The organism is Burkholderia sp. SRS-25 (assembly GCF_004343765.1).
Taxonomy (GTDB): domain Bacteria; phylum Pseudomonadota; class Gammaproteobacteria; order Burkholderiales; family Burkholderiaceae; genus Burkholderia; species Burkholderia contaminans.
Window position 1 is genome coordinate 282,510 of record NZ_PTXM01000005.1, and the last position, 54,737, is coordinate 337,246.

Consider the following 54,737-nt stretch of genomic DNA (forward strand, 5'->3'; position numbering starts at 1 on the left):
TCGACAGCGAGGGCTTCTGCGGCCGCTTGTAGCGGTCGACGCCGTAGTTCATCAGCGCATGGCACGAATCGAGCAGTTCCTCGACGCGATCGAGGCCGTAGCGTTCCTCGCATTCCGCGACGTAGTTCTTCGCGTACACGAGATAGTCGATGATCGCGTGTGCGTCGGTCCACAGCCGGAACAGGTAGTTGCCCTTGAAGAACGAGTTGTGCCCGTACGCCGCGTGCGCGATGACGAGCGCCTGCATCGTCATCGTGTTCTCTTCCATCAGGTACGCGATGCACGGGTTCGAGTTGATGACGATTTCGTACGCGAGCCCCATCTGGCCGCGACGGTAGCTCTTCTCGGTCGACAGGAAATGCTTGCCGAACGACCAGTGACGGTAGTTGACGGGCATCCCGACCGACGCGTACGCGTCCATCATCTGCTCGGCGCTGATCAGTTCGAGCTGGATCGGGTAGATGTCGAGTTCGTATTGTTCGGCGACCTGCGAGATGTGCGTGTCGTATTCCTCGAGCAGTTCGAACGTCCAGTCGGACGGGCACGGCAGCGGCTTGCGTTCGGCAACGTTCATACGCGCTTCCTTTTGCCCGGAGCCGGGCAAGTCGGCGGCCGGCGGCGGTGGTTCGGCCTGCCCGCTTTGCTGCGATGCGGCAGGGCCGGCCGTGTCGTCGCCGGAAGGGCGCGGCGCATAGCCGCGCGACTCGTTGTGCAGATGGCGGGTCGTCATGACATTTCCACCTGCTTTTCGAACAATTCGCGAAACACCGGGTAGATGTCCGCAGCCGATTCCACTTTTTTCATCGCGAGATGCGGCTGCGACAAGGCCAGTTGCGCGTATTCCAGCCACAGGTTCTGCTCTTCCGGCGCGACCTGGATATACGCGAAGTAACGCGTCTTCGTGAGGATATCCTCTTCCAGGATTTTGCGACACTTGGGCGAATCGTCGGTCCAGTTGTCGCCGTCGGACGCCTGCGCGCCGTAGATGTTCCACTCGGTCGGCGAGTAGCGCTCGTTCATCACCTTGCGCATCAGCTCGAGCGCGCTCGACACCACCGTGCCGCCGCTCTCGGTCGAATGGAAGAAGGTATCTTCGTCGACTTCCTCGGCGCGCGTGTGGTGACGGATGAACACGACCTCGATGCGCTCGTAGTTCCGCTTGAGGAACAGGTAAAGCAGGATGAAGAAGCGCTTCGACAGATCCTTGCGCTGCTCGTCCATCGAGCCCGACACGTCCATCAGGCAGAACATCACGGCCTGGCTCGACGGTTGCGGCTGCTTCACGCGGTTGATGTAGCGCAGGTCGAACGGGTCGATGAACGGAATCCGCCAGATGCGCCCCTTCAGGTGATGGATCTCGGCCTCGAGCACCGCGATCTCCGCGCGCCGGTCTTCCGGATCGATCTTCATCGCCTCGAGCTGCGCCTCGAGTTCGCGCAGCTCGTTGACGAGCGGCGAGCCGAGCGCGATGCGACGCCCGAGCGCGCTGCGCAGCGAACGCACGACGTCGATGTTGTTCGGCGTGCCTTCCGCCGACCAGCCCGCGCGCACGTTCTTCCAGCTCGGCACCGTCAGCAGGTGCGTCTTCACGAGGCGCGGGAGTTCTAGATCGTCGAAGAAGTACTGCATGAACTCGTCACGCGACAACTCGAACACGAAGTCGTCCTGCCCTTCGCCCTCGTTGCTCGCCTGACTGCCCCCGCCGCCCGAGCCGCCCTGCGGGCGCGGGATCTTGTCGCCGCGCACGTAGTCCTCGTTGCCGGGGTGCACGTATTCACGACGTCCGCCAGGGGCGTGCCGAAAATTCGGCTCCGCGATGTCCTTGCGCGGAATCGTGATGCTTTGCGTGCTCTGGATATCCTTGATGCTACGGTCGCGCACCGCATCGGACACGGCACGACGAATGTAGTTCTTGACGCGACGCAGAAAGCGTTCGCGGTTGGCGATACTCTTGTTCTTGCCGGCCAGCCTGCGGTCGATGATTTGATGAAGCACTCCCGGTCTCCCGCTCGAAAATCGATATGCCGGGACGCTCGCCGCACATGCCGTCTCCCGTCATGCGGGCGGCGTCTCTGAAAACACCCGTACGGCGACGCCGTACGGGCGCGGTACCGCGCGCGTCATGACGACTTGCGCACGCGCAGGTACCAGTCGCAAAGCAGCCTCACCTGCTTCGGCGTATAGCCCTTCGCGACCATCCGGTTCACAAAGTCTTCATGCTTGCGCTGCTCCTCCGCCGAACCCTTGGCGTTGAACGAAATCACCGGCAACAGTTCCTCGGTGTTCGAGAACATCTTCTTCTCGATCACGACGCGCAACTTCTCGTAGCTCGTCCACACGGGGTTCTTGCCTGCATTCGCCGCCCGTGCACGCAACACGAAGTTCACGATCTCGTTGCGGTAATCCTTCGGATTACTGATGCCGGCCGGCTTCTCGATCTTCTCCAGCTCCGCGTTCAGCGCGGCGCGGTCGAAGCTCTCGCCCGTGTCGTGATCGCGGAATTCCTGGTCCTGGATCCAGAAGTCCGCATACGTGACGTAGCGGTCGAAGATGTTCTGGCCGTACTCCGAATACGACTCGAGGTAGGCCGTCTGGATCTCCTTGCCGATGAATTCCGCGTAGCGCGACGCGAGCACGTCCTTCACGAAGGACAGGTACTTCTGCTCGGTTTCCGGCGGGAACTGCTCGCGTTCGATCTGCTGTTCGAGCACGTACATCAGGTGCACGGGGTTGGCCGCGACCTCGCTCGAATCGAAGTTGAACACGCGCGACAGGATCTTGAACGCGAAGCGTGTCGACACGCCCGTCATCCCTTCGTCCACGCCCGCGTAGTCGCGGTATTCCTGGTACGACTTCGCCTTCGGATCGGTGTCCTTGAGGTTCTCGCCGTCGTACACCTGCATCTTCGAGAACAGGCTCGAATTCTCCGGTTCGTGCAGGCGCGACAGCACCGAGAACTGCGACATCATCTTGAGCGTGCCCGGCGCGCAGACGGCCTCGGCCAGCGACGAGTTGCGGATCAGCTTCTCGTAGATCTTGGTCTCTTCCGATACGCGCAGGCAGTACGGCACCTTCACGACGAAGATCCGGTCGAGCAGTGCCTCGTTGTTGCGGTTGTTGCGGAACGCCTTCCACTCCGACTCGTTCGAGTGCGCGAGGATGATCCCGTCGAACGGAATCGCGCCGAAGCCCTCGGTGCCCTTGAAGTTGCCTTCCTGCGTGGCGGTGAGCAGCGGGTGCAACACCTTGATCGGCGCCTTGAACATTTCGACGAACTCGAGCAGCCCCTGGTTCGCCAGGCACAGGCCGCCCGAGTAGCTGTACGCATCGGCGTCGTCCTGCGCGTACTGTTCGAGCTTGCGGATGTCGACCTTGCCGACCAGCGACGAGATGTCCTGGTTGTTCTCGTCACCCGGCTCTGTCTTCGCGATGCCGACCTGCCGCAGGATCGACGGATAGCGGCGCACCACGCGGAACTGGCGGATGTCGCCGTTGTATTCGTGCAGCCGCTTGACGGCCCACGGACTCAGGATGTTCTTCAGGTAGCGGCGCGGAATGCCGTACTGTTCCTCGAGGATCGGACCGTCTTCGTCGTAGTCGAACAGCCCGAGCGGCGATTCGTTGACGGGCGAACCCTTCAGCGAATAGAACGGCACGCGCTCCATCAGTTGTTTCAGACGCTCGGCGATCGACGACTTGCCGCCGCCCACCGGGCCAAGCAGATAGAGGATCTGCTTCTTCTCTTCGAGCCCTTGCGCAGCGTGGCGGAAGTAGGCGACCACCTGCTCGATCACCTCCTCCATTCCGTAGAACTCACGGAATGCGGGATAGACCTTGATGACCTTGTTCGCAAAGATCCGCGACAGGCGCGGGTCGTTGCGGGTATCGATGTGTTCAGGTTCCCCGATTGCTTCCAGCATGCGTTCACCAGCCGTCGCGTACGCGGATGGATCGTTCTTGCAGAGCGCGAGATACTCCTCCAGCGAGAGCTCTTCCTCTCGCGTTTTTTCGAAGCGGTTCGCGAAGCTGCTGTAAATATCCATGCTACCTCCCTCGCCTGAGTCTGAAGACGTGCCTGCCTTCGTACGACTGCGCAGAAGCAAGCGCGTTCGAATTCATCCTAAACCCTTTCTTATTTTTTTTCACGAACTCTTCGTACGAAGTTCGTCATTCTCGACAACACCGCTTGGACAACACATTTCGTCGTTTTACAATCGACCTCCCGAGCCGCAGAAACTGCATCCGTCGCGTCTCGTCGAACAACGGAACGTCTTGTGTGTTGGACACATCCGACGTCGTCACTTCCCCCCTTCATCCCTATACGTTCGAGCGGTCGTTTTCGACGACACGTTGTGCGCGCCGTTACAAATTTTTTTCGCAGCGCCCTTACGGAAATACCCGTACGACGGATGCGGGAACTTCACCTGCCCCTGTGCACGCATCGGTCGATGCTGGTCACGCGATGCACGCGACGCTGCGCGATCGTCATTCACGCACGTCGCCTGTCGCAATGTTCGAAGGCAGAAACGACAACGCCCGCATGTCGCGGGCGTCGTATGTCACCAAATGGGGATAGATGCGCGGCGCGCGAATCAGAAGGTTTCCCAATCGTCAGCGGTAGCGGCCGTTTGCGCGGGCGCCGGAGAAGCAGCGACGGGCTTGCGTGCCGGCGCCGCTGCGGCTACGCGTTTCGGCGGTGCGTCGCGATCATCGCGCGCAGCAGCCTGGACGGGCACCGCAACCGTCGCGGCGGCCGCACGCGGCGCGTGACGCACGGCAACCGGAGCCGCGACGCCCGTGCGTGCCGTGTCTTCATTGAGCTGGAACACCGCTGCCGTTTCACGCAGGCGCCCGGCCTGTTCGTCGAGCGATTGCGCGGCAGCCGCGGCTTCCTCGACGAGTGCCGCATTCTGCTGCGTGACCTCGTCCATCTGCGCGACCGCGCGCGCCACCTGGTCGATTCCGCCGCTCTGTTCCTCGGACGCCGCCGCGATTTCACCCATGATGTCGGTCACGCGCTGCACCGCGCCGATCACGTCGCTCATCGTGCGCCCTGCTTCGTCGACCAGCGACGAGCCCGACCGGATCCGCTCCACCGATGCGTCGATCAGCACCTTGATCTCCTTGGCCGCGGTCGACGAACGCTGGGCCAGGCTGCGCACTTCGCCCGCGACGACCGCGAAACCGCGGCCTTCCTCGCCCGCCCGCGCGGCTTCGACTGCGGCATTCAGCGCGAGAATGTTGGTCTGGAACGCGATTCCTTCGATGATCGCAATGATGTCCGCGATCTTGGCCGAGCTGTCGTTGATCTCGCCCATCGTGCCGACCACCTGGCCGACCACCATATTGCCCTTGTTTGCAATCTCCGACGCGTTCGCGGCCAGCGAGCTCGCCTGGCGTGCATTGTCCGCGTTCTGTTTCACGGTGCCGGTCAGCTGCTCCATGCTCGACGCGGTTTCCTGCAGCGCCGCGGCCTGTTCCTCGGTGCGCGACGACAGGTCGATGTTGCCGGCCGCAATCTGGCGCGCCGCGGTCGCAATCGACTCGCTGCCGCCGCGCACGGTGCGCACCGTATCGACGAGCCCGCGCTGCATCCTGCCGAGGCCCTCGAGAAGCTGGCCCATTTCGTCACGGCGATCCACGACGATCGGCCGGCGCAGGTCGCCGGCGGCGATGGCGTCGAAATGCGCGAGCGCGTCGGCGATCGGGCGGCCGATCGCGCGGCTCAGCGTCAACCACGACACGACCGCGGCCGCAAGGCCGGCCAGCAGCGCGGCGATCGCCAGCACGCGCAGCGTGTCGTACGTCGATTCCGCGTGGTCGAAGCTGGTTTGCCCGTCAGTGAACTGGAAGTTGCGCAGCGCCTCGCTCGCGGTCGCGAGGTCGTTGTAGCGCACCTGAAGCTGCTTCGCGCCGTCGCCGAGCCGGTCGGTCTGATTCGCCCCGATCACGCTCGCGAACGCGTCGCACTCACGCTGTAACGCCTGCCGCTTCGCGGCGACGTCCTGGGCGAGCCGGTCTTCCTCCGGGCCGCGCGGCAACGCAAGGTACTTCTGCCACCATGCGTCGGACTGCGCGCGCATCGCACGGCTTCGCTCGACTGCGGCCGCCGCGTCGGGCGTGCTGGCCAGAAGCGCCGCACGGTCGAGCGCCAGGCGTTCGCGCGCGGCGTAGATTTCGGCAACCGAGACGTCTACCGCGCTCGGCATCAGGTTCGTGAACATATCCCGCGTCGTCTCGTTCGCGCGCGTCATGCCGTACACGCCGAGCCCGCCGATCACACCCAGGAGCACCGCCAGAAACGCCATCGTGAGACCGATGCGCGCACGAATCGTCAGGTTCTTGAACACCATCATCCTTCCTGTGTTGCGTCGTGATGGACGGGACAGGCCCGTCGCTTCGAAGCATTGCTTCAATTGGTACATTTACGACCATGCACCGCACAACTTGATGATGTTTGCGTTATTTTTTCGAATTATTCGTCTATTCATTACAAATTGCTGAACGAATAATGTGCCTTTCAGCGTGTGCTGGAAGCCAGGCGACGGGAGGCTCTCCGCTGCCGGCGAGCGTCGTGGAGACGTGGCCGGCCGTCGTCGGCGACGGGCCGGCCGCGATGACTGATCAGGCCCTGTCAGGCCAGTTCGGCCAGCGTGGGAATCGAAGGCTGCGCGCCCGCTCGCGTGACCGACAGTGCCGCTGCGCGTTGCGCGAAGCGGATGGCCGTATCGACGTCCGCGCCGGCCGCGAGCCGTGCGGAAAAGCCGCCGATGAAGGTATCGCCGGCCGCCGTCGTGTCGACGGCCTGCACGGCCGGCGCCGGATAATGCCGCGCCGCGCCATCGGCCGTCAGCGCCAGCACGCCGCGCGCGCCCAGCGTAACCAGCACGTTGCGCGCGCCGCCTGCCTGCAGCACCCGCGCGGCGGCTTCCGCGTCCGCCGGATCGCGCACCGGTAGGCCGGTCAGCGCGGCCGCCTCGACCTCGTTCGGAATCAGGTAATCGACGAGCGGCAGCCAGCCGTCCGGCAGCGGTGCGACGGCCGGGGCCGGATTGAGCACCACGGTGCGGCCGAGCCGACGCCCGGCCGACAGCGCCGCGAACACCGTGTCCGGCGGCGTCTCGAGCTGGCAGATCAGCACGTCGGCCGACGCCAGTGCGGCCTCGTGCCGGGCGACCGTCTCGGTCGTGACCTCGCCGTTGCCGCCCGCGACGATCACGATCGCGTTCTGGCTCGCGTCGTCGACGACGATCAGCGCGACGCCGGTCGACGCCGACGCGCTCGTCGCGAGCCCCGCACAGTCGATCCCCTCGGCTTCGAGCCCCGCGCGCAGGGCCGCGCCGTGCGCATCCGCGCCGACGCAGCCGATCATCGCGACCTGCGCACCGAGCCGTGCGGCCGCGACAGCCTGGTTGCCGCCCTTGCCGCCCGCCGCCTGCGCGAACGCGTGACCGGCGAGCGTTTCGCCCGGCAGCGGCAGACGCGGCGCGCGCACGACGAGATCCATGTTGAGGCTGCCGACCACCGTCACGCGGCCGGTGCCTGCCGCCGGCGCCGTCATGCGCGACCGCCGGAAGCCGGTGGCTCGCGGTAAACCGCAGTCGATTCGCGCAGCACGAGGCGCGGTGACACGACGCGGCGGCGGCTCGGCACGGTGGTCGAGCCGCCGCCGATCCGCTCGATCAGCGTCTGCGCGGCCATTTCGCCGAGCGCGCGCACCGACTGGCCGACCGTCGACAGAGCCGGATACGTGTACCGGGAGAATTCGATGTCGTCGAACCCGATGATCGAACAGTCGTCGGGCACGCGCATGCCGCGCTCGGCCGCCGCGCGCAGCGCGCCGACGCCCATCAGGTCGTTGCCCGCGAAGATCGCGCTCGGCCGCACCGATTCGAACAGCCGCGATGCCGCGTGATAGCCGCCGAGGCACGAGAAGTCGCTTTCCGCGATCGCGCCCGGCACGATGTCGACCCCGCGCTCGGCCATCGCGCGGATGAAGCCGTGCACGCGCATTGCGCTGACCGCCGTGTCGGTCGGCCCCGTGATGCAGCCGATCTTCGCGTGCCCGAGTTCGAGCAGGTGACGCGTCGCCAGGTACGCTCCGCGCTCGTGGTCGATCTGCACGAGGTCGGCCGCGAGCCCTTCGATGTTGCGGTCGACGACGACGAGCGGCGCGTGGATATCCGCGAGCGTCTGCGCGAGCACCGCATCCTCGCCCGCCGATGCGACGATCAGCCCGTCGATGCGCTTTTCCTGCAGCACGCGCAGGTAGTTGCGCTGCTTGACGGGATCGTCGTCCGAGTTGCAGAAGAACACGCAATAGCCGTTGGCCGCGCACTGATCCTCGATCCCGCGCGCAAGCTCCGCGAAGTACGGATTCGTGCTGTTCGGCACGACGAGGCCGATGGTCGCCGTCGCACGCGCCTTCAGCGAGCGTGCCACGGCCGACGGCACGTAATTCAGCTCGCGGATTGCGCCCTCGACCTTTGCACGCACGTCCGCGGACACCGGCCGCGAATTGTTCACCACGTGCGAGACGGTCGTAAACGACACGCCCGCCATGGCCGCCACATCCTTGATCGTCGCCATTTCCCGTTTCTCTCTGGTCTGTTCTGTCTGTCTTTCTACCGCACGCGGGTGCGACGGCTGCGATACGTATCGAGCACGACCGCCACCACGATCACCGCGCCGGTGATGATCCGTTTCGTCGGCTCGTTCGCACCGATCTGCGCCAGCCCCGCGGCCAGCACGGAGATGATCAACACGCCGAAGAACGTGCTGATCACCGAACCGCGCCCGCCCATCAGGCTCGTGCCGCCGATCACGACGGCGGCGATCACCTGCAGTTCGAGACCGACGCCCGCATTCGGGTCGGCCGCCTCGAGCCGCGAGATCTGGAACAGCGACGCCAGCCCTGCGAGGGCGCCCATCAATGCGAATACGAGAATTTTATACGGCCTCGGGTTAACCCCTGCAAGTCGGACCGCTTCTTCGTTCGTGCCGATCCCGACGAGATAGCGCCCGAACACGGTGCGCGTCAGCACGAACTGCGCCGCGATCATCACCGCGACCGCGATCAGGAACGCCGGCGAGATGCCGAGCGCGATCGGGTTCGACAGGAAATCGAACGCGTCGCCGATGTAGGCCGTGCGCGAATTCGTCAGCTGGTACGCGAGGCCGCGCGCGGCCTCCAGCACGCCGAGCGACACGATGAACGACGGAATCCGCCAGCCGACCGTGACCGCGCCCGTCAGCGCGCCCGTGACGGTCGCGACCGCGATGCCGATCAGTGCGGCCGGCAACGGACCCCACTGCCATTTCAGCGCGGCGACGCTGACCATCGACGCGGCGAGCGCGAGCACCGAGCCGACCGACAGGTCGATCCCGGCGATGATCAGCACGAAGGTCATCCCGACCGACATCACGACGAGATCGGGAATCTGGTTCGCGATCGTGCTGAACGTATCGTAGGTCAGGAAATGCGAGCTCAGCACCGAAAACAGCGCGATCATCGCGGCGAGCGCACCGGCGAGCCCGAGGTAGTTCGACAGGCCGAGACGCGTGCCGGACAGCGTGCGTGCACGGCGCCCCGTCACGTCCTGCTGCGCGCCTGCGTCGGTCGGGGTTACGGGAGGCTGGGTCATTGCTGTCGTCCTGTATTCGAAGTACCGGGAGCGGCGCCCGGCGCCTGCCCCGCGTCCGGATGCTGCGCGCCGCCCGGCGGCGTCTCGCGGCCGAAGCCGGCGAACGCCGCGGCCAGCAGCGCATCCTGGGTCCAGTTGCCGCGCTCGAACACGGCGGTCATGCGCCCGGCCGACATCACGCCGATCCGGTCGCAGATCAGCATCAGCTCGCGCAGGTCGCTCGACACGACGACGAGCGCGCGGCCTTCGCGCGCGAGCGCGCCCATCAAAGTGTAGATCTCGAACTTCGCGCCGACGTCGATCCCCCGCGTCGGCTCGTCGAACAGCAGCACGCCCATGTCGCGTGCGAGCCAGCGGCCGATCACGACCTTCTGCTGGTTGCCGCCCGACAGCTCGCCGACCGCCTGCGTCGCGCCGTGCGAGCGGATCCGCAGCGCGTCGATCTGCTGCTCGGCGAGCGCCGTTTCGCGCGCGCCGTCGACGATCCCGCCGCGCGCGAGCCGGTCGAGCTGGCCGAGCGACACGTTCGCGGTGATCGACTGCGTCAGCAGCAGCCCTTCGCCCTTGCGATCCTCGGTGATCAGCGCGATGCCTTGCTTCACCGCCTCGACCGGCGAACCGATCCGCACCGGCTTCGGCGGTTGGCCGATCGCGATCGTTCCCGCGTCGAGCGCATCCGCGCCGTAGATCAGCCGCAGCAGCTCGGTGCGTCCCGCGCCGATCAACCCCGAGATGCCGAAGATCTCGCCCGCGCGCACCTCGAGCGACACGTCGCGCACCGCCGTCCCGCGGCTGAGGCCCGACACGACGAGCCGCGGCGCGCCGATATGACGCTCGCCGAGATCGATGTGCTCGCCGATCTCGCGCCCGACCATCAGCGTGACGAGCCCGTCGGACGTCGTCGCCGCCATGTCGCCCGCGTGGACGAGCCGGCCGTCGCGCAGCACCGCGACGCGCTCGGCGACCCGCGCGAGCTCCTCGAGCCGGTGCGAGATGTAGACGATCGCGACGCCGCGCGCCTTCAGCCGGTCGATCTGCTCGAACAGCAGCTCGACTTCACGCGCGGTCAGCATCGCGGTCGGTTCGTCGAGAATCAGCACGCGACAGTCGCCGATCAGATTGCGCGCGATCTCGACCATCTGCTGGTGGCCGATGCCGAGCGCGCCGACCGGCGTATCGGGATCGACCGTATCGAGCCCGACCTGCGCCATCGCGGCCCGCGCGTCGTCGCGCAGCCGCGCGCGATCGATGATCCCGAAGCGCCGCGGCAGGCGGTTCAGGAACAGGTTTTCGGCAACCGTCAGTGTCGGCAGCAGGTTCAGCTCCTGCATCACCATGCGCACGCCGAGCGCCTCGGCCTGCGTGCGGCTCGCCGGCGCATACGGCTGGCCGCCGAGCTGCATCGTGCCGGCGGTCGGCTCGACGAGCCCGCCGATGATCTTCGACAGCGTGCTCTTGCCTGCGCCGTTCTCGCCCGTCAACGCAAGCGCGTGACCCGCCTCGAGCGTCAGCGTGACGTCGGCGAGCACGGGTTCGGCATAGGTCTTGCCGATGCCGGAGACGGACAGCACGGGAGCGGCTGCGCGGGAGGGTTGGGAAGTCGGGTCCATCGCGATCCTGGTTGCGGCCGCGCGCACGCGGCGCGCGGGTGTGACGCTCACAAGTGCATGTGCATGCAGTGGCCGTGATCGCGCTCACCCCGGATAACGGCCGCCGCGCCCGATTCTTGAGGGCGGCGGCCGCATCGGGGCCGCGTCACTTCGTCACGAGATCCACCGGCGTCTCGACCACGCCCGACATGTCGGCCTGCTTGCGATGCTCGGCAATCGCCTTGAGCGCCGTGTCGATACCGAACACGGCCTGCTTCGCCGCATACTGATCTGCGGTCGCGAGCACGCGGCCGTCCTTCAGCATCGGCTTGATCGCGTTGATGTTGTCGTAGCCGACCACGAGCACCTTGCCCTGCTTGCCGGCCGCGCGCACGGCCGACACGGCGCCGATCGCCATGTTGTCGTTGCCGCACAACAGCGCCTTCAGGTTCGGGTATTCGTTGAGCATCGCGGCGGCGACCGCATTGCCCTTGTCGATTTCCCATTCGCCGGACTGCACCGACACGACCTTCATCCCGCCCGCCTTCATCGCGTCCTGGAAGCCGGCCGTGCGCTGCTGCGCGTTCGTCGTCGTCGACACGCCTTCGACGATGCCGACCTGGTCGCCCGCCTTCAGCCGCTTCGCGAGGTAATCACCGATCTTGCGCGCGCCCTTGCGGTTGTCCGGGCCGACGAACGGCACGTTCAGGTTCTTCGACTTCAGCACGTCGGGATCGAGCCGGTTGTCGATGTTCACGACGATGACGCCCGCGTCGACCGCCTTCTTCACGACCGGCACGAGCGCCTTCGAATCGGCCGGCGCGAGCACGATCGCGTCGACCTTCGACACGATCATCTGCTCGACGATGCGGATCTGGTTCGCGGTGTCGGTCTCGTCCTTGATGCCGTTGGTGATCAGGTCGAACTGGCCTGCGTTGTGTTTCTGGTATTCCTTCGCGCCCGTTTCCATCGTCAGGAAGAACTCGTTGGCGAGCGACTTCATCACGAGCGCGACCTTCGGCTTGGCTGCAGATTGCGCGTGGACGGCCGGTGCGGCGGCAACCGCGACGGCGGCGAGCGCGGCGGTCAGGAAGCGACGGCGAAAGAGGACATTCATACTCATCTCCTGGCGACTGGCCCAAAGGGCCGACTTTTATTTGACTGTTGTTTTAATGTGAGCAAACGTTTGCGCCACACTACCCGGGCAATGGCCATCGATGCTGCTGTCGGTACCACGGAATGGAAGCGAGGCAGACGGCCGACTGCCTGGCGCGCTGTCGTTTACGCGCCGCCGCCGGCGGGACGCCGGCGGAGTGAAGGCTATGCTGTACCGATTCGCGTCGGTGCGCAACCTGTCTGATCAATATTTAAGGGTTTATTCGGAGCGCGTGTCACGCCGGGTCCCGCGGCGCCGGTTCGTCTTCATCGGCCGACGGCGGCTCGCCAAAGCGGTTCACATGCGGCGTGCCGGCGATGAAGCCGTTCATCACGAACAACGCGAGCGCGCCGACGATCGGCACGAACAGCAACAGCATCCACCATCCCGACTTGTCGATGTCGTGCAGCCGCTTCACCCCGACCGCAATCGACGACCACACGGCGACGACCGCGATGACGACGAGCGCCAGCATCGCCAGAAGCGGCAGATCGTCTTCCGGCGCGCCGCGGGAACCCGCATCGAAAATCGCGCTGAGCACGGTGGAAACCAGCGCGTAGATCCACCACGGCAGGCGCCCGATCCGGCCTTCGAAGGAAAAGAGAAGCCATTTCAGATTCATCGTTTACCTCGTCGTCACGCGTGTTGCGTGCTGCGCGATATGTCTCCGAGTGTGTCGGGACCGGCAATCCGCATTGAATCACATTTGCCGGCCAATGGATCGCTCGATATGGCAGACGGCCTGAACCAAAACAAGGCTTATACGTGCCCGCTCTTGTTCATGTCGTTGTGCTGGCAAGCGAATACGGGTCGTTCGCCACGTGCGGCGAAGAATGGGACGGGGAAACCGCGATGGCGGTCGATGATTCGGAGAGTCGAACCACCCAGGCAGCGGCAGGTCGCCTGCCGCTGCCAATACATGACAATCCGCGCCGGTAGGTCGCGCCATCCGCCGCGATGGCGCGGATGGCGCACGACGCGCCGTCGTCAAACGGCTTCGCGCAACAGCCCCGCGATTTCCGCTTCGTTCAGGTGCGGCGCGAACATCTCGATCAGCCGGTACGCATAAGCGCGCAGGAACGCACCCTTGCGCAGCCCGACCCGCGTCGTGCTCGCCTCGAACAGGTGCTGCGTATCGAGCGCGACGAGCCCCGTGTCGCGCTGCGGATCGTAGGCCATCGCCGCGACGACGCCGATCCCCATCCCGAGTTCGACATACGTCTTGATCACGTCCGCGTCGATCGCGGTCAGCACGACGTCGGGCACGGCACCCGCCTGCGTGAACGCCTGGTCGATGTGCGAGCGGCCGGTGAAATCCTGGTCGTACGTGATGATCGGGTACTCGGCGATTTCCTCGAGCGTCAGGTTCTCGCGGCCGACGAGCGGATGGCCCTGCGGCACGACGACCGTGTGGTGCCACGAATAGCACGGGAACGTGACGATGTCCGGATAGCGGTCGAGCGCCTCGGTCGAGATGCCGAGATCGGCCTCGCCGTTCAGGATCATCTGCGCGATCTGCTGCGGGCTGCCCTGGCGCAGCGCGAGATGCACCTTCGGGAACACGTCGGTGAACTGGCGGATCACCTTCGGCAGCGCGTAGCGCGCCTGCGTGTGCGTCGTCGCGACGACGAGGTGGCCGCTGTCCTGGTCGGCGAACTGGCGCGCGACGCGGCGCAGGTTCTCGGCGTCGAGCAGCATCCGCTCGATCAGCTGGTGCACGGCCTTGCCGGGCTCCGTGAGCCCCGTCAGCCGCTTGCCGCGCCGGATGAAGATGTCGACGCCCAATTCATCCTCGAGATCCTTGATCTGCTTCGACACGCCCGACTGCGACGTGTACAGCACGTTCGCGACTTCCGTCAGGTTCATGTTCTGGCGCACCGCTTCGCGCACGAACCGCAATTGCTGAAAATTCATGGGTATGCCTCTTAGGCTGTCGTTGTTTGATCATCGAATCGGAGCAATTTCCGCCCCCTGCCCTGCATTCTGGCGTCAACGCGCGGGAAACACCCGCACGGCGCGCGGCACGGCGGTCGCACCATCGCCGACCTGCAGCGACAGTGCACGCCACGCATCGCGATCGAGTTCCGCCTCGAGCGCGCCGCCTGCACGCGCCTCGAGCTCCACGCGCACCGAGCCACCGAGCGGAATCACGCGGCGCACGTCCACCGCGATGCCGTCGCGGTGCCCTTCTTCGCCGACCGGCCACAGCTGCAGGTCGTGCGGCCGCACATAGGCGTTCGCAGGGCCTGCGAAATCGGCGTCGACCTCGATCGGCGCGGCCGCCCCCTCGGCGACGAAGCCGCGCCCGGCGACCGTGCCCGGCAGCCGGTTGGCCGCGCCGAGGAACTCGTAGACGAACGCGCTCTGCGGATGATCGTAGACGTCCTGCGGGCTGCCGACCTGCTCGACGTGGCCGCGGTTCAGCACGACGATGCGATCGGCCACTTCGAGCGCCTCCTCCTGGTCGTGCGTGACGAAGATCGTCGAGATGTGCAGGTCGTCGTGCAGACGACGCAGCCAGCCGCGCAGCTCCTTGCGGACCTTCGCGTCGAGCGCGCCGAACGGCTCGTCAAGCAGCAGCACCTTCGGCTCGACCGCGAGCGCGCGGGCGAGCGCGATGCGCTGGCGCTGGCCACCCGACAGCTCGGACGGATAGCGCTGCGCGAGCCAGTCGAGCTGCACGAGCTTCAGCAATTCGTGCACCTTCTCGCGGATCGCGGCTTCCGACGGCCGCTCGCGGCGCGGCTTCACGCGCAGCCCGAACGCGACGTTCTCGAACACCGTCATGTGGCGGAACAGCGCGTAGTGCTGGAACACGAAGCCGACCTGGCGGTCGCGTGCGCCGACCGATGCCACGTCGAGCCCTTGCAGCACGACCTGGCCGGCGTCCGCGTGCTCGAGGCCCGCGATCACGCGCAGCAGCGTGGTCTTGCCGCAGCCGGACGGCCCGAGCAGCGCGACCAGTTCGCCGGGCGGGAAGTCGAGCGATACGTTGTCGAGCGCCGTGAAATCGCCGAAGCGCTTCTGAAGGTTACGGACGGTGATACCCATTCTGGTTGCCTCTTTACGATTTCGACGAAACGGCGCCAGCGGGGCCGGCATGTGCGGGAACGGCGTCGTGCGCGTCGGCCAGTTCGGCCGCAAGATGACGCTCGGCGATCAGCTTCAGCGCGAGCGTGACGAGCGCGAGCAGCGCCAGCACCGACGCCACCGCGAACGCCGCCGCGAAGTTGTATTCGTTGTACAGGATCTCCACGTGCAGCGGCATCGTGTCGGTCACGCCGCGGATGTGGCCGGATACGACCGACACCGCGCCGAACTCGCCCATCGCGCGCGCATTGCACAGGATCACGCCGTACAGCAGGCCCCACCTCACGTTCGGCAGCGTCACGCGGCGGAAGATCTGCCAGCCCGACGCGCCGAGCACGCGCGCGGCTTCTTCCTCGTCGGTGCCTTGCGCCTGCATCAGCGGAATCAGCTCGCGCGCGACGAACGGGAACGTGACGAAGATCGTCGCGAGCACGATGCCCGGCACCGCGAAGATGATCTGCACGTCGTGATCCTGCAGCCACGGCCCGAACCAGCCCTGCGCGCCGAACAGCAGCACGTACACGAGGCCCGAGATCACCGGCGACACCGAGAACGGCAGGTCGATCAGCGTCGTCAGCAGCGCCTTGCCGCGGAATTCGAACTTCGCGATCGCCCACGATGCACACACGCCGAACACGAGGTTCAGCGGCACCGCGATCACGGCGACGGTCAGTGTCAGCTTGATCGCCGACCACGCATCGGGATCGGCCAGCGATTCGAAATAGAAGCCGACGCCCTTGCGCAGCGCCTCGACGAACACCGCGGCGAGCGGCACGACGAGGAAAAACGCGAGGAACGCCAGCGCGATGCCCGTAAGCAGCCAGCGCACGACGCGCGACTCGCTGACGGGGTCGAGCCGCTTCGTGGCACGCGCGGCCGGCGACGCGGTTTTCAGCACGACGGTGGCCTCCTGGCTCATTGCTGGCCTCCTGCTGCGACAGCGTTGACGGTGGCGGGCGCCGGGCCGCTCGCGCCCTTGCTCGTACGACGCTGCAGATACCACTGCAGCGTGTTGATCAGCAGCAGCATCAGGAACGACACGACCAGCATCACGACCGCCAGCGCGGTCGCGCCCGCGTAGTCGTATTGCTCGAGCTTGGTGATGATCAGCAGCGACGTGATCTCGGATTTCATCGGCACGTTGCCGGCGATGAAGATCACCGAGCCGTATTCGCCGAGCGCGCGCGCGAACGCGAGCGCGAAACCGGTGAGCAGCGCCGGCAGCACGGCCGGCAGCACGACGCGGCGGAACGTCAGCCAGCGCGACGCGCCGAGGCACGCGGCGGCCTCTTCCTGCTCGCGCTCGAAATCCTCGAGCACCGGCTGCACCGTGCGCACGACGAACGGCAGCCCGATGAAGGTCAGCGCGACCAGCACGCCGGCCGGCGTGAACGCGATCTTGATGCCGAGCGGCGCGAGATACTGGCCGACCCAGCCGTTGGTCGCGTAAACGGCCGCGAGCGAAATGCCGGCGACCGACGTCGGGAGTGCAAACGGCAGGTCGACGACCGCATCGACGAGGCGCTTGAACGGGAACGTGTAGCGCACCAGAACCCACGCGACGAGAAAGCCGAACACGGCGTTGATCAGCGCGCCGCCGAGCGCGGCCGAGAACGTCAGCCGGTACGACGCGAGCACGCGCGGCGAAGTGACGGCTGTGACGAACTGGTCCCACGACAGCGTCGCGGTCTTCAGGAACGTGGCGGCGAGCGGTATCAGCACCACGAGGCTCAAATAGGCCACCGTGATGCCTAGCGTCACGCCGAAACCGGGCAGCGCGCTCGGCTTGCGAAAGGTGTACGTCGTCATCGGATGCTCTTGCTGGGTCGATGCTGCTCATGGGTCCGACGCGAACGCCGGCGCAGTGAATCGCGCCGGCGGGCCGTCGGGGATGCGGCGCGCTGTCGTGGCGCGCCGCTGTCGTTATGGCGTTACTGCGGCTTGTAGATCGAATCGAACACGCCGCCGTCCGCGAAATGCGTCTTCTGCGCATTCGTCCAGCCGCCGAAGGTATCGTCGACGGTGTACAGCTTCAGTTTCGGGAACTGCTTGGTCAGCTCCGCCGGCACGTTCTTCGAACGCGGCCGGTAGTAGTTGCGTGCCGCGATCTCCTGGCCCTGCGGGCTGTACAGGAAGTTCAGGTACGCCTCGGCCAGCTTGCGCGTGCCCTTCTTGTCGACCACCTTGTCGACCACCGCGACGGGCGGCTCGGCCAGGATGCTCACCGACGGCACGACGATCTCGAACTTGTCGGTGCCGAATTCCTTGACCGACAGGAATGCCTCGTTTTCCCATGCGATCAGCACGTCGCCGATCCCGCGCTGCACGAAGCTCGTGGTCGCGCCGCGCGCGCCCGAATCGAGCACGCCAGCGTTCTTGTAGAGCTTCGTGACGAATTCCTTCGCCGCCTGCTCGTTGCCGCCCGGCTTGTGCAGCGCGTACGCCCACGCGGCCAGGTAGTTCCAGCGCGCGCCGCCCGACGTCTTCGGATTCGGCGTGACGATCGAGATGCCCGGCTTGGTCAGGTCGTCCCAGTCCTTGATCCCCTTCGGATTGCCCTTGCGCACCAGGAATACGATCGTCGACGTATACGGCGACGCATTGTCGGGCAGGCGCTTCTGCCAGTCCTTGTTGACGAGCCCCTTGTTCGCGAGCGCATCGATGTCGTACGCGAGCGCCAGCGTGACGACGTCGGCCTGCAGGCCGTCGAGCACCGAGCGCGCCTGCGCGCCCGAACCGCCGTGCGACTGCTTGAAGTTGACGGTCTCGCCCGTCTTCGCCTTCCACTCCTTGCCGAACGCCTGGTTGAAGTCCTGATACAGCTCGCGCGTCGGGTCGTACGACACGTTCAGGAAGGTCGTATCGGCCTGTGCGTGCGTCGCGACGCCCAGCGCCGCCGCCGCGCCCAGCGCGAGTGTTGCGATCAGGCGGCCCACTCCGCCCACCAGCCCCGTGTTGCGCTTGCCCATCCTTGGTTCTCCAGTGTTGTCGGTATTGCGATGTCGGGCCAGTCTAACGAACGGGTTACATGATTAAAAATAATCGTTCTTCATTTTTTAATACTCAAAAGTGCTAACGCAGACGGGATGGACGGTTGCGGCAGATAAACCGGCGCCCGGACGTCGCGAAATCGCGCCGGAACCGGCGCGATCGCGTCGAACCTCACGTAACACTTGAAATTCGCGAACTACTGTATAAAAATACAGCTCACTGTCTATCCATACAGTTGAGCCATGACCAAACTCACCGCCCGTCAGCAGCAAGTGTTCGACTTGATCCGTCGCGCGATCGAGCGCTCCGGATTCCCGCCCACCCGTGCCGAGATCGCGGCCGAACTGGGCTTCAGCTCGCCGAATGCGGCCGAGGAGCACCTGCGTGCGCTGGCGCGCAAGGGTGTGATCGAGCTGGCCGCCGGCGCGTCGCGCGGCATCCGCCTGCTCGGCATCGACGATGCCCCGCACCAGTTCACGCTGCCGCACGCCGGCCTGATGCAGCTGTCGCTGCCGCTCGTCGGCCGCGTCGCGGCCGGTAGCCCGATCCTGGCGCAGGAGCACATCTCGCAGCATTACGCGTGCGATCCCGCGCTGTTCTCCAGCAAGCCCGACTACCTGCTGAAAGTGCGCGGCCTGTCGATGCGCGACGCCGGCATCCTCGACGGCGACCTTCTCGCCGTGCAGAAGCGCACGGAAGCGAAGGACGGCCAGATCATCGTCGCGCGTCTCGGCGACGACGTCACGGTCAAGCGCCTGATGCGCCGGCCGGGCGGTCTCGAGCTGATCGCGGAGAACCCGGATTACGAAAACATCTTCGTCAAGGCCGGCAGCGCGGAATTCGCGCTGGAAGGCATCGCCGTCGGGCTGATCCGCTCGGGCGAACTCTGACATTCCGTCTCGCTCAGGAGAACAACATGGAACGCCTTGCCCGTCTGCTGCCTTTCCGTCAATTCGGCCGCCTGCGTCACCTGCGCGGCCGCACGCCCTGCGCACCGCTGTCCGCGGCGGCGCCTGTGCAAGAAGAAGTCGCAGTCGAACGGCAGGCGTCCCTGCTGCCGTCGGCGCTCCCCGCTTTCGCGCGGGTATCGCTGAACGCCGGCCTGAATCACGCCGAACCCGCGCGTCGCGCACCGGTGCGCATCTATCACGGCCGCTCGCGCCTGATCATGGTCGGCACGATCGATGCCGTGTGCCGGATGATCGATCGCTGCATCGCAGAGGAACGATCGGCCACGCCAGGCGGTCTCTGATTGCGGAACATCCCCGCACCGGAGGCAACGTGACCGGATCTTCGGGCCGCACGTGGCGGCTCAAACCCCTGCTGATCGTCGTGCTGGCCGTCGCCATCATTGTGGCGATCGGCTATGCCTACGCGTCGCCGTACGTCGCGCTCGGTCGCCTGAAATCGGCGATCGATGCGCGCGATGCGCAGGCCGTCAGTGAATATGTCGATTTCCCGTCGCTCCGCATCAGCCTGAAGCAGCAGGTCACGGAGGAGTTGATGCGCCGTATCGACGCGGTGAAGAAGAACAATCCGTTCGCGGTGATCGGTGCACTGATCGGATCCGCACTGATCGGCCCGCTGGTCGATGCGTACGCGACCCCTGAAGGCGTAGCCGCGCTGATGAGCGGATTGCCGCCGCGTGGCAATCCAGGCGAGCGTCCACCTGAATGGTCGAATCTGCCGCCAGGCGGCAATGCGCCGGCTGCATCGGCGGCCAATCCGGCCAATCCGGCCCCTCCGGCAAGCGCAGCCGCTCCGGGTAACAACGCGGCCGCTACGGCCGCGTCATCGCCACCACCCGCCGCTGCCGCACCGGCCAGCCCGGCCGATGCAACGCATGCGCCTCGCCAGCAGCAAACCAGCGCCGGCTACCGGAATATCGATGAATTCGTGGTGACTTACCAGCGCAGTGCCGACGGCACGCGCTATGCGGCGATATTCCACCGCTCCGGCCTGTTCTCGTGGAAGTTGTCCGCGATCGACCTGCACGCTTGAACGGTCCTGGGTGGCCGCGGCCAGCGCCCACCCCACGGACGTGGCACGACGCCCGGCCGGCGCGATTCGCCGGTCAGGCAGTCGTCGAATCATTGGATCATTTGCCGTTCGCCGTGGCCGCTTCACGCTCCCGCGCGATTTCTTCCTTCTGCTCCTGTGCCGACGAACACGCCACCAGAATGCTGCAGTTCACGCGATCGAGCAGTTGTGTGTTGCCCGACCCCATCCACCATCTGGACAACCCGCTACGGCACCGATGGCCGACGACGACGAGGTCGGCCTTCAGCTCCGTCGCGAGATTCGCGATTTCGTCGATCGGATAGCCGAACGCGAAATGGCCTTCGGCCTGCACACCGCGCTCGCGCAGCCAGTTCACCCCTTCCTGCAGGATTTCACGCGCGGTTTCCTCGAACCGGCCGCACGCGACGTCGGTCAGCAAACCCGCGCTCTGCGCAATGCTCGAGCGCATGTCGACTACCGACAGCAAATGCGTCTCGGCCTTCAGGTCCATCGCGAGATTGGCGCCGCAACGCAGTGCCTTGCGTCCTTCGAGCGTGCCGTCGTAACACAGCAAAATCTTGTTGTAGCTAGCCATGAAACCTCCCTATCGCAACAACGAGCCTACGCATTCATCATGGTGCGCCGCAATTCAGGACGCAAGGGATGGAAAACGCTGATTCGCCCCGCTCGGCTCGTGCGCGATGATGCAGTGCACGATCGGTGCGCACATGCATCGCACCGTGCAGGCATGCCCTGAAGAGACGCAATCGATGCACTAGAATGGCCCGTTCGTACTCCAACGGGTCATCAAGCGCCGGCGTCGTGCGCTTCGGTCATGCCCGTCTGACACGCAATCGTCCGACCGGTTCGTCAACCGGCCACGCATTCAGCAGCGGAACGCTTCCGCGCCCGCCTACAACGACAACATGCCCATGTCCGTTGCACCGATCGATTTCCGGAACGTCGAAAAGCGATACGGCGACAAGCTCGTCGTCAACGGCCTGTCCTTCACCGTCCAGGCCGGCGAATGCTACGGCCTGCTCGGGCCGAACGGCGCCGGCAAGACCACCACGCTGAAAATGCTGCTCGGCCTCACGCATCCCGATGCAGGCACCATTTCGCTTTGCGGCGAACCGGTTCCATCGCGTGCGCGGCACGCGCGCCAGCGCGTCGGGGTTGTCCCGCAGTTCGACAATCTCGACCCCGACTTCACCGTGCGCGAGAACCTGCTCGTCTTCAGCCGCTACTTCGGCATGTCCGCTCAGGCCGCGCACGCGCTCGTGAAGCCGCTGCTCGAATTCGCGAAGCTCAAGAACAAGGCCGATGCGAAGGTCGGCGAGCTGTCGGGCGGCATGAAGCGCCGCCTGACGCTCGCCCGCGCGCTCGTCAACGATCCCGATGTGCTGGTGCTCGACGAGCCGACGACGGGCCTCGACCCGCAGGCGCGTCACCTCATGTGGGAGCGGCTGCGCTCGCTGCTCGCGCGCGGCAAGACGATCCTGATCACCACGCACTTCATGGAAGAAGCCGAGCGCCTGTGCGACCGCCTGTGCGTGATCGAGGAAGGCCGCAAGATCGCCGAAGGCGCACCGCACGCGCTGATCGAATCGGAGATCGGCTGCGACGTGATCGAGATCTACGGGCCCGATCCGGCCACGCTGCGTGACGAACTGTCGGCGTTCGCGAAGCACACCGAGATCAGCGGCGAGACGCTGTTCTGCTACGTGAACGATCCGGAACCGCTGAGCGCGCGACTCAAGGGTCGCACGGGGTTGCGCTATCTGCATCGCCCGGCCAATCTTGAAGATGTGTTCCTGCGGCTCACGGGCCGCGAAATGCAGGACTGATCGATCATGGACGTCCGCAACTATTCCACCACCGCACCGTCGGCACCGCCGCGCGTGTCGCGCTTCGCGATCGCCATGCCCGCGAACGCGACCAACTGGATCGCCGTCTGGCGGCGCAACTATCTCGTCTGGCGCAAGCTCGCGCTCGCGTCGATGTTCGGCAATCTTGCCGATCCGATGATCTACCTGTTCGGGCTGGGGTTCGGGCTCGGGCTGATGCTCGGCCATGTCGACGGCGTGTCGTATATCGCGTTCCTCGCCGCCGGCACGGTCGGGTCGAGCGTGATGATGTCCGCGAGCTTCGAATCGATGTATTCAGGCTTCTCGCGGATGCACGTGCAACGCACGTGGGAGGCGATCATGCATACGCCGCTCGCGCTCGGCGACATCGTGCTCGGGGAAATTGTCTGGGGAGCCAGCAAGGCGATGCTGTCGGGGGCCGCGATCATGCTCGTCGCGGGGGCGCTCGGCTATGCGCAGTTTCCGTCGATGCTCGCGGCGCTGCCCGTGATCGCGCTCGCCGGCCTCGCGTTTGCCAGCATCGCGATGATCGTCACGGCGCTCGCGCCGTCCTACGATTTCTTCATGTTTTATCAGACGCTCGTGCTGACGCCGATGCTGCTGCTGTCGGGCGTGTTCTTCCCGACCACGCAGTTACCGCCGATCGCGCAGCATGCGGCGCAGGCGCTGCCGCTCGCGAATGCCGTCGAGCTGATCCGGCCCGCGATGCTCGGCCGGCCGGCGACCGACGTCGCGCTGCATGTCGCGGTGCTCACCGGTTACGCGGTCGGCGGATTCCTGCTGTCCGCGTGGCTGTTCCGGCGGCGGATGATGCGCTGACGGCCGGCGCACGAGCGCCGGCTTCCTGCGACGACGTTATTCGTCGTCGTCGCTCCACGGGATCTCGACGTCGGTCAGGAACGCGACGGTCGCGAGCGGGCCGCCTTCCTGGCGGCCGAGCTTGCCGTCGGCGCGATGCCATTCGACGCGGAACTGCGTGCCCGGATCGTCGGCAACCAGATAGACCGAGCGCAGCTCTTCCTTGTCGGCTTCGGCCACCGGGCCGTCGAACGACACCAGCAGCTTCTGCGGCCACAACCCGTTGACCGGATCGTAAATGCGGTCGCCCTGCGGAATGTCGATGCTGGCGTCGACGCCGATCGTTGCGGAGGCCTCGATGATCATCGTGCCGAGTGCGTTCAGCACGGCAGTCGCCCGCGCGGAATTGGCCTGGCGGATCGCGAGATCGCCGCGCGTCAGCGCCTTTTCGAGTCGAGGATGGATCTTCGGTTGGGTCATGCGTTTTCCTGTTTGCTTCTTGTAAATGGCGCCGCACGCGTGAAACGGCGGCGCCGGATGAATATGACGATTGCGCCCGTCGAGCGCGCCGCTCGCGCGCGTCAGAACCCGAGCGCGACCGCGAGCAGGCCGCTCGCGATCCCGAACACGACGACGAGGATCGCGACGATGGCCAGCATGTAGGGCTTGAACGAACGTGCGAGCATCGCGAGCGACGGCACGCTGATCGGCGGCAGCGTCATCAGCAGCGCGGCGGCCGGGCCGACGCCCATGCCGAGCGACAGCATTGCCTGGATGATCGGCACCTCGCCGGCCGTCGGGATCACGAACAGCATGCCCGCAACCGCGAATGCGATGATCCAGCCGAGATGATTGCCGATGTCCGGGCCGATATGCGGGAACAGCCACGCGCGCGCGGCGCCGAGCAGCAGCACGAGCACGATGTATTCGGGCACGAGCCGCACGGCCATGCGCGCAAGCAGCTTCATCCAGCGAACGAACGGGTTGCCGGCCGCAGCCTGCTCGGCCGCCAGCGCGGCGAGCTGTGCATCGTCGATGCTGCGGTCTTCCGGACGTGCAATGCGGTTCAGCAGATAGCCGATCCCGAACACCATCGCGATGCCGAGCACGAGGCGCAGCGCACTCCAGTGCCAGCCGAGCACGAAGCCCATGAAGACCAGCGCCGCCGGGTTCAGCACCGTGTTGCCGAGCCAGAACGCGACCGCGCCGCCCGGCGATGCCTGGCGCGCACGCAAACCCGCGACGACCGGCGCCGCACAGCACGTGCACATCATGCCGGGCAGCGACAGCAAGCCGCCCGCGGCGACACTGCCGAAGCCGGTGCGGCCGAGCACGCGCGCAACCCAGTGCGCGGGCAGCAGCGCCTGCACCGCCGAACCGAGCAGCAGGCCCAGCACCATCGCCTGCCAGATCGCCTTGCCGTATGCCCACGCGTAGTCGAGCGCGGCCTTCAGCGACGGCTCGGGCGCGGACGCAGACGAGCCCATTAGGATCGACTGGCCGATCGAGTGATGCTCGGCGGCCACGAACGCCTTGTTGTAGTACGGGAACCATTTCACATAGAACAGGCCCGCGACTGCGATCAGCAGGAAGGTCATCCAGCCGAGGGCCGGACTGGGTTGGGTGCGTGTGGTTGTCATCGTGTGGTCGTCGATTGGTCTTGGTCGGTTTTGGATGTCGCGCTTGCGGCGAGCGCGGCCGATGCGGGCAACCCGGCTTGCGCGAGTTCGGCCAGCAGCGCACGCGCCTGGTCGCGCCCATCGGCGGCGTTGGGCCGGAACCTGAACGTCAGCGCCCGGTTCGGCTTGTTGTACGTCGCGCGATAGGTGCGCGCATAGGCGGGATCGTAATGCTTGTCGATCAGTTCGGTGAACAGTTCGGCCCGTGCGTCCGCATCGATCAGCGCCTTCCAGTGCATCACCTGTTCACGGCTATGCAGGCCGATCAGCCGATGGAGCTGCGCCTTGAACGCATCCGGTTCATCGAACAGGTGTGCGTAATCGTCGAGGAGGAATGCGATGCGTTCGTCGTGCGCCGCGTCGACATGCACCCACGGCCCCGCGTGAAACGCTTCGATCAACGCAATCGGCAACTGCACGAGCCCGATCCGGCGGCTTTCCGACTCGACGAACACCGGCCATTCGGGGTCAAAACGGCCGAGTGTTTCGACGAGCCCTGAATCGAACCCCTTCTGCGCCGGTTGCGGCTTGCCCGGCAGCGCGCCGAGCAGCGAACCGCGATGGCACGCGAGCGCCTCGAGATCGAGCGTCTGCGCGCCAACGTCGCGCAGTGCGTTCAGCAGGCGCGTCTTGCCGCAGCCCGTATGGCCGACGAGCGCGATGTAGCGAAAGCGCGTCGGCAGCGAGTCGAGCGTCGCGCACACCGACTGGCGGTACGCCTTGTAGCCGCCATCGAGCTGGCGCGCCTTCCAGCCGATCAGGTTGAACCAGGTCGTCATCGAACCCGAGCGCTTGCCGCCGCGCCAGCAGTAGATCAGCGGCCGCCAGTTGCGCGGCCGGTCGGCGAATGTCGTGTCGAGATGGCGCGCGATGTTGCGCGCGACCATCGCCGCGCCGACGCGCGTCGCCTCGTACGGCGATACCTGGCGGTACATCGTACCGACGAGCACGCGCTCCTCGTTGCTGAGCACGGGCGCGTTCAGCGCGCCGGGGATATGATCCTCGGCGAACTCGAGCGGCGTGCGCACGTCGATGATCTCGTCGAACTCGCCGGCGCGATCGAGGGTGACAATCAGGTTCTTCAATTTGGCGTCGAACAGGGGCGATACGGCTCGATGAGCCGCATGGGCGCGGAAGGCGGATTGACGATTATCTCACGGGCCGGCGTCTCGGGCCGCGCGCGGCAGTCGGCGGCGCCGACGCGGCCTGCATCGCGTCGATCAGATGGTCGCGGAACGCGCGAACCGACGCGGGCAGATCGCGCCCCGCCATCGTCTGCACCTGGATGCTGCGCTCGCGTAGCTGCGGGTTCGTCACGGGCACGACGACGAAGCCGTCCGCGGCGCAGCGGTCCCGCACCGACAGCAGCCCCGTGAACATCACCGCGCCCGTGCGCCGCGCATAGCCGTACATCGCCGCCGTGTTGTTGCTCGTCAGTTCGGGCTCGAGCAGCAGCCCGTCGAGTGCGCACGCGATGTCGATCAGTTGGCGCACCGTCGTGCCGGCCTCGGGCAGCACGTGCGGGTGACGCGCGACATCGGCGAGCGACACTGCTTCCTGCGTCGCGAGCGGATGGTCGTGCCGCACCAGCGCGAAAATCGGCGCGCGCTCGGTATGGTCGACGCGCACGCCCTTCTCCGGCGCGAGGCTGAAGCTCAAAGCGATGTCCACATCGCCGTCGCGCACGCGCCGCGTCGCGTCCGCCGGCGACACCACCCATACGGAGAAATCGACACCCGGATGGCGCGCCTTGAAGCTGGCGAGCGTGCCGGGCAGGAAGTCGATCGCGAACCCTTCCGAGCACGCGATCTTCAGCAGGCTGCCGTGCAGCGCATCGAGCCCGCCGATGTCCTTCATCACGTGCTCGGCCTCCAGCAGGCTGCGCTGCGCGAACGCCAGCAGCCGCTCGCCCGCCTCCGACAACGCCATCCCGCGCGGCCGGCGCTCGAACAGCGGTGCGCCAAGCTCGCTCTCCAGTTTCGCGATCTGGCGGCTGATCGCCGATACGGCCACGTGCAGCCGCGCGGACGCGTCGCTGATCGAGCCGGTGCGCGCCACTTCGACGAAATACCGCAACGCCAGGCCATGCAGGAAAGCCGCCATCGTTCTGTCTCCGCCCGGCTGCCTGCCGTGCCGCTTTGCCTTTTCGGCAAAGAAAGGTTCGAAATTCGATCATTGTGACAAAAAAAACGGCTTCCTAGAATCGATCGCACTTCACGCTGCATGCCCGATCCGGCGCATGCGGCGAAGCCGTCAGAGGAGACACGACTTGAGCCGTACCGCCGCCATCCAGCACGCGCTGAACCAGTTCAAATCCGGTGCGTTCTTCACGACCCTGAGCCGCCGCGTCGGCCTGCGCACCGAAAGCCAGGAAAGCGGCAACGGTGCCGCACTGCGCGCCTACCTGACCGACGAGATCGCCCCCGAAGCCGCGCGCCTCGGCTTCACGTCGCGGATCGTCGACAATCCCGTCGACGGCGGCGGCCCGTTCCTGCTCGCCTCGCGCCACGAAGACGACGCGCTGCCGACCGTGCTGATCTACGGCCACGGCGACGTCGTACGCGGCTACGACGCGCAGTGGCGCGCACCGTTGTCGCCGTGGACGCTGACGGCCGACGGCGACCGCTGGTACGGCCGCGGCAGTGCCGACAACAAGGGCCAGCACACCATCAACCTGGCCGCGCTGGCGAGCGTGCTCGACGCGCGCGGCGGCCGGCTCGGCTTCAACGCGAAGCTGCTGATCGAGATGGGCGAGGAAACGGGTTCGCCGGGCCTCGACGCGCTGTGCCGCCAGGAGCGCGACGCACTCGCGGCCGACGTGCTGATCGCGTCCGACGGCCCGCGCATCGCCGCCGCGCGCCCCACGGTATTCCTCGGTTCGCGCGGCTCGGTCAATTTCAAGCTGAGCCTGCGCGCCCGCGATGGCGCACATCACTCCGGCAACTGGGGCGGGCTGCTGCGCAATCCGGCGATCGTGCTCGCGCATGCGCTCGCGAGCCTCGTCGACGCACGCGGCGCGATTCGCGTCGCGGGGTTGCGTCCGCCGCCGATCCCGGCCGCCGTGCGCGATGCACTGGCCGACCTCTCCGTCGGCGGCGGCCCCGGCGATCCGGCGCTCGACGCCGACTGGGGCGAGCCCGGCCTCACCGCGCCCGAGCGCGTGTTCGGCTGGAACACGTTCGAGATCCTCGCGTTCAAGGCCGGCAACCCCGAGCACCCCGTCAATGCGATCCCGCCCGCCGCGTACGCGCACTGCCAGTTGCGCTTCGTCGTCGGCACCGACTGGGAAGCGCTGCACGCGCATCTGCGCACGCACCTCGACGCGCACGGCTTCGCCGACATCGAGATCGACGTCGAACGCGGCGCACCGGCGACGCGCGTGCCGCCGGACGATCCGTGGGTCCGCTGGGCCGTCGCGTCGCTCGCGCGGACCACCGGCAAGAAGCCCGCGATCCTGCCGAATCTCGGCGGCACGCTGCCGAACGAAGTGTTCGCCGACACGCTCGGGCTGCCGACGCTGTGGGTGCCGCACTCGTACCCGGCGTGCTCGCAGCACGCACCGGACGAGCACCTGCTCGCGAGCGTCGTCAGCGAGGGGCTGCAGATGATGGCCGGCCTCTTCTGGGATCTCGGCGACGACGCGCCGACCGTTCGCCGCGCGGCGCCCGCCGCTGCCGGCGCCGCCCTGTAACGCGCTTCGCCCCTTTCACGGGACCTGCATACACGATGAATACGACCACCCTGACCTCGCAGGAAGCCGCCCGCCCCAGCGCCGCGAAGATCCGGCGCATCATCTTCGCGGCGTCGATCGGCAACGCACTCGAATGGTTCGACCTGATCGTCTACGGCTTCTTCGCGGTCACGATCGCCAAGCTGTTCTTCCCCTCCACCAGCGAAGCGACGTCGCTGATGCTTACGCTCGGCACGTTCGGGCTGTCCTACCTGATCCGGCCGATCGGCGGCTTCGTGCTCGGTGCGTACGCGGATCGCGCGGGCCGCAAGGCGTCGCTGCTGCTGTCGATCGCGATGATGATGGCCGGCACGCTGCTGATTGCGCTGATGCCGACCTACGCGTCGATCGGCATACTCGCGCCACTCGGGATCATGCTGTCGCGGCTGATGCAGGGCTTTTCCGCGGGCGGCGAATTCGCGAGCTCGACCGCGTTCCTCGTCGAGCACGCACCGCAGCGGCGCGGGTTCATGTCCAGCTGGCAGTTCGCAAGCCAGGGCCTCGCGACGCTGCTCGCATCGGGCTTCGGCGCGTTGCTGACATCCACGCTGACGACCGCGCAACTCGAAAGCTGGGGCTGGCGCGTTCCGTTCCTGTTCGGGCTCGCGATCGGCCCGGTCGGGCTGTACATCCGCCGCTACGTCGACGAAGGCGTCGAGTTCAAGACGCAGGCACGCTCGGAAGCACCCGTGCGCGAGCTGTTCGCGGAGCAAAAGGTGCGGGTGCTGCTGTCGATCGGCGCGCTCGTCATCTCGACCGCGATCAACTACATGATCCTGTACATGCCGACTTACGCGATCAAGCAACTCGGGTTGCCCGCATCGACGGGCTTCGCGGCCACGCTCGCGACCGGCTTCGTGCTCACGCTCGTCACGCCGATCGTCGGCCACCTGTCGGATCGCACCGGGCGGATCCGCATGATGGCGGTCGCGGCGGTCCTGATGCTCGTCACCGTGTACCCGACGTTCGCGTGGCTCACGCGTCACGCGTCGTTCGCGACGATGCTCGCCGCGCTGGTCTGGATCGGTGCGCTGAAGGCGATGTACTGCGGCGCGCTGCCGGCGCTGATGGCCGAGCTGTTCCCGTCGCAGACCCGCGCAACCGGGCTCGCGGTCAGCTACAACACGGGGGTCACGCTGTTCGGCGGTTTCGCTCCGTTCGTCATCACCTGGCTGATCAGCGCGACCGGCAACCGGCTGTCGCCGGCGCTCTATCTGATGGGCTGCGCGCTGCTGAGTCTCGCTGCGCTGTTCGTCGCGCGCACTCGGCTCAAGATGCGATAACGGAAGAAACGGCGGTGCAGGGCTGCGCCGCCGGTGCGGCCCGTCGCGGCATCGCTGCCGCGCGGGCCGTGCGCCATTTACGGCGCAGGGTTCGGCTGCAGTTCGTGCAGCGCGTCGATCTCGGCGAGGACCTCGTCGGACAGCTTCACGTCGACGCTGCCGATGTTCTCCTTCAACTGCTCGAGTGACGTCGCCCCGACCAAGTTGCTGCGCGTGAACGGCCGGCCGTTGACGAACGCAAGCGCGAGTTGCGCGGGCGACAGCCCGTGACGCCGCGCGAGCGCGACATAGCGCGACGTCGCCTCGACGGCCTGCGGCTTGCTGTAGCGCTGGAAGCGTTCGAACAACGTGATGCGTGCGCCGGCCGGACGCGCGCCGTTCTCGTACTTGCCGGACAGCCAGCCGAACGCGAGCGGCGAATACGCGAGCAGGCCGACGCCGTCGCGGTGCGTGAATTCCGACAGCCCGTTCTCGAACGTGCGGTTCAGCAGGCTGTACGGATTCTGGATGCTCGCGATCCGCGGCAGCCCGAGCTTCTCGGCCGCGCGCAGGAACTGCGCGACGCCCCACGGCGTTTCGTTCGACACGCCGATCGCGCGCACCTTGCCGGCCTTCACGAATTCCGCGAGCACGCCGAGCGTTTCCTCGATCGGCACCGTATAGGCGTCGTCGACCCACGGATAGGCGGGACGGCCGAACGTCGTCGTGCTGCGATCGGGCCAGTGCAGCTGGTAGAGATCGACGTAGTCGGTCTGCAAGCGCTTGAGGCTGCCGTCGAGCGCTTCGGTCAGGTTCTTGCGGTCGAACTGGTTGCCTTCGCCGCGGATATGGCGCGGATTGTGCGGCTGCCGCGCCGGCCCGGCGATTTTCGTCGCGAGCACGATGTGCTCGCGTTGCGCGCGATGCTGTGCGAGCCAGGTGCCGATGAACGCCTCGGTGCGCCCCTGCGTATCGGGTTTCGGCGGCACCGGATACATCTCCGCGGCATCGATCAGCGTGACGCCCTGCCCGATCGCGTAGTCGATCTGCTCGTGCGCATCGCGCTCCGAATTCTGCTCGCCCCACGTCATCGTGCCCAGGCCGATCAGGCTGACCTCGATGCCCGAATCGCCAAGTGTGCGGTATTCCATGCTGTTCCTGTCGCGTCGGTGGAAAGCAGGAACGCTATCACATTGAAGCGACCGCTTCAGACAGGCTCCGCCTACGCTTACAGGCGGCCTTCTGCACCGGCAAGAAGGTTCACGCGCCGGCCCGGACGATGGCGCCGCCGCCCGCGGTTACTGCGGCCGCTGGATGAAGCAGGTTGCCGACGCATGCGCGACGATCTTGTCGTCCGCGGTCTTCAGCGTGCCCTCCGCGACGCCCAGCGAGCGCGACAGGTGAATCACACGCCCTTCCGCGACCAGGTCGGCATCGCGCGGCACGGGCCGCAGCATCTTCACATGCAGATCGACCGTGCCGTAGCCGACGCCCGCATCCAGCATCGAATGCACCGCACACCCGGTGACCGAGTCGAGCACCGTCGCGGCGAACCCGCCGTGCACGCCGCCGAGCGGATTCAAATGCCGGCCGTCCGCCCGCGCCGAAAATTTCACATAACCGAGCTCGACGTCGAGCGGACGCATCGGGATCGTCTCGGAAATCGATGCGAGCGGCGCATCACCCGATACCGCCGCGCGCAGCAGATCGAGACCAGACAAGGAAAGCGGGTTCATCGGGTTGTCTCCGGGTTGAAAGCGCGTCACCGCGCGAGTAAGTTCTAAATTGGAACTCATTATTGACAACGACCGATGCCGTTGTCAACGTGGCCAGGCCCGTTGCAACCGAAGACGGGTTCTATAATCGAACCCACTATTTCGCTGAACCGCCGCAAAGGATGCAAGAGACTCGACGATGAAATGGGATGACATCGGCACGCTGAACTGTTCGGTCGCGCGTACGCTCGCCGTGCTCGGCGACCGCTGGACCATGCTGATCCTCCGCAACGCGTTCCTCGGCTGCCGCCGCTTCGACGCGTTCCAGACCCAGTTGGGCCTCACGCGCCACGTGCTGGCCGAGCGGCTCGCGCGACTCGTTGACGAAGGCGTGCTGGTCAAGCGCGCGTATCAGGAGCGGCCGCCGCGGTTCGAATACCGGCTGACGGACAAGGGGCTCGACCTCTACCCGACCCTGCTCGCGCTGACTGCGTGGGGCGACCGCTGGAAAGACGACGGCCAGGGGCCGCCGGTACAGCTGCGTCACCGCACTTGCGGCCATCTGATGCATGCGGTCACCGTATGCTCCGCGTGCGGCGAACCGCTCGACGCGCGCGACGTGCAGCCGGAGCGTGGCCCCGGTTGGATCGCAGCCGAGGCAGCCGGGGCGCCCGCGGACGAGCATTGATGCGGCGTCGTGCATCCATGAATGAATGCGTGACGCACACGGATCGTTAGTCGGACTCGCGTTGCTGTTGCGTGCTGCGCCGAGCCCGCCCGGCTGCACTCGCGCAGGGCTCAAACTCTCCCACTCCGCCATCAGCGCACGCGCAATCACGCGCTGCTATCGCCCGCATCCACTGATCAACCCGATCACGCACTCGAATCCCGCACAACGCAACTTTGCGTCACCGCCTCTGCCATCGCGGTCATCGCGGTGACTCATCCCGTCTCATCCGCGCGTGACCGGGCCGCCACGTCTGCGTTACACTCACGGCCCGCTGTCTCGAAATTGTTCGCTGTCCAAGATGTTGTTGCGCAATCGCCTCGCCGCTGCCTGTCTCGCCGCCTCCCTGCTCGCCACTCCGTTCGCCGCTTTCGGCAAGACGCAAAGTGAATCACTGCTCCAGCAGGCGATCGACCTCGTGTCGCGTTGGCTGCCGGCCCCCACCCACGAAGCACCCGCGACACAGGTCGTCGAGTCGGCGTTTTCGCCCGACGGCGGTGCTGAAGCGCTCGTGCTGAAAGCGATCGGCGCCGCGCGCAGCTCGATCCGCGTCGCCGCATATTCGTTCACGTCGCCGCCTGTCACACGCGCACTGCTCGCCGCCAAGCGACGCGGCGTGAATGTCGCGGTGGTCGTCGACGACAAGGGCAATCGCGCAAAGAGCAGCAAGCAGGCGTTGAACCTGCTCGTCAACGCCGGCATTCCGACGCGGACGATCGACGCCTATGCGATCCATCACGACAAGTATCTCGTGATCGACGCCGAGCACGTCGAAACGGGGTCGTTCAACTACAGCGCATCGGCGGCCAGCCGCAATTCCGAGAACGTCGTCGTGGTGTGGAACAACCCGCAACTCGCGTCACGTTATCTCACGCACTGGCAAAGCCGCTTCGACCAGGGCACGCCGTACCGCTCCAGCTACTGACGCAGGCCGCGGGGTGCTCGCCCCGGGTTCGATCCGCCGTGTTGCCGATGATCGGCGAGCGCGGCGCGAAGCTCAATTCAGCCGAATGGCCAGCGCGGCGCCACACATCAATGGATGTCGGGCGTCCGCCCGTTCGCCGCACCGGCGTGCGTCGTCGGCGCACAGCGATTCGTCTGTCCGCTCGCGCCGCTTGCCGAAGACGTCGGCGAGCCGCCGGGCAGCGCGCTGCTCACGCAAACGACGCCGAATGCCAGCGTGTTCTGAACCATCGGATAAAGAAGATACAGCGCAAACGCGAGGTAGCCCGCGTACAGAAATCGAACCATGGTGCGATGGGTAGCGATGAACGAATGGACTCGCCCTGTTTACGGCACTGCGCCAGGCACCTTGAGGTACCGCGCCTCCGATTGCGCATCGGTGCGAAACGCGGACCCATGACGCCCGCTTCTCCCCCCATCTGCATCGATTCGTGCCGAGGCGAAACCACCGGTCGGCGGATTTGCAACGTGGCGATGCGCCGAACAATGCGCGATACTGTCCGACATACGATCCCGTAACCGGCCTCGCAGCCGGGACAAAAGACTAGGCCCATGCAAATCGCACCGAAACCGACCGACGAGGCGGCCCGGCTCGATACGCTTCATTCGCTCTCGATCCTCGACACCCCGCCCGAAGAGCGCTTCGATCGCCTGACGCGTCTCGCACGCAGGCTGTTCGACGTACCGATCGCCCTCGTCAGCCTCGTCGACGACGATCGCCAGTGGTTCAAGAGCCATGCGGGGCTCGACGTCAAGCAAACGTCGCGCGACGTGTCGTTTTGCGCCCATGCGCTGCTCGAGGGCAATACGATGGTGATCCAGGATGCGTTGAACGACAATCGCTTCCACGACAATCCGCTCGTTACCGGCGCGCCCGGGATCCGCTTCTACGCCGGTCGACCGCTCACGGCACCGAACGGCGCACCCATCGGCACGCTTTGCCTGATCGACACGCGGCCGCGCTCGCTCGAACCCGACGAGCTCGCGCTGCTCGGCGATCTGGCCCACATGACCGAGCGCGAGATCGCCGCGCTGCATTTCGCGACCACCGACGAACTCACGCAACTGACCAACCGGCGCGGCTTTGAGATTCTCGCCCGCCACGTGCTGAGTCTGTGCAGTCGCCTCGACCGTCACGCGGTGCTGCTGTTTTTCGACCTGAACGATTTCAAGTCGATCAACGACCGCTTCGGCCACGCCGAAGGCGACCACGCGCTCAAGGCCTTCGCCGACACGCTGACGGGCGCACTGCGCGACAGCGACGTGATCGCCCGGCTTGGCGGCGACGAATTCGTCGTGCTGCTGAGCGCCACCGATCCGGCCGACGTCGCCGAGCCGGTCGAACGCGTGACGCGCGCGCTCGCGCTGCGCAACGCGGCCGACGCACGCGGCTACGACATCCGGTTCAGCGTCGGACATGTCGACTACGATCCCGCACACCATCGCGACGTGGCCGACCTGCTCGCCTCGGCCGATCGACGGATGTACGAGGACAAGCAGCGCGGCAAGACGGCTGGTGCGTAAGCGCGGACGGCCCGGGCGTAAGCGCGGACGGCCCGGGCGCAAGCGCCTGCCGCCCCCTGCCGCTCAACTGCCGTTGCGTGGTTGCGTCAGCTTCCGCACGGCGGCGCGCTGGCCATGGCCTCCGCGATCTGCTCGGGCGTCAGGTCGCGCTGATGCGTCGCGAGCGACCAGCGATGGCCGAACGGATCCTCGACCTGTCCGTAGCGATCGCCCCAGAACATGTCGGCAGCCGGAATCGTGACCGTCGCGCCGGCCGCGACCGCCTTCGCGATCGCCGCGTCGGTGTCCGGCACGTACAGGTGCAGGCAGACCGGCGTGCCTTTCAGTGCCTTCGGCCCGAGTGCGCCGTGCTCAGGCATTTCATCCACCAGCATCAGTGTCGAATCGCCAATCACGAGGCACGCGTGCGCGAGCCGGCCGTCGGGCATCGAGAGGCGAAACTGTTCGTTTGCATTGAACGCGCGCTTGTAGAAGTCGATGGCCGCTGTTGCGCCGGCGCAGATCAGGTGCGGCGTCAGTGTGCGCATCCCTTCCGGGATCGGTTTGACGGACGTGGACATGGGTGTCGCTCCTTCGGTCGGTTGTCGTATCGGAGTCGGGACGGACGCGCGATGCGCACGCCTCCGATGCTACGACGGACGAACCTGGCGGAAATCGACACGGCGCCCGACATTTTTTGTTTTCTCGGATATCGGCGCACGCGGGTTCCCCGCATCGGCGTCATCGGCCCGTTCGGTCGGCCTCGTTGCCCGGTATGCCGAACTGCCGGCGGCATGCCTCCAGCAATCCGGCCACTGCATCGAGCGGCAGATCGGCAAACCGGGCGATCGGCAGCATCACGCCGCCCGGTACCTTGTTGCGCGATGAAAGCGCCGAGAACTGGTAGCCGATGTAGCGATTTCCGGCGACGCTGATGATCCGGAATTCGGTAACGTCGCGCCACGGCGTGACGGGTTGCTCGCGCAAAGCTCCGATCAGCCTGAAGCCCGTCTCGTCGACACGCAGCGCCATCCTGCGCCGCGACGACACGAAGAAGGCAGCCCCCGCCAGCGCCAGCAACACGGCCAGTGCCGCCACCGGCCAGAGCGCCGGAGCCGCCGCATAACCGCACAGGCTCGCCACGGCCAGTATCGCGCACACGATCGCCCTTCGTCTCAGGCTCCGGCCGTCGACCGCCAGCGTCATCGGCAACTGGCCGACGACGGTTCCCGCGTCGGGATCGACGTGCCAGCCGGAATCGGTGGTTTCGCTTTCGTCGTTCATTGCGCAATCGCTCACATCGACGACAACCGGCTCATCGAGGTCGGACATTCTATCGACACCCCAAGACGGGCCGCCTGTCGACAGGAAATGATCGGGATCGACGAAGGCAAGCATCGACGCACGACAACGCGCCTTCGTCCGCGCGGAACGGGCCACACTCCGTCGGCATCGGTCATGTTCAGTTGCACACCTTGACGGTGCCGTTGGTCGTGCATTGACCAATGGCCCAGTGACTCTGCCCTGCCAGATGAGGTGCCTGGCCGACGCCACGGATCGGCTCGGACGGCGACGATGCCGGAACGGCAGCGGCAGCCGACGCGGTGTCGGGCGATGGCAGCGCAGGCGGCTCGGGCACCGTCTGACAAGACCACAGCGCCAGACAAAGAACGGATGCCAACAGGGCGATGAGCGGTCTGGACATGATCTCGTACGCGTTTGCGATGCTCGCTTCCGGTAAAACGGGCTCGCTCGAGATCACGTGCCCCGTCAGACCGTTCGGCGCAACCGCCAATGCAGCATGACGGTCATCCAATACTACTCCTCGCGATCGACGTCGCGCGAGCGGCCATTCGGCCAGGTGCCGCCATTCATGCGGCGGCACGCCCTGTCGCTGGCGCATGCCGCGCGGGTCAGATTTGCGGCAGGTCGCGCAAAGTGCGCGACTCGTTCGTTGCATCGATGTCGAGTTCGATGCCTTCCGATGCATCGCGATACAGCACGCGCTTCAGCCTGGGCCCGATCGCGGTGGCGTCCGATGCCGAGAAGATTGCGCGGACATCGTTTCCGGACGCGAGCGCACGCGCCACGTCCGCCACCGGCGCTTCGCTTGGCGTCGCCGCCCACGACCGGTCGGCCGGATTCACGGCCGCCCAGCGCACGTGCGTCACGCGCGCGCTGAGCGGATCGATTCGCACGCCATTCACCGCAAACATCGACATCGGCATCTCCTTCGAATTTTTTGCGGCCCACCGTACCGATGCGCGGTCACGGATGGCCCCATATCTCGCAGACGTTTCCCGCCGGATCCGCCACGGAAATCTCGATCGTGCCGTCGCCGTAGTCCCATTCGTTCAGGATACTGACGCGACACGACTCAAGTCGCGCGACGGCTTACGAGACATGCGCCACTTCGATGGCCAGCGCAATGCCATGGCCGGTCGGACGAAACTCAGGGTACGGAAACTTGCCACCGCTACCCGTATGGATGGTCAGCGTCGCCCCATCCACGACAAAGCGACGCCACGGATTCCCCGCAGCCGACACGCCTTCGGCATGCACCGGCAGCGCGAGCGCCAACCGACAGAAATCCACCACCGCCCGGAAGCGGTCGTCTTCGACCGGCACCAGGATGCCCAGACTCGCGATCATCTGCGCTTCTCCGGCCCACGCGATTTTCGATGATACATTGGGACGCTTTACAACCGTCAACAGACAATCGTGCACGGGAGAAACACATGACCGACGCCTGGGGAACCTTCCCTGCCAGAATGGGCGACCATCAGGCTTTCATCAGCTTCAACCACAGCTTTGCGGAAATCGCCGAAGGCGATCCGCGCACATCGCTGCTCAGCGTGCGCGTCCCCTTTGCGCATCCGACGCAGGAAGGCCTGCCGACCGGCGACGAATTCGCCGGTCTCGCGCAGATCGAGGATTTGCTCGACGCCACGATCACCGCGAAAGGTGGCGTGCAGGTTGGCCGCATCACCGTCGACGGCCACAAGGATTTCCTTTTCTACGTGCCGTTCGACGAAGAGGCAGCGACGGAGATCGTCGATGCGCTGGCCGATCAGACGACTTACGCACTGCAGTACGCGCACCAGGACGATCCAGACAAGGAAGCGTACTGGCAGACGCTCTACCCGACCGACGACGACTGGCTGATCATGCGCGACATGCGCGTGCTGGATGAATTGCGGAAGAAAGGCGACGCCAGCGACATAAGCCGGCGCGTGATGCACTGGGCGTACTTCCCCGACCCGAGCGACGCGCATCAGTTCGCGGACTGGGCCGAATCGAAAGGCTATCCGGTCGAATCGGTTGCGCCCACCGAGGACGGCAAGTCGGCCGTCCGGTTTTCACATGAAGGCACCATGGCGCTCGCCGACATCACGCGCCACACGATCGCGATCAACCACGAAGTGCGTGCACTCGGAGGGAATTACGACGGATGGGAAACCAGCGTCGAACAGGCTGGCTGAGCGGGGCTGCGTGCCCGCCGTGCGACATGTGGATGCAACGCATCCGGCGCAAAAAATATCCCGGCGGCATGCTTGCGCGCCGCCGGGACCAAGGCATCACCGGCCTAAACCGGCGATGGGCCTGAGGGTTCGCTCAGGCACGAGGAAAGCGATTCGTGCGGATCAGGCGAACGGATGCCGGGGCGCGCAATCGATGCGATCACGCCGCCCGCCGGACGCCTGTCCGGTTCCGTCGACGCACCCTTCCCACGTCGGACGGGCAAAAAGCCCCCGCTCCTGCGCGAGCGAGCGGGGAAATGGTTGACCGGGCCGGGGAAGAACGGTCAACCGGCCAAATTGTGAGCGTGGGCCGCGCAATGATCTGTGCGGCAACTCACCATTTGGTGACAATGCTGCAGCAATTGGTTCGCCCGCGCGCCGCGCGGATCGTGTCACGGTCCGAGCGCAACGCCCGCCACCGGCGCAAGCATCACCACAATGATGGGCGACAGCACCACGGCCCCGATCATCATCACGCCGTCAGCCGCAAGCGTGACAGGCGTCGCGAGCACGCGCACGGCCTTGCCCGCCGACGTGATGCGGTCGGTGACCTGGATCTTGTACGAATGCGTAAACGACGACCACGTCTTGCCCTGCGCAAAACCATCGGCGAGATAGCGCGATCCGGCCAGCGCACCCTTCATCTCCAGATCTACGCTTCCGAGCTTCGTGAAGCCGTCCTCCAGCGCGCGGTCCCGATCCTCCTCGGTCATGTCACTGCGGTGGAGCCGCAGCGAGAACTTGCCAGAGATCTTGCTGCCCTGCGCGACGAACCCATATAGCGACGCATTGATCGACTTCCGGTAAGGCGATGCCAGTACGGCGCCGAGATGCTCCGGCGTATCCAAGATGTAGTGATATTTCGTGCCGAGCACGACGAATTTCTTGCCGTCTTCGCTGACGAGAAATCGGTCGACTGTCTCTTCGTATTGGCCGTCTTCGAACAGCATTGCAGTGCAGCCTGTCAGCCCCGCGGCGACAATGACCGCGCCCGCCGTCAACAGCGTTCTTCTTTTCATGTCTGGAGTTTTATTTTGTTTTAATTCAATCGGATATTTTCAGGCCCGGGCGCAGTTTCCGGTAAGTCGAAGCTGTTGTCAAAGCAGGTTTATTCTATTTTTCCGATCGACACGATTCCGGTTTCATTTTCTTGTACCGATTTTTTCGAAACCGCGTTTTGCGAACACCGGGGCTCGCGTCATGACAACCGGTGGTCGCCATCGTGACGGTCAGCTGAAAAACCACTCTGCGACCATCTCGATCCAGTCGAGATCGCCGGCGATATCGATGACGGTGTCGCCGACGATTTCCGCCGTCGATGCGGTCGATGCGGTCGATGCGGTCGATGTGGTCGATGTGGTCGATGCGGTCGATGTGGTCGATGCGCCCGTCGCCACCGCTCCCGCAGCAACCGCGTTCGCCTTCGCCATTCCAACCGAAGCGCCCGATCCGGGATCGGCCAGCCGCTCCAGCCAGCAGACGATGTTGGCACGCGCATCCTCTTCATCAACGAAATCATGTCGCTCGAGAAAGCGATCGAACACGATCCACGCAAGGGTCTTGCTTCGTGAATCGGATTCGAGATGCCAGTCGACAACGCCTGTTCGACCGGACGCCCTGATTTCGAGCATCGCGGTGAAACAGTAATCGAGGTACTCGATCTCAAGTTTCGACGACATGTTTTTTCCGGTCAATCCGCCCTCTCTGTTCTTACGACGACTGGCACGCGCCGGGTTTCGCGACGCTGTGTGAATCTTCGATGAAATTCGCGCGGTGCGTCATATCCGCCGGCAGTATCGCGATATTCTCTTGACCTGTCGATATCGGTCGCCGACACATGACCGCATTCGACTGCCCCACCCTTGCTCTCCGCGCTTTTGCTCGCGGCTCTGGTTCTGCCGCGGATAGCTCCGATTTTCTATTTCGAGTATTGCCTTGCTTCACCACCGCAATCGCGCTGCTAAACTGGAATCAATAAGACCGCTTGCAACACAAGAGGAAACAATGGCACTCGCCCACGCAGAGGAAAATGGCGTAGAAGTCTGGATTATCCAGCTTCCCGGGCACGCCCCCTATGCCTACACGCATCTCAAGCGGGTATTCTCGTCCGACGATACGCGACACAGGGTCGTGACGATCGACCTGACGAAACTGCTGGCATGTGCCGACCGCGACACGACGGACTACGTGTTGCCGTCTGTTCTGCACTGGGCCCCTGGAAAAGCCGCGGGCATTCGTGAATTCCTCGATCCTGAACAGGACAGGATTGCGGACATGCCGTACATCACGTTTCGCGAGACGAGAACGCGAACGCTGCTCGGCATCCCCGGCCTGTCGAAGGTCGGCGTCGCGTCGTTCCGCAATGGCCAGCATCGCGCGCGCTATCTGGCCTATGCAGGTGCAACGACCCTGCCCGTCGAAGTGCACGAGACGGAAGCCGATCTGCTCGTGCGGTATTGCGGCGAGTGACGGCGGAGTACGTTCGGGTTTCGCCCGGCGATGGCCGCACATCGTGCGACCGTTCGCTCGAACGTCGCCAGGCCACTACGCCTGTATCGCATAGATCCGATCGGTGACTTCCGTCTGGCCGATGCGGCTCGTCTCGATACCCGCCAGTTGCCAGCCGTTGTGCTCATAGAAGCCAATCGCGCGTTCATTGTCCTCCAGCACCTTCAGGTGGACCTTGTCCACGCCAATCGCGCGCGCCCAGGAGCGAACGGCTTCGATCATGCGCTTGCCCGTGCCGCTTCCGTGACGCGAAGGATGGACGTGCAGGCAGTCGAGCAACACGCCGAGCACCGGGTCGACCGGGCGCTCGGCACTGACGAAGCCCACGGGCTCGCCATCCATCTCGGCGACCAACACCAGGCCCCACTCCTTTTCATTGCGATCGAGATAGTGCCGCCAACGGATCGCGTGCTCCGTCGGCACTTCGTCGGTCAGGTAGGCAGCCGGCAGGATGTGGCTGTATGCGGTTTGCCAGCTCAGCGTGTGCAGGCGAGCGATGTCGTTTGCGTCTTGCGCTGTCGCGGCACGCAGCGTGGCCCGGGTTTCCGGCATCGGTAGTCACTCCTTCAGCTTGTTTTCTTGGTGGGGACGTCTCACCGCAAAATATACCGCGCGTTGCGGCATACCCCCCAAACGACGCTGCGCTCGAACGATACCGTGTCGGCCCGTCACTGGACGACGACACCAAGGCGTCGCACTCCGCACGTTATCGTCGCGTACCCTGCATGCGCCGTCGCCACCCACTGGCTCGTGACGTTCGCCAGCGCGTATTCTTCACGTCTGACGCGATCTTGTCGGCGCCGGCCGCCGGGCGTCGCCGCAACTCGTTGCCAGTGCAACGGGATGCAGGCAAAAAAAATCCCGACTCCGTCATTGGTCGTCGGGATCGAACGGCCCTGCAAAGCATGAGGGCACGAGGAAGCCGGCACATTACACCAATGTAAGACTGTTGCGCGCCGTCGGTTGACGCCAAATCCCTGTCCCGTTCCGCCATTCATGCGCAAAGCGCGGCCAAAAACGAAAAAAGCCTGCTCACGCGAAACGCGAGCAGGCAAGAAAACGGATCAGCATTCGAGGCACGAGGGCTGTCCATGGAAGATAACGGCACGGGGCGCAAGAACCTTAGCTTGGGCAGGAAACTTCGCAACAGCATGTCGACGGAATACGGCCATCCAATCTCGCGTAGGAGATCCATTGATGAAAACCGGCGACACAGTGACGATATCCTGTCGCTCGCAACTCTGGCCGTCTGCCAACCGTGCGAAGCCCCACCCGGCTTGCTCGTAGCGAAGCACCCGTCCGTCTAATCAGTCACGTATGGCAAACTTCTACTCCGAATCGACGCAGCGCGCACTCTTTATTGCAGGGGAATCATGTACGTCTTGATCTACATCGCAGCAGTCGCTGTCGCGAACCTGATGGTCGCTCATTTCGGACCGGCTGCTACACCGATCATCGCGTTCTTTCTGATCGGACTCGATCTCGCGATTCGAGACCGGCTCCACCTGGACTGGCGCGGCCGTGCGCTTTGGTCAAGGATGCTTGCGTTGATCGCGGCCGCGGGCATAGTCAGTTACGCGCTCAATCCCGCTGCCAAGGAAATCGCCCTCGCGTCTCTCGTTGCGTTCGGTTCGGCAGCCATGGCAAGTGCAATCGTGTTTCAACTCGCACGTCGCTTTCCGATACTGGCGCGCGCCAACGGTGCGAACGTCGCGGGCGCGGCTGTCGACTCCATCGTCTTTCCGCTTATTGCGTTTGGGGCAGTGTTTCCGACGATCGCCGCATTGCAGTTTGTCGCAAAGGTGGCGGGTGGCGCTTTGTGGTCGTGGGTGGTTTTTCGAAACACCCGAACGGTTCAGGCGGGGATTGCGAGCAATGTGGTCGATCGTTGAGCACGGGTTGTGCGTATAGCGGCATTGTTCGTTGCCGAGGTCGTCGTCGTTTCTGTTCGCCCAGGCATTTCTCGATTCGACCAAGTTCACACGATCACGGAACAAAGACCAAAGTGTCGTGGTGTTTGCCGGTTGCGCGGACAGCACAACGATCGAATGAAGATCGTAAAGCGACGAGGCCTGTAATTCCCAATTTTGGAATTCCAAAACAAAAAACGGCACTGTCTTTTGGGACAGTGCCGTTTTTAACGACTTGATACTGCTTGGAATTCTTTGGGGTGGCTGATGGGACTCGAACCCACGACGACAGGAATCACAATCCTCTCATCGACACATTCCGGGATGTTGACCAACATTCCAGCCACAACACAAACCATTGTCATCATTGAGTTTTTCAGGAAAACCGGTTACAGAATCCTGTTGACCTCTGTTGATTGATGTGCCAATAATGGGGTTACACGGCAGTTACATGGCTCTCATGTAACCCGTAACCCGACGGGTGGCGCAGTGGCAAAGGTCAATTTCACGGCAGGTCGCGTCAACGGGCATAGCTGTCCGGCCGGCAAGTCCCAGGCGTTTCTCTGGGACAGCGGCGCGTCCGGCCTCGGCCTTCGTGCTACGGCTGCCGGGTCACTCGCTTATATCTTTCAAGGCAAGCTGAGCGGAGCGACCGTGAGGGTCACGATTGGTTCGCCGAAGGACTGGAGCATTGACGCTGCTCGAGACGAAGCGCGCCGCCTACAACGTCTGATTGACGCCGGCAAAGATCCGCGCGAAGAAGCCGCCGAGCAGCACAAAGCACGCGAAGCGCGTAAAGCAGAGGCACGCCGCCAGGACGTGACGCTGGCAGATGCCTGGAAGGCGTACATCGACGCGCGCCGCTCGAAGTGGAGCGACCTGCACTACCGTGACCATTTAGCCCTCGCCAGTGCCGGCGGCCAGCCGAAGAAGCGCGGCAAGGGGCTAACGGAGCCCGGGCCGCTCGCCACACTTATGCCACTGAGGCTTTCGGACCTGAACGCCGAGCGCATTGGCGACTGGCTGGCCGAGGAAGCTACCCACCGGCCGGCCCGTGTCCGGCTGGCCTTCAATCTGCTGCGCATCTTCGCAACGTGGTGCGAGTCGAGAGCCGAATATCAGGGGCTCGTCGACCCGCAGGCCGTCGCTACTCGCCTTTCGAAAGATGCCCTGCCGAAGCAGGCCGCAAAGACCGATTCCATTCAGCGCGAGCAACTGGCCGCGTGGTTCGGTGCCGTTCGCCAGCTCAGCAACCCAGTCATGGAGGCATATCTTATTGGCCTGCTGCTGACCGGCGCGCGTCGAGAGGAACTGGCTGAGCTTCGTTGGGACGATGTGGACTTCCGGTGGCGCAGCCTGCACCTGAAAGACAAGGTGGAAATTGACACCGGCCGGATTATTCCCCTGACACCGTATTTCGCCACCGTGCTGCTCGAGCTGAAGCGTATCAACGACACACCGCCGAACGTGCGCCAGATGCGCAGCCTTGAGGCCAAGGGTGAAACGTGGCAGCCGTCGGAATGGGTATTCGCCAGCAAGACTTCGGGTGATGGCCGGCTCGCCGCGCCGAACAACGCCTTGCATCGCGTCTGCGGAATTGCCGGTATCGCGCCCGTGACGTTGCACGGCCTGCGCCGTTCGTTTTCGAGTCTTGCCGAGTGGACTGAGGTTCCGTCAGGCATCAAAGCCCAAATCATGGGACATAAGCCGTCTGCCATCGCTGAGCGCCATTACAACGTGCGCCCGCTCGACCTCCTGCGCAAGTGGCACGACAAACTGGAGGCATGGATCCTCGATGAAGCCGGGATTGAATTCACGCCGGAACCGGAGAGGCCGGGACTGAAGGCAATTACCGCAGCCTGACGGCATCAGGCAAAGCGGCGGCGCGGGTGCTGGAACACTTCGCGCCGCCTGACCACAACACGACCTATCAGGGAGGTCCGTACCATGGCTAAGCTCAATTCTACGTCGCACCCCACCGCCCTCGTTCAGCTTCCAACCGTCCACCGGACGAAGGGCCGTCGGCGTACGCGTCCGATTGCCGGTCAACCCCTCGCTCCGGTTTTACGTCTCGTGGCGAACGAGAACCACCGGAAGCCTCAATACGGATACGAAGCGGAATCTCAAAAGCTTTACGAGGACCTATCTTCCATCGCTGAGCACATCATCAAGGTCGCTGACATCCTGGCCGAAATAAAAATGCCGCGGCCGGTGTGATATGCGGCCGACCATGCTTCGCGCGTGCATTGCGCGCGCCCTGTAACTTGCCAAGGGGCCGACCATGAGGCTCGAACAATACGAAACGCGCGACCGTGCTTACGGCGCCTGGCATCGCGCGCCTTCGATTCGCCGATATTTGCAGGCAACTCAAGCCGAATCGCTGACGATGGTTGACCTCGATTCGGTGCTGTTCACGGAGTACGACAACGGCGCCAAGGTTCCCTTGGCCCTGGTTGAAGTGGCTCGAGACATCGGGCAGGAGAAGCCGGCCGGCGTGATACAGCATCTCGCGCAGCTTGCCGATGTGCCTGCCTATGTCGCGCTATATACGCCATCCGACGCGGCGAATCCAGCCAACCCCAATTGGTCGGACATCATGGCATTCCGCGTAAAGCGCCTGTGGCCGCGGCCGGAGCCGGGATGGCGTGTGCTCTCCCCCGCGCAATGGGCGCGAGCGCTGGTGCGGATCCGCGGGTGGCAGATGCGACGGTTCGAAGTGCAAGCTGCTGCGAACGACGACCGCTATTGACGGCCTGTTGGCTGTAGCATCGTGGTTTGCTCCTGCCTAGCTCGACGGGGCGAAAAGCCGGACACCTTCACCGGCCTGGCAGGGGCTCCCAATTGAAGGGCTGCGCATGAAGGTGTGCGGATGGCAAAGCCAAACTGGCCTCACTGGGCAAGCTCGAGCATGCAGTTTTGGTCGCCCGAGCAAGCAATCTCCCTCTCGCTCCACGTCAACCCTGACCAGCCAGTTCCCGAACACTTGCGCACGTCCTACGCGGAGCGCTTGCGTGAGCTACAAGGCGCTATCGAGGAAAATAGCCCGCATCTCACGGTGCGGCGCGGGAAGGTCGAGCGCCGCACCTTCGTGTTCTGGGCGAGCCAGTGTGAAGACCACGAAGATTGGGAAATACCGCGAGAATCACCCCTATACAAGATTGCGGACGACGAACCGATTCAGGAGCAGGGTGAGTTGCGCTCGGCGCGGCATGTTGCCGATATGCGTGACAACGGGTGGCGCAGTTTCTCGCTGGAGGACGGTGACGCGCCGGCCATCGACTGTGAGAAATACATTCAAGCGCTCGTCCAGGCGAAATACCAGGACGGTCCTGACCTTGCCCCCGAAGAGAACGACGCCATCCGCGAAGCTGGCGCCGAAGTATTGCGCCAGTCCGTCGAAGGGGCGGCGCGTCAGGGCGTACTGCAACCGCGCGGGCGTGACATGCTGCCTATGCTATCCGGCCTCCCAAGGCGCGAACAATTCGAGCCGTTCAGCAACCTGTACTTCGAGCGAGAGTCGTTCGCCGACTTTACTAAGGAAGCATGGCTCGTCAGTGAAGCGGACGACGCGCCGCCTAAGCAGGACAAGCAGCTAGATACGCAGCAAATAGCGCTCGATGACCTCGCCTGGATGATTGCCGTTCAGCGAGCCGACCGAGGCGTTAGCCACGCGCACGGTCTGGACGAAAGAGACGGTGTGCGGCGTTCTATCGAAATCGCGCTGCAGGTACGAGGATGGGCGCCTGATGGAATTCCCGGCGTCATCCCGGAAATCGCGAAAATGGCTCAAGCCAGGATCATCACACTGCACGGCCCTGTCGAAACAGACTCACCTGAGGCGGCGCAGATTGCCGCAAATCCGGGCGCATGGTGGCTGACCACGGACGACGTGCAGCATGTCCTAGCCGCCCTATGCCCATCCGTTCGCCGATATACCGTGAACGACATTGCGGACATTATCGCCAAACGTGTTCATTCGAAAAACCCTGAGGCCGAGCATGCCTTATGGTCTTCGTTGGTTGAAAGGATGGAATACGCCATCGAACAAGGCGAACTCATCGCAAACGAGCGCAGGAAAGACGGCGAGGTTTTGCTGAACGAGCACGCGGTCGATGAATGGTGCGCACGCGAGCAGTTTCCCTTCCGGTTAGGCCTAACCGCTCAAGCAGATGCCGACAAGGCAGCGATGGAGGCCGCAGGTCGGCGCACGATTGACGCAGTGGCTGGAGAACTCGCCAAGAAAACCGGCAGGGATGCGGCGCGCTGGGAAGCGACATTGGTAGCCGAAATCAAGAGCGGCGCGCTTCCGTTGAAGAATCCGCGCGACCTTGGTGACTTTCTTCCCTACCCTGTTCCGATGAATCTCCGCACGTTCTATGACCGTGTAGACATTTGCGACGTGGACAAACTGCTTGATGGACATCCTGATTGGCGTGTGGCCTATCGGTTCCGCACTGACGCTGCGACGTTGTCGCCTGCAACCGCAGCCGGGGTGGACGCTGCACCCGTTAAACCTCTACTGCAACAGCGGCATCAAGAGAACGAAATTCTGCGTGTTATCCGTGAACTCGGGGAGGATCCGGTGAGCCTTCCGAAGCAGAAATCCGGCAAACCCGGTATCAAGTCGGCCGTCCGGGCCAAGTTGCCATTTTCTGGAAAAGTGTTTGATCTTGCGTGGGAACGGCTGAGAAAGAATGGCGAGATTGCGGATGCGGAATAGCGCTCCCTCAAATTGAGGTAGTGAGGGAGGGTTGCGAGGGACCCTACTGAGGGAAATTGAATAGGCATCGTCATCAACGAATCCGCACGTAGCGGAAAGGAAAAGACGATGCGCCCGACTTCCGCAACGCCAACCACGCACCGCATTGACGCCGTTCTTCCAACCGATGAGGCTGCCGCGGCACTCAACCGCCGGCCGCAGACCCTTCGTAAGTGGGCCTGCCTCGAAAATGGCCCTCTCCGCCCTGTCCGTATCAACGGGCGTCTCGCTTGGCGTGTCTCAGACATCCAAGCATTGCTGAGCGGCGAGGTGGCGTAATGGAAAAGAAAAACGGCCGCCAACCTAAGCCGACGACCGCCAATACGCAGCGCGACTTTACCGGAACATCGAATCCGCGTCACCTTCGCGTGCTGAACGCAGCACTGCGCCGACCAATGTCGCGCGAAGATGTGGACCGCGTGGCAGGCGCGTCAAACGGACCTGACTTAATTTTCGACCTGCGTGATAAGGGGCTGGATTTCCCCTGCCATCGCGTTCCGTGTTTCGACCGCGACGGCGTCGAGGTCAAGCGCGGTATCTACGCCCTCAGCGCATTGGACCGACGCAAAATCGCTCGGTGGCTCGCTCGCCGGGACAAGGGGGCCGCATGATGAACGGTCACGACGCCGCGCGCGCACGTGACGCCCTGTTCTCGCTCGATGCCGGATGCCCGCGCAGTGAGTGGGTGAGCGCCGGCATGGCGGCGAAAGCCGCCGGCCTATCTGAGGCTGATTTCCTCGAGTGGTCTGCGACCGGCGCCAATTTCGGCGGAGAACGTGACGCCAAGTCCGCATGGAAGAGCTTTAAGCAGGATGGCGGTATTGGTCCGGCCACGCTATTCAGGATGGCGATGGATGCCGGCTGGCGTGATACCCACCCGCGCAACGTCATGCCGGCGGCGCGCATACCGGTCGCGAAGCCAACGAACGTCGACACTCCCCGGAAGCCGAGCACCGACCTGGCCGCGACGTTCGACAGCTATCCGTGCGCAAGCTCCGACCATCCCTACATCGTTGCGAAACGCGGCACGCCGGACGGCCTACGTGTCGTTCCGAAAGATGACACGCTCACCATCGGCGGGCAGCGCGTCGCCGGCTGGCTGGCGGTACCGGTTCGCTCGTTCGACGGCATGCTCTGCACGGTCCAATTCGTTCCGCCGCCGGGTGCCGGGAAGAAGCTCAACGCACCAGGCGCTTCGTTCAACGATGGCTTGTTCATGGTCGGCGACATCACTCCAGATGGAACGCTATACGTATGCGAGGGCATCGGACAGGCGTGGGCATGCGCCAAGGCGGACTATCACGCCGCCGCCGCTGTCACATTCGGCTCTGGTCGCACTCGCTCCATCGCGAATGTGCTGCGCAAGCGGTTTCCGGCGGCGCGCATCGTCATCGTGCCGGACCGCGGCAAAGAGGCGGACGCCGAAGCTATCGCCCGCGAGCTTACCGGCGCGTGGGTCGAATTGCCCTCCGACAAACCGGCGAACTATGACGCGAACGACTACGAGGCCCAGCACGGCATCGACGCACTGGCGGATCTTCTCCGCGCCGCCAAGACACCGCCGATGCGGTATCGCCTGCAATCGGCTGATGACCTGCTGAGCGCGCCGCCGCTGCGATGGATGGTTCAAGGCGTGCTGCCCGCCTCCGGGTTCGCTGCCGTCTATGGGCCGTCCGGTTCCGGGAAATCGTTCTTGGTGCTCGACCTCTGCACCGCAATTGCAGCAGGAGCCGGATGGTTCGGGCGGCGCGCAAATGCGGCTCCCGTGACCTATGTATGTCTCGAGGGTGAGGCCGGCTTGAGCAAGCGGGCCCGCGCCTGGAGCGCGCATCGCGGGATGCCGCTGCCGAATCACCTGCGCTTCGTCACCCAGTCTCTCGACTTGCGCCAGCCGGACGACGTTGCCGACCTATGCACTGCCGTCCTGGCTGCCAGCGGTCGCGACGGATTGTTGGTTATCGACACGCTGAATCGCGCAGCACCGGGCACGGATGAGAACTCGAGCGTCGATATGGGCCACCTCATCGAGGCGTGCAAGGAAGCGCAACGCCGGCTCGGCGGCGTGGTGCTGCTCGTCCATCACACCGGCAAGGATGGCACGAAGGGCCTCCGCGGTCATAGCAGCCTGTACGCCGCACTCGACGCCGCCATCGAAGTTTCACGCAATGACGGGCGCCGCGAGTGGAGCGTCGCCAAGAGCAAGGACGACGCCGACGGTGGGCGCAATGCGTTCGCTCTACGCGTGGTGGAACTGGGTGACGACGAGCACGGCGAACCGGTTACCTCGTGCGTTGTCGAGCCCGACGAGAGCACCAAGGAGGTAGCGCGCATGAAGCTTCCGCAGGGTGGCAACCAGCGCATCGCATTAGACGCCCTCGCCGAACCGCTGCGCCAGTCCCAGGACTTCGGTAAAGGCGACGCGCCGCCGACCCACCCTTGCATCGAAATCGAGGCCGCTGTCCGGTTGGTGGCGTCAAGCCTGACCTGCGAGCCACGAAAGCGTAACGAGCGTGCCAGGGCGGCCGTAACCGGCCTTGTCGCAAATGGGGTCTACGGCTCCAAGGACGGCTGGCTATGGCGCAAGTAACCCACCTTCCCGCCCGCCCCGGAGTCCGTCCCGTTTCCGCCCGTATCTATATATACGGAGCGGGAAAAAACGGGACCCAGAAACTCCCGAAACGGGACAAAACGGGACATTTCGGGAATCAGAACCGCGAAGGATCCACCCTAGCGCGGACGTGTATCGGCAACTTGGGCGGCGATAGCCGCCTACTGGAGGCGAAAGATGATTGACGGCCTGGTGAGTGGGAAGCTGTATGGGACGGTGACAAGCCGGACTGGTCAGAGCGGCACGCAGTTTGTGACCGCCAAGGTGCGCGCTGCCGCAGGCGATAGCGAAGCGCTGTTCGTGAACGTGATTGCGTTCGCAGATGATGCGCAATCTGCCCTGCTGGCGCTCAATGACGGCGATTCCGTGGCAGTGGCCGGCTCCCTAACGCCGAAGGTATGGACGGACAAGCACGGTAACGTGAAGCCCGCACTCGACATGGTGGCGCACGCGGTGCTGACCGCCTATCACGTGAAGCGCAAGCGCGCCGCCGTGCAGGGCGATGGTAACGGAACCGCGCGTACCGGCCGCCGGCCGGCGAACGGCGCCGTACAAGCGAAGCAGATGTATGGCAACGGGCAAGACGACATGCAGGATGACCTGTAACGCCGCCGCTAAAGTAGAGAGAAGTAGTGAAACCCCGGGCGCTTTCCGCGCTTACACGATAGTAAGGAGAACTCTGATGACGCTCCCCGCATCGCCCCCGATGTCCATGTCGCAAATTGCAACCGAACTTGGCCGCACCTTGCCACTCTCGCTGCTCGATTCATGGGTACTCGCGCTGGCCGGCAAGAGCGGCGCACCGGTCAGCTTCAGCGATTTGCTCGGCAAGACCGGACGCTTCGATGGGGCCTTGAGCGGTCAAGGCAGCGGATCTCCCATCTTCGTGAACTTCCCGGCATCGACGCCGTTCTTTGACATTGCTCTGGTTTCGCTGGTACAGGACGCAACGCCGCACACGGTTCTGACGACTTCGGCTGCATCGGCATATTGGTCCGGGAACATAAAGGCCATCAACAACACGACTGGCGTCAGCGTTGTCATGCCGAAATTCAGCGCAACGCAATGGGTAGCGTCCGCGGCTCCCGCGAACCTGATACGAAGCGGCCATACCGACAGCTTCACGATATTGCCCTCCGCCTAATGGGACAGGAAGATGGCGCGATTGCCTTGACTGAGAACAGACCAAAAACAGGCGGCGCCCTGACTGCTTCAACAGGCGAAAACAGGCGCCGCGTTTGGCTGGTAACAGCCAAAGACCGCACCGCTCGGTCAGAACAGCGGCAAAACAGCAAACGCTGAACGCCGGTTCGACGCCTTGAAATCAATCAAAGGAATTCAAACACCGGAACGAGTCAGCCTGCAAAAAGCTCCCAGCATCAATTGGTTGGCACGTCGAGGCGGAATCATTCTCGGACAGATACGCGCGCGAGGGGCGAATTTTCCGAGTCCATAAAAAGGCCACGAGTTTTCGGACCAGTACGCGCGTGCGCGCGCGAGGCGCATGGAAGGCCGCGGTAAGTTATCGGTAAAAAACCGGCAAATACCGTGGTGGCGCCAAAAGGTAATGGTCGAAATCGGCACCGAAGTTACGGCCTGAAACGGGAAGCTACCCGCCGCTGCCCGAGTTCGCGAAGCAATACGCGGAATGACGACGCGGAAGTTGCGACGATTGTCGTTCTATGACTTGATACAACATCCCGCCGAGATGCTTGTTCAATGGCAGGTAGTGCTAGCATCGCATTTGTGAAGCTCGTACCTCAACAGATGCGGCACCGATGTGCTGCGCCAATCGAGCCACGCGCGGGGGAATAATGAAAACGACATGCACGCTCCTTCTCTGTCTGGCGCTCGCGTCCTGCGCGACCGTCCACGAAAGCTATGCGCCCGACGGTCGAAACGCCTACACCCTTAACTGCAGCGGCCTGGCTCGAGGATGGGATAAATGCTTCGAGGCGGCAGGCAATCTTTGTAAAGCAGCCGGCTACGACGTGCTCGACCGGAGCGACGAAAGTGCAGCGACTGTCGGCGCGGGCGGCGGCGGTTTGTTCGGTGCGAAAACGAACGAGCGGTCGATGGTGATTGCCTGCAAGAAGCCGGTGGGCTGAGTGAGACACCAGGATGGTCAACCTCTCCGACGTTAGAGAAGAGTCATGTAGGGCTCTGGTTCTGTCCGACCTCGCTCGCTGGATGCCTGTCAGCAGTTCATGGACGGGTCAAATGAAACTCGAAATAATGACCGACACAACGATTTGAACCACCATCGGGGATAGAAATGACAACGGATGCCAGCCACGGCGCTCGCAGCATATGGCGAGGATTTCCCAAATACCTCGTCTGGAGCATTGTTTTGGGATTCGTCGGGGGCGCATTACAACCGGTGACAGAAAACCTTGACCGCTTCTGGGCGATAAAGCTTCAACAGGGCTTGTCCGGTCTACCGTTCGGACTATTACTAGCCCTGCTCTTCACCTTCAGTCAAAACAAGTTCAACCCGGAACGCCTGCGCCCCCGTACCTGGGGAGTGGCAATCGGTTCTTGGTTGCTCGCCAAGGTTGTATTTGTCGCTGTGCTGTTAGCCGTCTACGGGCAAGCCTAGGACCCGACATGAATACAACGGAAGGAATCAGAAGGCTGTCGCGTGTAATTGATGGCCTCGGTTGGTGCTGGGGCGCCTTAATGGCGCTAATAGCCGTCGGCTCGGCCTTCGGTGGTGGCGACAAAGGCATCGCTCTTTTTGCCGCGGTAGTCGGTGTGGTTGGATGGGGTTTAGCAAAAGCGGTCGCCTGGGTGATTCTTGGCTTTGCTTCCCCGAAGTAGCAACGTGGCTATTCCGAATTGACCAAATCCGGTTACACCATGGTTACATAGACGCCATAAAGCAAAAAGCCCAGTCGCAATGACTGGGCTAAGTGCTTGAATTCTTTGGGGTGGCTGATGGGACTCGAACCCACGACGACAGGAATCACAATCCTGGACTCTACCAACTGAGCTACAGCCACCACTGTTACTGCTTTTTTTCTTCGCTGCTTTTGTGTTTCAGCAGCGAAGAACAAGATTATACGAACACTTTTGAATCTTGCAAAGCTTTTTTTTCAAAAACTTCTTCGGCCTCGTTCAGATGCGCGCGCGCCTCGTCGAACACGGCCAGATCAGCACGCGCGAGCTTCTTGTTGTCGGACAGCACACGACGCCAGCCGCGGGCACCGGGCATGCCGCGATACAGTCCGAGCGCGTGTCGCACGATCGCGCCGAGGTAGGTCCCGCGCTTCAGTTCGGCCGCGCAGTATTCGATCAGCTTCGCCTCGGCCTCTTCGCGCGTCGGCACCGCTGCGGTCGATCCGTAGAAGCGCGTATCCACCTCCGCGAGCACGTACGGGTTGTGATACGCCTCACGGCCGAGCATCACGCCATCGACATGCTCGAGATGCTGCGCCACCTCGTCGAGCGTCGTAATGCCGCCGTTGATGACGATCTCGAGCGACGGAAAATCGCGCTTCAGCTGATACGCATAGTCGTACTTGAGCGGCGGGATCTCGCGATTCTCCTTCGGCGACAGCCCCTTCAGGATCGCATTGCGCGCATGCACGACGAACGTTTCGCAGCCCGCCTCGGCCACCGTGCCGACGAAGTCGCGCACGAACGCGTAGTCCTCGACCGCGTCGACACCGATCCGGTGCTTGACCGTGACCGGCACCTGCACCGCATCGCGCATCGCCTTCACGCAGTCGGCGACGAGCTGCGGCTCGTTCATCAGGCACGCGCCGAACGCGCCGCGCTGCACTCGCTCGGACGGGCATCCGCAATTCAGGTTGATCTCGTCGTAGCCCCACTGCTCGCCGAGCTTCGCCGCGCGCGCCAGATCGTCCCGCTCGCTGCCGCCCAACTGCAGCGCGACCGGCGATTCGTTCGGCGTGAACGCGAGATGCCGCTGGGCATCGCCGAACAGCAGCGCGCCCGTCGTGATCATCTCCGTATACAGCCACGTGTCGCGCGTCAGCGTACGGTGGAACGACCGGCAATGGCGGTCGGTCCAGTCGAGCATGGGCGCGACGGATACGCGGCGGGGAGGAAGCGAGGACGGTACGGACATGGATTTCGGGCAACAGGCCAGACGGCGCGGAAACAACCCGGTATTTTACCGCAAGACGGGCCGCGCCTGCCCGCCATGCAGGCTACCCCTCGCCCAGCTCCGCATCGACCGCCCGCCGCGCCTCGTCGAGCACGCGCTCGATCACGCGTCGTTCGGTCAGCAGTATCCCGTCGACCTTGACGAGCCGCCAGTCGATCCGCACGACCTCACCCTGCAGCACACGGTAATGCGCATGCTCGCCGTCCCAGACCTGCTCGGTCTTCACCTCGATCTCGAAGCCGCGGTACGGCTCGCTGAAATCGCCGAGGTCGCTGCCTCTCGGTTCCATCGCACGCTCCGTGGCGACGCGGCGCCAGGCCGCCCGCGCGGCCGGCGCCGTGCGCTCAATCGTATTCGTCGGACAAAAAGGATTTGCCATCGGCCGTCAGGTCGACCCGGTCGGCCGCCGCCTGGTAGATCAGCCCCTCGTTCAGCAACGCATAGACGACGTCGTCGAACGCAGCGGGAACCGGCCGGCTTTCACCGAACTGGTCGATCCATTTCAGCGCCTCGATGGCTTCGGGGGAAAGGATGGGGGTCATGCGTTGCCCTCCGGCATCGGTGTCGTTCCATCCTAGCACTT

The 54,737-nt window shown here is 64.5% G+C and carries 59 protein-coding genes and 2 tRNA genes (1 of these 61 only partly in view); 25 read left to right on the forward strand and 36 right to left on the reverse strand.

What is annotated here, in order from left to right; all coding sequences use genetic code 11:
• From C5O79_RS07795 to C5O79_RS07870, 15 genes are all read right to left on the reverse strand, one after another.
• Positions 1-730, reverse strand: partial view of a SpoVR family protein gene (locus tag C5O79_RS07795; RefSeq protein ID WP_046545650.1) — the start only. Its footprint begins 950 nt before the window's first position; 730 of the gene's 1,680 nt are visible here — the first part of the coding sequence; its start codon is at positions 728-730; the stop codon falls past the left edge of the window.
• On the reverse strand, positions 727-1,995 hold the full coding sequence (locus C5O79_RS07800) for a YeaH/YhbH family protein (protein WP_046545649.1): 1,269 nt from the start codon (positions 1,993-1,995) through the stop codon (positions 727-729). Before C5O79_RS07800 ends, C5O79_RS07795 begins: the two co-directional genes overlap by 4 nt.
• Before the next feature lie 125 nt (positions 1,996-2,120).
• Positions 2,121-4,043 carry a PrkA family serine protein kinase gene (locus tag C5O79_RS07805; RefSeq protein WP_011351905.1) on the reverse strand — a complete coding sequence of 641 codons (1,923 nt, stop codon included), beginning with the start codon at positions 4,041-4,043 and terminating at the stop codon, positions 2,121-2,123.
• Positions 4,044-4,592: 549 nt separating this feature from the next.
• Positions 4,593-6,353 (reverse strand): methyl-accepting chemotaxis protein, encoded by a 1,761-nt coding sequence (locus C5O79_RS07815; RefSeq protein WP_122473879.1) that lies wholly within the window; start codon positions 6,351-6,353, stop codon positions 4,593-4,595.
• 281 nt (positions 6,354-6,634) lie between these two features.
• Positions 6,635-7,561, reverse strand: a complete 927-nt coding sequence (rbsK, locus tag C5O79_RS07820; protein WP_122473878.1) for a ribokinase — start codon at positions 7,559-7,561, stop codon at positions 6,635-6,637.
• A complete protein-coding gene (locus C5O79_RS07825; protein WP_046545646.1) occupies positions 7,558-8,589 on the reverse strand; it encodes a LacI family DNA-binding transcriptional regulator in 1,032 nt (343 codons plus the stop codon). The genes rbsK and C5O79_RS07825 overlap by 4 nt, the downstream gene beginning before the upstream one ends.
• Before the next feature lie 35 nt (positions 8,590-8,624).
• Positions 8,625-9,644 carry an ABC transporter permease gene (locus tag C5O79_RS07830; protein WP_046545645.1) on the reverse strand — a complete coding sequence of 340 codons (1,020 nt, stop codon included), beginning with the start codon at positions 9,642-9,644 and terminating at the stop codon, positions 8,625-8,627.
• Positions 9,641-11,254 carry a sugar ABC transporter ATP-binding protein gene (locus C5O79_RS07835; RefSeq protein ID WP_047850933.1) on the reverse strand — a complete coding sequence of 538 codons (1,614 nt, stop codon included), beginning with the start codon at positions 11,252-11,254 and terminating at the stop codon, positions 9,641-9,643. The genes C5O79_RS07830 and C5O79_RS07835 overlap by 4 nt, the downstream gene beginning before the upstream one ends.
• Before the next feature lie 145 nt (positions 11,255-11,399).
• On the reverse strand, positions 11,400-12,350 hold the full coding sequence (locus tag C5O79_RS07840) for a sugar ABC transporter substrate-binding protein (protein WP_122473877.1): 951 nt from the start codon (positions 12,348-12,350) through the stop codon (positions 11,400-11,402).
• Positions 12,351-12,624: 274 nt separating this feature from the next.
• Positions 12,625-13,011 carry a DUF805 domain-containing protein gene (locus C5O79_RS07845; protein ID WP_053060245.1) on the reverse strand — a complete coding sequence of 129 codons (387 nt, stop codon included), beginning with the start codon at positions 13,009-13,011 and terminating at the stop codon, positions 12,625-12,627.
• Positions 13,012-13,376: 365 nt separating this feature from the next.
• Positions 13,377-14,303, reverse strand: coding sequence for a CysB family HTH-type transcriptional regulator (locus C5O79_RS07850; protein ID WP_122473876.1), 927 nt, complete (start codon positions 14,301-14,303; stop codon positions 13,377-13,379).
• A gap of 75 nt (positions 14,304-14,378) precedes the next feature.
• Positions 14,379-15,440 (reverse strand): sulfate ABC transporter ATP-binding protein, encoded by a 1,062-nt coding sequence (locus C5O79_RS07855; protein ID WP_039358749.1) that lies wholly within the window; start codon positions 15,438-15,440, stop codon positions 14,379-14,381.
• 13 nt (positions 15,441-15,453) lie between these two features.
• On the reverse strand, positions 15,454-16,398 hold the full coding sequence (cysW, locus tag C5O79_RS07860) for a sulfate ABC transporter permease subunit CysW (RefSeq protein ID WP_046545643.1): 945 nt from the start codon (positions 16,396-16,398) through the stop codon (positions 15,454-15,456).
• Positions 16,395-17,288: a sulfate ABC transporter permease subunit CysT gene (cysT, locus tag C5O79_RS07865; protein WP_046545642.1), complete on the reverse strand. Its 894-nt coding sequence runs from the start codon at positions 17,286-17,288 to the stop codon at positions 16,395-16,397. Before cysT ends, cysW begins: the two co-directional genes overlap by 4 nt.
• A gap of 122 nt (positions 17,289-17,410) precedes the next feature.
• A complete protein-coding gene (locus C5O79_RS07870; protein ID WP_047850935.1) occupies positions 17,411-18,448 on the reverse strand; it encodes a sulfate ABC transporter substrate-binding protein in 1,038 nt (345 codons plus the stop codon).
• 264 nt (positions 18,449-18,712) lie between these two features.
• Here C5O79_RS07870 and lexA point away from each other — a divergent pair, with 264 nt between their 5' ends.
• From lexA to C5O79_RS07885, 3 genes are read left to right on the forward strand one after another with little or no spacing between them, the layout of a single operon-like run.
• On the forward strand, positions 18,713-19,360 hold the full coding sequence (gene lexA / locus C5O79_RS07875; RefSeq protein ID WP_009689103.1) for a transcriptional repressor LexA: 648 nt from the start codon (positions 18,713-18,715) through the stop codon (positions 19,358-19,360).
• Positions 19,361-19,386: 26 nt separating this feature from the next.
• Entirely contained in the window at positions 19,387-19,722 is a 336-nt protein-coding gene (locus C5O79_RS07880; RefSeq protein ID WP_122473875.1) for a hypothetical protein, read from the forward strand.
• 29 nt (positions 19,723-19,751) lie between these two features.
• Positions 19,752-20,471, forward strand: a complete 720-nt coding sequence (locus C5O79_RS07885) for a DUF2939 domain-containing protein (protein WP_122473874.1) — start codon at positions 19,752-19,754, stop codon at positions 20,469-20,471.
• A gap of 97 nt (positions 20,472-20,568) precedes the next feature.
• Here C5O79_RS07885 and C5O79_RS07890 read toward each other — a convergent pair whose 3' ends face one another.
• A complete protein-coding gene (locus tag C5O79_RS07890; protein WP_039358765.1) occupies positions 20,569-21,066 on the reverse strand; it encodes a universal stress protein in 498 nt (165 codons plus the stop codon).
• Positions 21,067-21,403: 337 nt separating this feature from the next.
• On the opposite strand from C5O79_RS07890, the gene nodI reads away from it, so the two are divergent.
• A complete protein-coding gene (nodI, locus tag C5O79_RS07895; protein WP_131931308.1) occupies positions 21,404-22,318 on the forward strand; it encodes a nodulation factor ABC transporter ATP-binding protein NodI in 915 nt (304 codons plus the stop codon).
• Positions 22,319-22,324: 6 nt separating this feature from the next.
• On the forward strand, positions 22,325-23,158 hold the full coding sequence (locus C5O79_RS07900) for an ABC transporter permease (protein ID WP_122473873.1): 834 nt from the start codon (positions 22,325-22,327) through the stop codon (positions 23,156-23,158).
• A gap of 36 nt (positions 23,159-23,194) precedes the next feature.
• On the opposite strand, the gene C5O79_RS07905 is transcribed toward C5O79_RS07900, so the two are convergent.
• From C5O79_RS07905 to C5O79_RS07920, 4 genes are all read right to left on the reverse strand, one after another.
• Positions 23,195-23,617 carry a hypothetical protein gene (locus C5O79_RS07905; RefSeq protein ID WP_046545637.1) on the reverse strand — a complete coding sequence of 141 codons (423 nt, stop codon included), beginning with the start codon at positions 23,615-23,617 and terminating at the stop codon, positions 23,195-23,197.
• Between the two features lie 101 nt (positions 23,618-23,718).
• The gene (locus tag C5O79_RS07910) at positions 23,719-24,777 is read right to left on the reverse strand and encodes a permease (RefSeq protein ID WP_122473872.1); all 1,059 of its coding nucleotides are present in this window, start codon (positions 24,775-24,777) and stop codon (positions 23,719-23,721) included.
• On the reverse strand, positions 24,774-25,901 hold the full coding sequence (mnmH, locus tag C5O79_RS07915; protein ID WP_046545635.1) for a tRNA 2-selenouridine(34) synthase MnmH: 1,128 nt from the start codon (positions 25,899-25,901) through the stop codon (positions 24,774-24,776). The genes C5O79_RS07910 and mnmH overlap by 4 nt, the downstream gene beginning before the upstream one ends.
• 64 nt (positions 25,902-25,965) lie before the next feature.
• A complete protein-coding gene (locus tag C5O79_RS07920; RefSeq protein ID WP_047850941.1) occupies positions 25,966-26,919 on the reverse strand; it encodes a LysR family transcriptional regulator in 954 nt (317 codons plus the stop codon).
• A 166-nt stretch (positions 26,920-27,085) separates the two neighbouring features.
• On the opposite strand from C5O79_RS07920, the gene C5O79_RS07925 reads away from it, so the two are divergent.
• Positions 27,086-28,507 (forward strand): M20 family metallopeptidase, encoded by a 1,422-nt coding sequence (locus tag C5O79_RS07925; RefSeq protein WP_122473871.1) that lies wholly within the window; start codon positions 27,086-27,088, stop codon positions 28,505-28,507.
• 35 nt (positions 28,508-28,542) lie between these two features.
• The gene (locus C5O79_RS07930; protein WP_046545632.1) at positions 28,543-29,829 is read left to right on the forward strand and encodes an MFS transporter; all 1,287 of its coding nucleotides are present in this window, start codon (positions 28,543-28,545) and stop codon (positions 29,827-29,829) included.
• Between the two features lie 77 nt (positions 29,830-29,906).
• Here the strand turns inward: C5O79_RS07930 and C5O79_RS07935 are convergent, their stop codons facing one another.
• Complete coding sequence (locus C5O79_RS07935; RefSeq protein ID WP_046545631.1) at positions 29,907-30,959, reverse strand: NADP(H)-dependent aldo-keto reductase; 1,053 nt, start codon at positions 30,957-30,959, stop codon at positions 29,907-29,909.
• Positions 30,960-31,106: 147 nt separating this feature from the next.
• Positions 31,107-31,544, reverse strand: a complete 438-nt coding sequence (locus C5O79_RS07940; RefSeq protein ID WP_046545630.1) for a PaaI family thioesterase — start codon at positions 31,542-31,544, stop codon at positions 31,107-31,109.
• Between the two features lie 178 nt (positions 31,545-31,722).
• Between C5O79_RS07940 and C5O79_RS07945 the strand changes: the two genes are divergently transcribed.
• Positions 31,723-32,211 carry a helix-turn-helix domain-containing protein gene (locus C5O79_RS07945; RefSeq protein ID WP_046545629.1) on the forward strand — a complete coding sequence of 163 codons (489 nt, stop codon included), beginning with the start codon at positions 31,723-31,725 and terminating at the stop codon, positions 32,209-32,211.
• A gap of 340 nt (positions 32,212-32,551) precedes the next feature.
• Positions 32,552-33,175 (forward strand): phospholipase D family protein, encoded by a 624-nt coding sequence (locus C5O79_RS07950; RefSeq protein WP_039358796.1) that lies wholly within the window; start codon positions 32,552-32,554, stop codon positions 33,173-33,175.
• Positions 33,176-33,282: 107 nt separating this feature from the next.
• Here C5O79_RS07950 and C5O79_RS38515 read toward each other — a convergent pair whose 3' ends face one another.
• Positions 33,283-33,501, reverse strand: coding sequence for a hypothetical protein (locus tag C5O79_RS38515; RefSeq protein WP_082138547.1), 219 nt, complete (start codon positions 33,499-33,501; stop codon positions 33,283-33,285).
• Positions 33,502-33,765: 264 nt separating this feature from the next.
• Here C5O79_RS38515 and C5O79_RS07960 point away from each other — a divergent pair, with 264 nt between their 5' ends.
• Entirely contained in the window at positions 33,766-34,737 is a 972-nt protein-coding gene (locus C5O79_RS07960; protein ID WP_122473870.1) for a sensor domain-containing diguanylate cyclase, read from the forward strand.
• Between the two features lie 86 nt (positions 34,738-34,823).
• Here the strand turns inward: C5O79_RS07960 and C5O79_RS07965 are convergent, their stop codons facing one another.
• The 5 genes from C5O79_RS07965 to C5O79_RS07985 all read right to left on the reverse strand — a co-directional run bounded on the left by C5O79_RS07965 (position 34,824) and on the right by C5O79_RS07985 (position 37,368).
• Entirely contained in the window at positions 34,824-35,297 is a 474-nt protein-coding gene (locus tag C5O79_RS07965) for a VOC family protein (protein WP_122473869.1), read from the reverse strand.
• A 160-nt stretch (positions 35,298-35,457) separates the two neighbouring features.
• A complete protein-coding gene (locus tag C5O79_RS07970) occupies positions 35,458-36,000 on the reverse strand; it encodes a hypothetical protein (RefSeq protein ID WP_046546334.1) in 543 nt (180 codons plus the stop codon).
• Positions 36,001-36,178: 178 nt separating this feature from the next.
• Complete coding sequence (locus tag C5O79_RS07975; RefSeq protein WP_081421135.1) at positions 36,179-36,421, reverse strand: hypothetical protein; 243 nt, start codon at positions 36,419-36,421, stop codon at positions 36,179-36,181.
• 208 nt (positions 36,422-36,629) lie between these two features.
• Entirely contained in the window at positions 36,630-36,938 is a 309-nt protein-coding gene (locus tag C5O79_RS07980) for a phosphatidylserine/phosphatidylglycerophosphate/cardiolipin synthase (RefSeq protein ID WP_046546333.1), read from the reverse strand.
• A 172-nt stretch (positions 36,939-37,110) separates the two neighbouring features.
• Positions 37,111-37,368, reverse strand: coding sequence for a hypothetical protein (locus tag C5O79_RS07985; RefSeq protein ID WP_046545625.1), 258 nt, complete (start codon positions 37,366-37,368; stop codon positions 37,111-37,113).
• Positions 37,369-37,454: 86 nt separating this feature from the next.
• Between C5O79_RS07985 and C5O79_RS07990 the strand changes: the two genes are divergently transcribed.
• Positions 37,455-38,198 carry a DUF695 domain-containing protein gene (locus C5O79_RS07990; protein WP_122473868.1) on the forward strand — a complete coding sequence of 248 codons (744 nt, stop codon included), beginning with the start codon at positions 37,455-37,457 and terminating at the stop codon, positions 38,196-38,198.
• Between the two features lie 431 nt (positions 38,199-38,629).
• Here C5O79_RS07990 and C5O79_RS07995 read toward each other — a convergent pair whose 3' ends face one another.
• Positions 38,630-39,256, reverse strand: coding sequence for a hypothetical protein (locus tag C5O79_RS07995; protein WP_122473867.1), 627 nt, complete (start codon positions 39,254-39,256; stop codon positions 38,630-38,632).
• 210 nt (positions 39,257-39,466) lie between these two features.
• Positions 39,467-39,916, reverse strand: coding sequence for a hypothetical protein (locus tag C5O79_RS08000; RefSeq protein WP_122473866.1), 450 nt, complete (start codon positions 39,914-39,916; stop codon positions 39,467-39,469).
• A gap of 325 nt (positions 39,917-40,241) precedes the next feature.
• Here C5O79_RS08000 and C5O79_RS08005 point away from each other — a divergent pair, with 325 nt between their 5' ends.
• Positions 40,242-40,706: a hypothetical protein gene (locus tag C5O79_RS08005; RefSeq protein ID WP_046545621.1), complete on the forward strand. Its 465-nt coding sequence runs from the start codon at positions 40,242-40,244 to the stop codon at positions 40,704-40,706.
• A gap of 75 nt (positions 40,707-40,781) precedes the next feature.
• On the opposite strand, the gene C5O79_RS08010 is transcribed toward C5O79_RS08005, so the two are convergent.
• Positions 40,782-41,297, reverse strand: coding sequence for a GNAT family N-acetyltransferase (locus C5O79_RS08010; protein WP_122473865.1), 516 nt, complete (start codon positions 41,295-41,297; stop codon positions 40,782-40,784).
• Between the two features lie 821 nt (positions 41,298-42,118).
• Here C5O79_RS08010 and C5O79_RS08015 point away from each other — a divergent pair.
• Entirely contained in the window at positions 42,119-42,637 is a 519-nt protein-coding gene (locus C5O79_RS08015; RefSeq protein ID WP_052759254.1) for a VUT family protein, read from the forward strand.
• A 274-nt stretch (positions 42,638-42,911) separates the two neighbouring features.
• On the opposite strand, the gene C5O79_RS38055 is transcribed toward C5O79_RS08015, so the two are convergent.
• Positions 42,912-43,002: transfer RNA gene (locus C5O79_RS38055), tRNA-His, on the reverse strand.
• A 142-nt stretch (positions 43,003-43,144) separates the two neighbouring features.
• On the opposite strand from C5O79_RS38055, the gene C5O79_RS08020 reads away from it, so the two are divergent.
• The 12 genes from C5O79_RS08020 (at position 43,145) to C5O79_RS08075 (ending at position 52,842) form a co-directional block, all read left to right on the forward strand.
• Positions 43,145-44,518 carry an integrase family protein gene (locus tag C5O79_RS08020; protein ID WP_105834325.1) on the forward strand — a complete coding sequence of 458 codons (1,374 nt, stop codon included), beginning with the start codon at positions 43,145-43,147 and terminating at the stop codon, positions 44,516-44,518.
• Between the two features lie 84 nt (positions 44,519-44,602).
• Positions 44,603-44,872 (forward strand): hypothetical protein, encoded by a 270-nt coding sequence (locus C5O79_RS08025; RefSeq protein WP_131931310.1) that lies wholly within the window; start codon positions 44,603-44,605, stop codon positions 44,870-44,872.
• 64 nt (positions 44,873-44,936) lie between these two features.
• Positions 44,937-45,404, forward strand: a complete 468-nt coding sequence (locus tag C5O79_RS08030) for a hypothetical protein (RefSeq protein ID WP_131931312.1) — start codon at positions 44,937-44,939, stop codon at positions 45,402-45,404.
• Between the two features lie 120 nt (positions 45,405-45,524).
• Complete coding sequence (locus C5O79_RS08035; protein WP_131931314.1) at positions 45,525-47,375, forward strand: hypothetical protein; 1,851 nt, start codon at positions 45,525-45,527, stop codon at positions 47,373-47,375.
• Between the two features lie 108 nt (positions 47,376-47,483).
• Positions 47,484-47,693: a helix-turn-helix domain-containing protein gene (locus C5O79_RS08040; RefSeq protein WP_131931316.1), complete on the forward strand. Its 210-nt coding sequence runs from the start codon at positions 47,484-47,486 to the stop codon at positions 47,691-47,693.
• The gene (locus C5O79_RS08045) at positions 47,693-48,025 is read left to right on the forward strand and encodes a hypothetical protein (RefSeq protein ID WP_105834321.1); all 333 of its coding nucleotides are present in this window, start codon (positions 47,693-47,695) and stop codon (positions 48,023-48,025) included. Before C5O79_RS08040 ends, C5O79_RS08045 begins: the two co-directional genes overlap by 1 nt.
• Complete coding sequence (locus C5O79_RS08050) at positions 48,022-50,001, forward strand: AAA family ATPase (RefSeq protein WP_131931318.1); 1,980 nt, start codon at positions 48,022-48,024, stop codon at positions 49,999-50,001. Before C5O79_RS08045 ends, C5O79_RS08050 begins: the two co-directional genes overlap by 4 nt.
• A gap of 198 nt (positions 50,002-50,199) precedes the next feature.
• Positions 50,200-50,628 (forward strand): single-stranded DNA-binding protein, encoded by a 429-nt coding sequence (locus C5O79_RS08055; RefSeq protein WP_131931320.1) that lies wholly within the window; start codon positions 50,200-50,202, stop codon positions 50,626-50,628.
• 76 nt (positions 50,629-50,704) lie between these two features.
• Positions 50,705-51,166, forward strand: coding sequence for a hypothetical protein (locus C5O79_RS08060; RefSeq protein ID WP_131931322.1), 462 nt, complete (start codon positions 50,705-50,707; stop codon positions 51,164-51,166).
• A gap of 670 nt (positions 51,167-51,836) precedes the next feature.
• The gene (locus C5O79_RS08065) at positions 51,837-52,130 is read left to right on the forward strand and encodes a hypothetical protein (RefSeq protein ID WP_131931324.1); all 294 of its coding nucleotides are present in this window, start codon (positions 51,837-51,839) and stop codon (positions 52,128-52,130) included.
• Positions 52,131-52,297: 167 nt separating this feature from the next.
• Positions 52,298-52,621, forward strand: coding sequence for a hypothetical protein (locus C5O79_RS08070; protein ID WP_131931326.1), 324 nt, complete (start codon positions 52,298-52,300; stop codon positions 52,619-52,621).
• 8 nt (positions 52,622-52,629) lie between these two features.
• A complete protein-coding gene (locus C5O79_RS08075; RefSeq protein ID WP_131931328.1) occupies positions 52,630-52,842 on the forward strand; it encodes a hypothetical protein in 213 nt (70 codons plus the stop codon).
• A 106-nt stretch (positions 52,843-52,948) separates the two neighbouring features.
• Here C5O79_RS08075 and C5O79_RS08080 read toward each other — a convergent pair.
• The 4 genes from C5O79_RS08080 to C5O79_RS08095 all read right to left on the reverse strand — a co-directional run bounded on the left by C5O79_RS08080 (position 52,949) and on the right by C5O79_RS08095 (position 54,696).
• A tRNA-His gene (locus tag C5O79_RS08080) sits at positions 52,949-53,024 on the reverse strand.
• A 56-nt stretch (positions 53,025-53,080) separates the two neighbouring features.
• The gene (gene dusA, locus C5O79_RS08085; RefSeq protein WP_046545549.1) at positions 53,081-54,067 is read right to left on the reverse strand and encodes a tRNA dihydrouridine(20/20a) synthase DusA; all 987 of its coding nucleotides are present in this window, start codon (positions 54,065-54,067) and stop codon (positions 53,081-53,083) included.
• Positions 54,068-54,197: 130 nt separating this feature from the next.
• Positions 54,198-54,443 carry a hypothetical protein gene (locus C5O79_RS08090; protein ID WP_046545548.1) on the reverse strand — a complete coding sequence of 82 codons (246 nt, stop codon included), beginning with the start codon at positions 54,441-54,443 and terminating at the stop codon, positions 54,198-54,200.
• 55 nt (positions 54,444-54,498) lie between these two features.
• Positions 54,499-54,696, reverse strand: coding sequence for a hypothetical protein (locus tag C5O79_RS08095; protein WP_027787628.1), 198 nt, complete (start codon positions 54,694-54,696; stop codon positions 54,499-54,501).
• Positions 54,697-54,737 lie beyond the last annotated feature (41 nt).

Bases quoted from the DNA above. Each gene is read 5' to 3' on its own strand.
- C5O79_RS07805 (WP_011351905.1), bottom strand. From the start codon at position 4,043: ATGGATATTTACAGCAGCTTCGCGAACCGCTTCGAAAAAACGCGAGAG.
- C5O79_RS07815 (WP_122473879.1), bottom strand. From the start codon at position 6,353: ATGGTGTTCAAGAACCTGACGATTCGTGCGCGCATCGGTCTCACGATG.
- rbsK (WP_122473878.1), bottom strand. From the start codon at position 7,561: ATGACGGCGCCGGCGGCAGGCACCGGCCGCGTGACGGTGGTCGGCAGC.
- C5O79_RS07825 (WP_046545646.1), bottom strand. From the start codon at position 8,589: ATGGCGACGATCAAGGATGTGGCGGCCATGGCGGGCGTGTCGTTTACG.
- C5O79_RS07830 (WP_046545645.1), bottom strand. From the start codon at position 9,644: ATGACCCAGCCTCCCGTAACCCCGACCGACGCAGGCGCGCAGCAGGAC.
- C5O79_RS07835 (WP_047850933.1), bottom strand. From the start codon at position 11,254: ATGGACCCGACTTCCCAACCCTCCCGCGCAGCCGCTCCCGTGCTGTCC.
- C5O79_RS07840 (WP_122473877.1), bottom strand. From the start codon at position 12,350: ATGAATGTCCTCTTTCGCCGTCGCTTCCTGACCGCCGCGCTCGCCGCC.
- C5O79_RS07845 (WP_053060245.1), bottom strand. From the start codon at position 13,011: ATGAATCTGAAATGGCTTCTCTTTTCCTTCGAAGGCCGGATCGGGCGC.
- C5O79_RS07850 (WP_122473876.1), bottom strand. From the start codon at position 14,303: ATGAATTTTCAGCAATTGCGGTTCGTGCGCGAAGCGGTGCGCCAGAAC.
- C5O79_RS07855 (WP_039358749.1), bottom strand. From the start codon at position 15,440: ATGGGTATCACCGTCCGTAACCTTCAGAAGCGCTTCGGCGATTTCACG.
- cysW (WP_046545643.1), bottom strand. From the start codon at position 16,398: ATGAGCCAGGAGGCCACCGTCGTGCTGAAAACCGCGTCGCCGGCCGCG.
- cysT (WP_046545642.1), bottom strand. From the start codon at position 17,288: ATGACGACGTACACCTTTCGCAAGCCGAGCGCGCTGCCCGGTTTCGGC.
- C5O79_RS07870 (WP_047850935.1), bottom strand. From the start codon at position 18,448: ATGGGCAAGCGCAACACGGGGCTGGTGGGCGGAGTGGGCCGCCTGATC.
- lexA (WP_009689103.1), top strand. From the start codon at position 18,713: ATGACCAAACTCACCGCCCGTCAGCAGCAAGTGTTCGACTTGATCCGT.
- C5O79_RS07880 (WP_122473875.1), top strand. From the start codon at position 19,387: ATGGAACGCCTTGCCCGTCTGCTGCCTTTCCGTCAATTCGGCCGCCTG.
- C5O79_RS07890 (WP_039358765.1), bottom strand. From the start codon at position 21,066: ATGGCTAGCTACAACAAGATTTTGCTGTGTTACGACGGCACGCTCGAA.
- nodI (WP_131931308.1), top strand. From the start codon at position 21,404: ATGTCCGTTGCACCGATCGATTTCCGGAACGTCGAAAAGCGATACGGC.
- C5O79_RS07900 (WP_122473873.1), top strand. From the start codon at position 22,325: ATGGACGTCCGCAACTATTCCACCACCGCACCGTCGGCACCGCCGCGC.
- C5O79_RS07905 (WP_046545637.1), bottom strand. From the start codon at position 23,617: ATGACCCAACCGAAGATCCATCCTCGACTCGAAAAGGCGCTGACGCGC.
- C5O79_RS07910 (WP_122473872.1), bottom strand. From the start codon at position 24,777: ATGACAACCACACGCACCCAACCCAGTCCGGCCCTCGGCTGGATGACC.
- C5O79_RS07920 (WP_047850941.1), bottom strand. From the start codon at position 26,919: ATGGCGGCTTTCCTGCATGGCCTGGCGTTGCGGTATTTCGTCGAAGTG.
- C5O79_RS07930 (WP_046545632.1), top strand. From the start codon at position 28,543: ATGAATACGACCACCCTGACCTCGCAGGAAGCCGCCCGCCCCAGCGCC.
- C5O79_RS07935 (WP_046545631.1), bottom strand. From the start codon at position 30,959: ATGGAATACCGCACACTTGGCGATTCGGGCATCGAGGTCAGCCTGATC.
- C5O79_RS07940 (WP_046545630.1), bottom strand. From the start codon at position 31,544: ATGAACCCGCTTTCCTTGTCTGGTCTCGATCTGCTGCGCGCGGCGGTA.
- C5O79_RS07945 (WP_046545629.1), top strand. From the start codon at position 31,723: ATGAAATGGGATGACATCGGCACGCTGAACTGTTCGGTCGCGCGTACG.
- C5O79_RS07950 (WP_039358796.1), top strand. From the start codon at position 32,552: ATGTTGTTGCGCAATCGCCTCGCCGCTGCCTGTCTCGCCGCCTCCCTG.
- C5O79_RS38515 (WP_082138547.1), bottom strand. From the start codon at position 33,501: ATGGTTCGATTTCTGTACGCGGGCTACCTCGCGTTTGCGCTGTATCTT.
- C5O79_RS07960 (WP_122473870.1), top strand. From the start codon at position 33,766: ATGCAAATCGCACCGAAACCGACCGACGAGGCGGCCCGGCTCGATACG.
- C5O79_RS07965 (WP_122473869.1), bottom strand. From the start codon at position 35,297: ATGTCCACGTCCGTCAAACCGATCCCGGAAGGGATGCGCACACTGACG.
- C5O79_RS07970 (WP_046546334.1), bottom strand. From the start codon at position 36,000: ATGAACGACGAAAGCGAAACCACCGATTCCGGCTGGCACGTCGATCCC.
- C5O79_RS07975 (WP_081421135.1), bottom strand. From the start codon at position 36,421: ATGTCCAGACCGCTCATCGCCCTGTTGGCATCCGTTCTTTGTCTGGCG.
- C5O79_RS07980 (WP_046546333.1), bottom strand. From the start codon at position 36,938: ATGTCGATGTTTGCGGTGAATGGCGTGCGAATCGATCCGCTCAGCGCG.
- C5O79_RS07985 (WP_046545625.1), bottom strand. From the start codon at position 37,368: ATGATCGCGAGTCTGGGCATCCTGGTGCCGGTCGAAGACGACCGCTTC.
- C5O79_RS07990 (WP_122473868.1), top strand. From the start codon at position 37,455: ATGACCGACGCCTGGGGAACCTTCCCTGCCAGAATGGGCGACCATCAG.
- C5O79_RS07995 (WP_122473867.1), bottom strand. From the start codon at position 39,256: ATGAAAAGAAGAACGCTGTTGACGGCGGGCGCGGTCATTGTCGCCGCG.
- C5O79_RS08000 (WP_122473866.1), bottom strand. From the start codon at position 39,916: ATGTCGTCGAAACTTGAGATCGAGTACCTCGATTACTGTTTCACCGCG.
- C5O79_RS08005 (WP_046545621.1), top strand. From the start codon at position 40,242: ATGGCACTCGCCCACGCAGAGGAAAATGGCGTAGAAGTCTGGATTATC.
- C5O79_RS08010 (WP_122473865.1), bottom strand. From the start codon at position 41,297: ATGCCGGAAACCCGGGCCACGCTGCGTGCCGCGACAGCGCAAGACGCA.
- C5O79_RS08015 (WP_052759254.1), top strand. From the start codon at position 42,119: ATGTACGTCTTGATCTACATCGCAGCAGTCGCTGTCGCGAACCTGATG.
- C5O79_RS08025 (WP_131931310.1), top strand. From the start codon at position 44,603: ATGGCTAAGCTCAATTCTACGTCGCACCCCACCGCCCTCGTTCAGCTT.
- C5O79_RS08030 (WP_131931312.1), top strand. From the start codon at position 44,937: ATGAGGCTCGAACAATACGAAACGCGCGACCGTGCTTACGGCGCCTGG.
- C5O79_RS08035 (WP_131931314.1), top strand. From the start codon at position 45,525: ATGGCAAAGCCAAACTGGCCTCACTGGGCAAGCTCGAGCATGCAGTTT.
- C5O79_RS08040 (WP_131931316.1), top strand. From the start codon at position 47,484: ATGCGCCCGACTTCCGCAACGCCAACCACGCACCGCATTGACGCCGTT.
- C5O79_RS08045 (WP_105834321.1), top strand. From the start codon at position 47,693: ATGGAAAAGAAAAACGGCCGCCAACCTAAGCCGACGACCGCCAATACG.
- C5O79_RS08050 (WP_131931318.1), top strand. From the start codon at position 48,022: ATGATGAACGGTCACGACGCCGCGCGCGCACGTGACGCCCTGTTCTCG.
- C5O79_RS08055 (WP_131931320.1), top strand. From the start codon at position 50,200: ATGATTGACGGCCTGGTGAGTGGGAAGCTGTATGGGACGGTGACAAGC.
- C5O79_RS08060 (WP_131931322.1), top strand. From the start codon at position 50,705: ATGACGCTCCCCGCATCGCCCCCGATGTCCATGTCGCAAATTGCAACC.
- C5O79_RS08065 (WP_131931324.1), top strand. From the start codon at position 51,837: ATGAAAACGACATGCACGCTCCTTCTCTGTCTGGCGCTCGCGTCCTGC.
- C5O79_RS08070 (WP_131931326.1), top strand. From the start codon at position 52,298: ATGACAACGGATGCCAGCCACGGCGCTCGCAGCATATGGCGAGGATTT.
- C5O79_RS08075 (WP_131931328.1), top strand. From the start codon at position 52,630: ATGAATACAACGGAAGGAATCAGAAGGCTGTCGCGTGTAATTGATGGC.
- dusA (WP_046545549.1), bottom strand. From the start codon at position 54,067: ATGCTCGACTGGACCGACCGCCATTGCCGGTCGTTCCACCGTACGCTG.
- C5O79_RS08090 (WP_046545548.1), bottom strand. From the start codon at position 54,443: ATGGAACCGAGAGGCAGCGACCTCGGCGATTTCAGCGAGCCGTACCGC.
- C5O79_RS08095 (WP_027787628.1), bottom strand. From the start codon at position 54,696: ATGACCCCCATCCTTTCCCCCGAAGCCATCGAGGCGCTGAAATGGATC.